Origin of the sequence: Crenobacter oryzisoli (assembly GCF_030385785.1) — a bacterium.
Lineage (GTDB): Bacteria > Pseudomonadota > Gammaproteobacteria > Burkholderiales > Chromobacteriaceae > Crenobacter_A > Crenobacter_A oryzisoli.
On sequence record NZ_JAUEDK010000016.1, the window covers coordinates 1 to 56440 of the forward strand.

54 protein-coding genes and 2 pseudogenes (1 of these 56 cut by a window edge) are annotated in these 56440 nt (G+C 63.4%); 15 read left to right on the forward strand and 41 right to left on the reverse strand.

The features are described 5' to 3' along the window. Positions 1-295, reverse strand: a 295-nt coding sequence (locus QU481_RS10400) for a helix-turn-helix domain-containing protein (protein ID WP_289828410.1), incomplete at its 3' end; no start/stop codon positions are given. 64 nt (positions 296-359) lie between these two features. Continuing rightward, positions 360-1205 carry a quinone oxidoreductase family protein gene (locus QU481_RS10405; protein WP_289829908.1) on the reverse strand — a complete coding sequence of 282 codons (846 nt, stop codon included), beginning with the start codon at positions 1203-1205 and terminating at the stop codon, positions 360-362. A 373-nt stretch (positions 1206-1578) separates the two neighbouring features. Here QU481_RS10405 and QU481_RS10410 point away from each other — a divergent pair, with 373 nt between their 5' ends. Beyond that, positions 1579-1902, forward strand: coding sequence for a cupin domain-containing protein (locus QU481_RS10410; RefSeq protein ID WP_289829909.1), 324 nt, complete (start codon positions 1579-1581; stop codon positions 1900-1902). A 190-nt stretch (positions 1903-2092) separates the two neighbouring features. Here the strand turns inward: QU481_RS10410 and QU481_RS10415 are convergent, their stop codons facing one another. From QU481_RS10415 to kynB, 9 genes are all read right to left on the reverse strand, one after another. Continuing rightward, a complete protein-coding gene (locus tag QU481_RS10415) occupies positions 2093-2887 on the reverse strand; it encodes an SDR family NAD(P)-dependent oxidoreductase (RefSeq protein WP_289829910.1) in 795 nt (264 codons plus the stop codon). 33 nt (positions 2888-2920) lie between these two features. Then, positions 2921-3550, reverse strand: coding sequence for a potassium-transporting ATPase subunit KdpC (gene kdpC, locus QU481_RS10420; protein ID WP_289829911.1), 630 nt, complete (start codon positions 3548-3550; stop codon positions 2921-2923). A gap of 9 nt (positions 3551-3559) precedes the next feature. Next, positions 3560-5653 (reverse strand): potassium-transporting ATPase subunit KdpB, encoded by a 2094-nt coding sequence (kdpB, locus tag QU481_RS10425; protein ID WP_289829912.1) that lies wholly within the window; start codon positions 5651-5653, stop codon positions 3560-3562. A gap of 17 nt (positions 5654-5670) precedes the next feature. Beyond that, positions 5671-7398 carry a potassium-transporting ATPase subunit KdpA gene (kdpA, locus tag QU481_RS10430; RefSeq protein ID WP_289829913.1) on the reverse strand — a complete coding sequence of 576 codons (1728 nt, stop codon included), beginning with the start codon at positions 7396-7398 and terminating at the stop codon, positions 5671-5673. Between the two features lie 39 nt (positions 7399-7437). Then, entirely contained in the window at positions 7438-7551 is a 114-nt protein-coding gene (locus tag QU481_RS23850; RefSeq protein WP_353962185.1) for a potassium-transporting ATPase subunit F, read from the reverse strand. Positions 7552-7566: 15 nt separating this feature from the next. After that, the gene (locus tag QU481_RS10435; protein ID WP_289829914.1) at positions 7567-7710 is read right to left on the reverse strand and encodes a hypothetical protein; all 144 of its coding nucleotides are present in this window, start codon (positions 7708-7710) and stop codon (positions 7567-7569) included. Between the two features lie 561 nt (positions 7711-8271). Continuing rightward, positions 8272-9666, reverse strand: coding sequence for an amino acid permease (locus tag QU481_RS10440; protein ID WP_289829915.1), 1395 nt, complete (start codon positions 9664-9666; stop codon positions 8272-8274). A gap of 47 nt (positions 9667-9713) precedes the next feature. Then, entirely contained in the window at positions 9714-10964 is a 1251-nt protein-coding gene (gene kynU / locus QU481_RS10445; protein ID WP_289829916.1) for a kynureninase, read from the reverse strand. Positions 10965-10990: 26 nt separating this feature from the next. Continuing rightward, positions 10991-11620 carry an arylformamidase gene (kynB, locus tag QU481_RS10450; protein ID WP_289829917.1) on the reverse strand — a complete coding sequence of 210 codons (630 nt, stop codon included), beginning with the start codon at positions 11618-11620 and terminating at the stop codon, positions 10991-10993. A gap of 140 nt (positions 11621-11760) precedes the next feature. Here kynB and QU481_RS10455 point away from each other — a divergent pair, with 140 nt between their 5' ends. Then, positions 11761-12234 (forward strand): Lrp/AsnC family transcriptional regulator, encoded by a 474-nt coding sequence (locus QU481_RS10455; RefSeq protein WP_289829918.1) that lies wholly within the window; start codon positions 11761-11763, stop codon positions 12232-12234. Positions 12235-12368: 134 nt separating this feature from the next. Here QU481_RS10455 and catA read toward each other — a convergent pair whose 3' ends face one another. The 3 genes from catA to QU481_RS10470 all read right to left on the reverse strand — a co-directional run bounded on the left by catA (position 12369) and on the right by QU481_RS10470 (position 14920). After that, positions 12369-13289 (reverse strand): catechol 1,2-dioxygenase, encoded by a 921-nt coding sequence (catA, locus tag QU481_RS10460; RefSeq protein ID WP_289829919.1) that lies wholly within the window; start codon positions 13287-13289, stop codon positions 12369-12371. Between the two features lie 93 nt (positions 13290-13382). Further along, positions 13383-13673 (reverse strand): muconolactone Delta-isomerase, encoded by a 291-nt coding sequence (catC, locus tag QU481_RS10465; protein ID WP_289829920.1) that lies wholly within the window; start codon positions 13671-13673, stop codon positions 13383-13385. 140 nt (positions 13674-13813) lie between these two features. Further along, positions 13814-14920 (reverse strand): muconate/chloromuconate family cycloisomerase, encoded by a 1107-nt coding sequence (locus tag QU481_RS10470; RefSeq protein WP_289829921.1) that lies wholly within the window; start codon positions 14918-14920, stop codon positions 13814-13816. 417 nt (positions 14921-15337) lie between these two features. Here QU481_RS10470 and antA point away from each other — a divergent pair, with 417 nt between their 5' ends. The 4 genes from antA (at position 15338) to QU481_RS10490 (ending at position 19377) form a co-directional block, all read left to right on the forward strand. After that, the gene (antA, locus tag QU481_RS10475; protein WP_289829922.1) at positions 15338-16723 is read left to right on the forward strand and encodes an anthranilate 1,2-dioxygenase large subunit; all 1386 of its coding nucleotides are present in this window, start codon (positions 15338-15340) and stop codon (positions 16721-16723) included. Between the two features lie 3 nt (positions 16724-16726). Then, positions 16727-17215 (forward strand): anthranilate 1,2-dioxygenase small subunit, encoded by a 489-nt coding sequence (gene antB / locus QU481_RS10480; protein WP_289829924.1) that lies wholly within the window; start codon positions 16727-16729, stop codon positions 17213-17215. 13 nt (positions 17216-17228) lie between these two features. Next, on the forward strand, positions 17229-18260 hold the full coding sequence (gene antC / locus QU481_RS10485; protein WP_289829925.1) for an anthranilate 1,2-dioxygenase electron transfer component AntC: 1032 nt from the start codon (positions 17229-17231) through the stop codon (positions 18258-18260). Between the two features lie 118 nt (positions 18261-18378). Next, positions 18379-19377 carry an AraC family transcriptional regulator gene (locus tag QU481_RS10490; protein ID WP_289829926.1) on the forward strand — a complete coding sequence of 333 codons (999 nt, stop codon included), beginning with the start codon at positions 18379-18381 and terminating at the stop codon, positions 19375-19377. Between the two features lie 211 nt (positions 19378-19588). Here the strand turns inward: QU481_RS10490 and QU481_RS10495 are convergent, their stop codons facing one another. Then, positions 19589-20542: a LysR substrate-binding domain-containing protein gene (locus QU481_RS10495; protein ID WP_289829927.1), complete on the reverse strand. Its 954-nt coding sequence runs from the start codon at positions 20540-20542 to the stop codon at positions 19589-19591. 148 nt (positions 20543-20690) lie between these two features. Here QU481_RS10495 and QU481_RS10500 point away from each other — a divergent pair, with 148 nt between their 5' ends. From QU481_RS10500 to QU481_RS10525, 6 genes are all read left to right on the forward strand, one after another. Next, on the forward strand, positions 20691-21884 hold the full coding sequence (locus tag QU481_RS10500) for a M20 aminoacylase family protein (RefSeq protein WP_289829928.1): 1194 nt from the start codon (positions 20691-20693) through the stop codon (positions 21882-21884). A gap of 71 nt (positions 21885-21955) precedes the next feature. Then, complete coding sequence (locus QU481_RS10505) at positions 21956-22744, forward strand: ABC transporter substrate-binding protein (RefSeq protein WP_289829929.1); 789 nt, start codon at positions 21956-21958, stop codon at positions 22742-22744. 643 nt (positions 22745-23387) lie between these two features. Continuing rightward, a complete protein-coding gene (locus QU481_RS10510) occupies positions 23388-24158 on the forward strand; it encodes an ABC transporter substrate-binding protein (RefSeq protein ID WP_289829930.1) in 771 nt (256 codons plus the stop codon). Positions 24159-24479: 321 nt separating this feature from the next. Further along, the gene (locus QU481_RS10515; RefSeq protein ID WP_289829931.1) at positions 24480-25391 is read left to right on the forward strand and encodes a LysR substrate-binding domain-containing protein; all 912 of its coding nucleotides are present in this window, start codon (positions 24480-24482) and stop codon (positions 25389-25391) included. Positions 25392-25551: 160 nt separating this feature from the next. Further along, positions 25552-26979: an aspartate ammonia-lyase gene (gene aspA, locus QU481_RS10520; RefSeq protein ID WP_289829932.1), complete on the forward strand. Its 1428-nt coding sequence runs from the start codon at positions 25552-25554 to the stop codon at positions 26977-26979. A gap of 58 nt (positions 26980-27037) precedes the next feature. After that, positions 27038-27247: a hypothetical protein gene (locus QU481_RS10525; protein WP_289829933.1), complete on the forward strand. Its 210-nt coding sequence runs from the start codon at positions 27038-27040 to the stop codon at positions 27245-27247. 107 nt (positions 27248-27354) lie between these two features. Here the strand turns inward: QU481_RS10525 and QU481_RS10530 are convergent, their stop codons facing one another. Next, positions 27355-27708, reverse strand: coding sequence for a YkgJ family cysteine cluster protein (locus QU481_RS10530; protein WP_289829934.1), 354 nt, complete (start codon positions 27706-27708; stop codon positions 27355-27357). Positions 27709-27893: 185 nt separating this feature from the next. Here QU481_RS10530 and QU481_RS10535 point away from each other — a divergent pair, with 185 nt between their 5' ends. Then, positions 27894-28097, forward strand: a complete 204-nt coding sequence (locus tag QU481_RS10535) for a cold-shock protein (protein ID WP_289829935.1) — start codon at positions 27894-27896, stop codon at positions 28095-28097. Between the two features lie 144 nt (positions 28098-28241). On the opposite strand, the pseudogene QU481_RS10540 reads toward QU481_RS10535, so the two are convergent. From QU481_RS10540 to QU481_RS10570, 7 genes and pseudogenes are all read right to left on the reverse strand, one after another. Further along, positions 28242-28751 (reverse strand): annotated as a pseudogene (locus QU481_RS10540) (FMN-binding negative transcriptional regulator). A gap of 83 nt (positions 28752-28834) precedes the next feature. Then, the gene (msrB, locus tag QU481_RS10545; RefSeq protein WP_289829936.1) at positions 28835-29233 is read right to left on the reverse strand and encodes a peptide-methionine (R)-S-oxide reductase MsrB; all 399 of its coding nucleotides are present in this window, start codon (positions 29231-29233) and stop codon (positions 28835-28837) included. Positions 29234-29252: 19 nt separating this feature from the next. Then, entirely contained in the window at positions 29253-29903 is a 651-nt protein-coding gene (locus QU481_RS10550) for a histidine phosphatase family protein (RefSeq protein WP_289829937.1), read from the reverse strand. A gap of 55 nt (positions 29904-29958) precedes the next feature. After that, positions 29959-30849 (reverse strand): AEC family transporter, encoded by an 891-nt coding sequence (locus QU481_RS10555; RefSeq protein ID WP_289829938.1) that lies wholly within the window; start codon positions 30847-30849, stop codon positions 29959-29961. Positions 30850-30892: 43 nt separating this feature from the next. Further along, entirely contained in the window at positions 30893-32263 is a 1371-nt protein-coding gene (locus QU481_RS10560) for a deoxyguanosinetriphosphate triphosphohydrolase (protein ID WP_289829939.1), read from the reverse strand. Between the two features lie 111 nt (positions 32264-32374). Next, positions 32375-32572, reverse strand: a complete 198-nt coding sequence (locus QU481_RS10565) for a YMGG-like glycine zipper-containing protein (protein WP_435381979.1) — start codon at positions 32570-32572, stop codon at positions 32375-32377. Positions 32573-32687: 115 nt separating this feature from the next. After that, the gene (locus QU481_RS10570) at positions 32688-33794 is read right to left on the reverse strand and encodes an AI-2E family transporter (RefSeq protein ID WP_289829941.1); all 1107 of its coding nucleotides are present in this window, start codon (positions 33792-33794) and stop codon (positions 32688-32690) included. A 126-nt stretch (positions 33795-33920) separates the two neighbouring features. On the opposite strand from QU481_RS10570, the gene QU481_RS10575 reads away from it, so the two are divergent. Then, positions 33921-34883, forward strand: a complete 963-nt coding sequence (locus tag QU481_RS10575) for an NAD(P)/FAD-dependent oxidoreductase (protein WP_289829942.1) — start codon at positions 33921-33923, stop codon at positions 34881-34883. A gap of 53 nt (positions 34884-34936) precedes the next feature. Here the strand turns inward: QU481_RS10575 and QU481_RS10580 are convergent, their stop codons facing one another. Continuing rightward, the gene (locus QU481_RS10580) at positions 34937-35551 is read right to left on the reverse strand and encodes an SAM-dependent methyltransferase (protein WP_289829943.1); all 615 of its coding nucleotides are present in this window, start codon (positions 35549-35551) and stop codon (positions 34937-34939) included. A gap of 143 nt (positions 35552-35694) precedes the next feature. Next, positions 35695-36306, reverse strand: a complete 612-nt coding sequence (locus QU481_RS10585) for an Ivy family c-type lysozyme inhibitor (RefSeq protein ID WP_289829944.1) — start codon at positions 36304-36306, stop codon at positions 35695-35697. Positions 36307-36505: 199 nt separating this feature from the next. Between QU481_RS10585 and QU481_RS10590 the strand changes: the two genes are divergently transcribed. Next, complete coding sequence (locus tag QU481_RS10590) at positions 36506-36775, forward strand: hypothetical protein (protein WP_289829945.1); 270 nt, start codon at positions 36506-36508, stop codon at positions 36773-36775. 327 nt (positions 36776-37102) lie between these two features. Here QU481_RS10590 and QU481_RS23855 read toward each other — a convergent pair. From QU481_RS23855 to QU481_RS10675, 16 genes and pseudogenes are all read right to left on the reverse strand, one after another. Next, positions 37103-37704: pseudogene (locus tag QU481_RS23855) on the reverse strand (dioxygenase family protein). A gap of 125 nt (positions 37705-37829) precedes the next feature. Continuing rightward, positions 37830-38921 carry an NADH:ubiquinone reductase (Na(+)-transporting) subunit F gene (locus QU481_RS10605; RefSeq protein ID WP_289829948.1) on the reverse strand — a complete coding sequence of 364 codons (1092 nt, stop codon included), beginning with the start codon at positions 38919-38921 and terminating at the stop codon, positions 37830-37832. A gap of 213 nt (positions 38922-39134) precedes the next feature. Next, a complete protein-coding gene (locus QU481_RS10610) occupies positions 39135-40436 on the reverse strand; it encodes a cobyrinic acid a,c-diamide synthase CobB (protein ID WP_289829949.1) in 1302 nt (433 codons plus the stop codon). 1 nt (position 40437) lies between these two features. After that, on the reverse strand, positions 40438-41040 hold the full coding sequence (gene cobO, locus QU481_RS10615) for a cob(I)yrinic acid a,c-diamide adenosyltransferase (protein WP_289829950.1): 603 nt from the start codon (positions 41038-41040) through the stop codon (positions 40438-40440). 13 nt (positions 41041-41053) lie between these two features. Next, the gene (locus QU481_RS10620; protein ID WP_289829951.1) at positions 41054-42154 is read right to left on the reverse strand and encodes a CobW family GTP-binding protein; all 1101 of its coding nucleotides are present in this window, start codon (positions 42152-42154) and stop codon (positions 41054-41056) included. After that, entirely contained in the window at positions 42151-43701 is a 1551-nt protein-coding gene (gene cobJ / locus QU481_RS10625; protein ID WP_289829952.1) for a precorrin-3B C(17)-methyltransferase, read from the reverse strand. The genes QU481_RS10620 and cobJ overlap by 4 nt, the downstream gene beginning before the upstream one ends. 25 nt (positions 43702-43726) lie before the next feature. Then, positions 43727-44500 carry a cobalamin biosynthesis protein gene (locus tag QU481_RS10630; protein WP_289829953.1) on the reverse strand — a complete coding sequence of 258 codons (774 nt, stop codon included), beginning with the start codon at positions 44498-44500 and terminating at the stop codon, positions 43727-43729. Then, positions 44497-45309 carry a precorrin-4 C(11)-methyltransferase gene (gene cobM / locus QU481_RS10635; RefSeq protein ID WP_289829954.1) on the reverse strand — a complete coding sequence of 271 codons (813 nt, stop codon included), beginning with the start codon at positions 45307-45309 and terminating at the stop codon, positions 44497-44499. Before cobM ends, QU481_RS10630 begins: the two co-directional genes overlap by 4 nt. Next, positions 45306-46034 carry a precorrin-2 C(20)-methyltransferase gene (gene cobI / locus QU481_RS10640; protein ID WP_289829955.1) on the reverse strand — a complete coding sequence of 243 codons (729 nt, stop codon included), beginning with the start codon at positions 46032-46034 and terminating at the stop codon, positions 45306-45308. The genes cobM and cobI overlap by 4 nt, the downstream gene beginning before the upstream one ends. Next, a complete protein-coding gene (gene cbiD, locus QU481_RS10645) occupies positions 46031-47191 on the reverse strand; it encodes a cobalt-precorrin-5B (C(1))-methyltransferase CbiD (RefSeq protein WP_289829956.1) in 1161 nt (386 codons plus the stop codon). The genes cobI and cbiD overlap by 4 nt, the downstream gene beginning before the upstream one ends. Next, complete coding sequence (locus tag QU481_RS10650) at positions 47188-48765, reverse strand: precorrin-8X methylmutase (protein ID WP_289829957.1); 1578 nt, start codon at positions 48763-48765, stop codon at positions 47188-47190. Before QU481_RS10650 ends, cbiD begins: the two co-directional genes overlap by 4 nt. Continuing rightward, positions 48762-49463, reverse strand: a complete 702-nt coding sequence (locus QU481_RS10655) for a cobalt-precorrin-7 (C(5))-methyltransferase (RefSeq protein WP_289829958.1) — start codon at positions 49461-49463, stop codon at positions 48762-48764. The genes QU481_RS10650 and QU481_RS10655 overlap by 4 nt, the downstream gene beginning before the upstream one ends. Next, positions 49460-50215, reverse strand: coding sequence for a uroporphyrinogen-III C-methyltransferase (cobA, locus tag QU481_RS10660; protein WP_289829959.1), 756 nt, complete (start codon positions 50213-50215; stop codon positions 49460-49462). The genes QU481_RS10655 and cobA overlap by 4 nt, the downstream gene beginning before the upstream one ends. Further along, a complete protein-coding gene (locus QU481_RS10665) occupies positions 50212-52140 on the reverse strand; it encodes a putative cobaltochelatase (RefSeq protein WP_289829960.1) in 1929 nt (642 codons plus the stop codon). The genes cobA and QU481_RS10665 overlap by 4 nt, the downstream gene beginning before the upstream one ends. After that, entirely contained in the window at positions 52137-56288 is a 4152-nt protein-coding gene (locus tag QU481_RS10670; protein WP_289829961.1) for a cobaltochelatase subunit CobN, read from the reverse strand. Before QU481_RS10670 ends, QU481_RS10665 begins: the two co-directional genes overlap by 4 nt. Beyond that, a protein-coding gene (locus QU481_RS10675; RefSeq protein WP_289829962.1) for a (2Fe-2S) ferredoxin domain-containing protein crosses the window boundary here: on the reverse strand, positions 56285-56440 show its 3' end. The gene runs 174 nt beyond the window's last position; 156 of the gene's 330 nt are visible here — the last part of the coding sequence; the start codon falls outside the window, past its right edge — the gene reads right to left on this strand; the stop codon is at positions 56285-56287. Before QU481_RS10675 ends, QU481_RS10670 begins: the two co-directional genes overlap by 4 nt.

The following is a 56440-nucleotide window of genomic DNA, read 5'->3' on the forward strand; positions in this document are numbered from 1 at the left end:
ACTCGAACTTGAACTGCTGCGGCGTATTGTCTTTCACCGCCTTGGCCAGCCAGCTCATCTCATCGGCCGTCACCTTCGGTGGACGCCCCGGGATCGGCTTGGCCAGCAGGGCGTTTTGGCCGCCATTGGCAAAGTCTGCTAACCAGCGAAACACCGTGCGCGGGTTGACACCGTAGGCGGCTGCTACGCTTTGCACCGATTGGCCCTCTCGAATCGCCTTGACGGCTTGCTGGCGCATGACCTGGAGGGTGTGGTGGTCAATCCCGCGGGCGTCAGAGTTTCGTTTGCATTTCATGAAGAAAATTATCACATGAAATGGCATTACTTTCTAAAAGGTTAGTAAGCATCGTTTCTTCCTCTTAGGATTGCGGCTGCAGTAGCACCCGCTCGCTTGCGCCGCCCAGCACCGCACGGTAGGCGTCAAGCGCGCGTGCCAGCGGGTAGAGGTTGGATTCCAGTACTGGGAACGGTCGTAGCGTGCCGGCTGCAAAGCAAGGAGCCAAGATATCGAGAATGCGTGCACAGGCCGTGGCGTCCAAAGCCAGCGAATCCACGCCGACATAGGTGTGCTGGCCGCGGTAGAACGCAAAAATGTCGAACGGTACGCTGCGCTCCAGCGTCGAGATGAATATCTGGCGTGCACCTAGTGCCATAGCTGCGTTGGCGGAGGCGAAGTAGGGGCTGCAGACTGTGTTGTAGACGATGTCTGCGCCGTGCCCACCGGTTTCGTCGCGTACCACCTCGGCAACATCGTCGCGCGATGCATCGATGATGCGCACCGGCCCGTTGGTGTGGCCGCGGTACGGCTCGTTTTTGCGCACGATACCGAACACGCGGGCTCCCATCTGGGTGGCCAGCTGGATGGTGGCCTGGCCGACTTTGCCGTTGGCACCACCGACCAGTACGACATCACCAGGCTGAGGGAGGCCCGCGCGGCGCAGACCTTCGAACGCGGTGATGAACGGAACCCTGACGCCGCCGGCTTCGGAGAGTGTTATTCCGGCTGGTGTTTCCCGCACCTGTTCGGCATTGAGCAAGAGCAGCTCGGCATGGCTGCCGTCCCGCCGGATGCCGAGCTCGCCGCCTGAGCCCCACACTTCCTTGCCTATCCACTCGGTCGGGCCATCCAATACCACGCCGGCCCAGTCGCGCCCCGGTGTGCGCGGCCACACCGCATGCGGCATCAGACCGAGGGCGGCCTTCACATCGCTTGGGTTGACTCCGGGGCAATCATCATGACACGCTGGATATCTGGAACGCCGGCCTGTCGTGGGCGGTCGGTAAAGGACTGAGTGTGCGAGGCCAGGTGTCGTTGTCACGTCAGCGGGCCAATATCCCGCTCTATGGCTACCGGCGAGCTGACACTAGCGTGACGCTGAGCTATGCATTTGGCGGCTGAGCTATAGGCTTCCCCCTGTTCTGGCAAAAACAAGAAGGGGAACGGTGCCAAGCAGCAAGGTAGAGGAGGTGCGTACCTCGCGAACAGGTTCTAAGCGCGGACTCTGAAGTCATCCTAACTGGACGCTTTGTGGCGATCCTTGAGCTACAACAGAGGATGACAATCAGGGGGAGCCTGCCATGCACATTCACAATTTGTTCGCCCATATGGAAGCTCATACCGGGCAGGAGCAACTTGATACGCTGCTGAGCCGTCCCGGTCTCAAGATCGAGCGGATTGTCTCGACTGGTCAGGCCAGCCCGCCCGGCTTCTGGTACGAACAGGAGCAGGGCGAGTGGCTGGTGCTATTGGCTGGGGAGGCCAAATTGGTGTTCGAAGACGAAGCTTCGCCCCGCGACCTGCTTCCGGGCGATTTCGTCGACATTCCTCCCAAGTGCCGACACCGGGTCGAATGGACGGATCCGGAAGTGGCAACGGTCTGGCTGGCGGTGTACTACGAGTGATTTTCGCTGGCGATGCCACCGCCTTGACCCACTTCCATGGGCTGGCCAGCCACCCTGGAAGCTTGCTCGCAGTTTGGTCTGCGCCGCGAAGAGCAGGCAAGCAGCGCGGCTAACAGAACTCGGCCAGCGTTCATTTTCGTCGAGCATCCGCGGGCAGAAAGGGGCGGGCTGTCGGGGTGGGCATGACCCTCTATACAATGGTACGAACCACGCCGCCATCGACACGCAGTGCGGCACCGTTGGTGGCGGAAGCTTCCCGAGAGCAGACGTAGACCACCATATTGGCCACTTCCTCGACGGTTGCCAGTCGGCGTAGCAGCGAGGTGGGGCGGTGCATCGCAACGAAGTCCCGTTCCACCTGTTCCTGCGACCGCTCCTGGAATTCTGCCATCGAGGCAAAGAAGCTAGCGACCCCATCCGAACGGGTGGGGCCCGGCAAAACGGCGTTCACCGTGACGCCGGAGCCCACGGTCAGCTCGGCCAGGCCGCGTGACACGCCCAGCAGCGCGGTCTTGCTGACGCCGTAATGGATCATCTCCGCCGGGATATGCACGCCCGATTCGCTCGAAATGAAGACGATGCGCCCCCAGTCCGCCTGCAGCATCAGCGGCAGGTAGTGGCGAGACAGCCGAATACCGCTCATCACATTGACATCAAACATGCGTTGCCAGTGCTCGTCGGTGGTTTCCGTGAAGGCCCGCTGTTCGTAGAAACCGGCGTTGTTCACCAGGATGTCCACGTGAGGGTGGGCGTCGATGATGAGGCGAGCGCCGTCTGCGGTTGTCAGGTCGGCTGCAATGTTGGAGATGGTTACGGTAGGAAAAGCTTCGGCCAGCGTCGACTGGGCTTGTGCGAGCTTTTGCAGATTGCGACCGTGCAAAACAACGTCAGCCCCACACTCCGCCAAGCCTTTGGCAATGGCAAGACCGATGCCCGCCGATGAGCCGGTAATCAGCGCTTTTTTTCCTGTGAGATCGATACGCATGTCATCCCTCCCTCCATGGAAGCTTAGTCGGGACTATTTCGTTTGTTGAGGCTTTGCTGCCTGCCAGCTCTGGAGCGCCATATTCAGTGACAGGACATTGATGCGCGGTTCGCCGAACACGCCGAAGGTCCGGCCAACGGTGTGGGTGGCAATCAGCGCCTGCACCTGTTCAAGCGGTAGGGCACGCGCGGCGGCGACGCGCGGCGCCTGCATGAGCGCGTTGGCCGGGCTGATGTCCGGGTCGAGGCCGGAGGCGGAACTGGTCAGCATGTCGGCCGGCAGGGTCTGGATGCCTGGCAGGTCCTTCAGTAGCGCCTTGCGGTCGGTGAACAGCCGGTCGTGCAATGCCTGGCTGGTCGGCCCCAGGTTGGAGCCGTTGGAGCTCGCGGCGTTGTACGGGGCCGGTATCGTCTTGCTCGGGTCCTTAGGGTCGGTGTCGGTGGTAGCCGATGGGCGGCCGTGGAACCAGCCGGCCCCCACCCAGTTCTGGCCCACTTGGGCCGCACCGAGCGGTGCACCGCCCGGACCGGCGATCAGGCTGCCGTTGGCCTGACGCGGAAACGCCAGTTGGGCGATGCCGGTCACCGCCAGCGGGTAGGCCAGGCCGAACAGCAGCCAGGTCGCCAAGGTCAGCCGCACCGCGCTATTGAGCATGGTATTCATCGCGTCCTCCTACATCACCAGGGCGAGGCCCAGGTCGATCAGCTTGATGCCGATGAACGGGGCGATCAGGCCGCCTACGCCGTACAGCATCAGATTGCGGTAGAACATCACCTCGGCGCTCTTGGGCTGGAAGCGCACTCCGCGCAGCGCCAGCGGGATCAACAGCGGGATGATCAGCGCGTTGAAGATCAGCGCCGACAGGATCGCGCTTTGCGGCGTGGCCAGGCCCATCACGTTCAGCGCATTCAGGCCCGGCAGGGCGGTGATGAACAGCGCCGGCAAGATGGCGAAGTACTTGGCTACGTCGTTGGCGATCGAGAAGGTGGTCAGCGCACCGCGGGTGATCAGCATCTGCTTGCCGATGGCGACCAGGTCGAGCAACTTGGTCGGATCGGAGTCGAGGTCGATCAGGTTGGCCGCTTCCTTGGCCGGCATGGTACCGGTATACATCGCTAGCCCCACGTCGGCCTGCGCCAGCGCCGGTGCGTCGTTGGTGCCGTCGCCGGTCATCGCCACCAGGCGGCCTTGTGCTTGTTCTCTGCGGATCAGCGTGAGCTTTTCTTCCGGCCGTGCTTCGGCGACTACCTCGTCGAGCCCCGCCTCGGCGGCGATCACGGTGGCGGTGACCGGGTTGTCGCCGGTCACCATCACGGTGCGGATGCCCATGGTGCGCAATTGCTCCATCCGATCGCGGATGCCGGTCTTCAGCACGTCGGACAGCATGATCACCCCGAGGATGTCGCCGTTTTCCGCTACCGCCAGCGGCGTTGCACCCTGGCGCGCGACTTGTTCGGTGAGTGCGGTCAGGTCCGGTGGTACGGGGCGGCTATAGTGTTCGGTGACGTAGCGGCTGACTGAATCGACAGCACCCTTGCGGATCACCCGGCCGTCCGGCAGGTCGGAGCCGCTCATCCGGGTTTCGGCCGAGAACTCGGTGCCGACCGCCTTGTCCTGGCCGACTACCGGGCGGGCTCCTTCGTTCAGCGCGTATGTTGCGGTCGAGCGACCTTCCGGCGTGTTGTCGAACAACGAGGCGAGATACGCCGCCTGGGTTAGCCGCGCCGCACTGCAGCCTGCCACTGGCAAGAGCGCGGTCGCCATGCGGTTGCCGACGGTGATGGTGCCGGTCTTGTCGAGAATCAGCGTATGCACATCGCCGGCGGCCTCGACCGCCTTGCCCGACGTTGCCAGCATATTGAAGCGCATGGTGCGGTCGATGCCGGCAATGCCGATCGCTGACAACAGCGCACCGATGGTGGTCGGGATCAACGCCACGATCAGCGCCACCAAGTCGGCGACATTGATCTGCGCCTTCAGGTAGCTGGCTACCGGCGCCATTGCCGCGGCTACGATCACGAAGATCAGCGTCAGTACCGACAACAGCACGGTCAGTGCGATTTCGTTCGGTGTTTTTTGGCGCTGTGCACTTTCCACCAACCGGATCATCCGGTCGAGGAAACTATCACCGGGTGAGGCGGTGACCCGGATCAACAGGCTGTCCGAGATCACCTTGGTGCCGCCGGTGACGCTGGAGGCGACATCGGAGCCGGCCTCCTTGATCACCGGGGCCGATTCGCCGGTGATCACCGACTCGTCGACATAGGCGATGCCGTCGATCACCTCGCCATCCATCGGAATCAGCTCGTCGCGCTCTACCCGCACCAGGTCGCCCTTGTTCAGCGCGGATGCCGAGACGGTTTCCTCTCTACCGTCCGCGACGATGCGCCGGGCGTGCAGCTCGGTGGAAGTGTGGCGCAGCGAGGCGGCCTTGGCCTTGCCGCGACCTTCGGCCAATGCTTCGGCAAAGTTGGCGAACCAGACGGTGATCACCAGGATTGCAGTGACCACACCGTTATACAGGTGGCTGGCGTGCGAGGGGCCGAACAGGGTCGGAGAAACGGTCAGCGCCGCGGTAACCAGCGCGCCTAGCCACACGACGAACATCACCGGGTTGCGCACCTGCTGGCGCGGGTCGAACTTGATCAGCGAGTCGACCAGCGCCTGCTTGAGCAGGGGAGAACCGTAGCCGGCCGCGACGAGGTGGCTTGCCGGGGGCACGAGCGGTGCTTGTGGTGATAGCGGATGAGCAGTAGGTCTGTTCATGACAGCATTACCTATGGCTAGAACAGATGGTGGGTCGCCATCGCGAAGTATTCGGCGATCGGCCCCAGCACCAGTGCAGGCAGGAAGGTCAGCGCGCCGACGATCAGGATGGTGGCAAACCACCAGACGCCGAACAGCGGTGTATCGGTGCGCAGCGTGCCGACGCTCGGCGGAAGTGTCGGCTTGGCGGCCAGCGAGCCGGCCACCGCCATCAGGAAGATGATCGGCGGGTAACGGCCCAGCAGAATCACAAGCGCGATCGCCAGGTTGTACCAGGGGGTGTTGGCGTTAAGCCCCGCGAAGGCCGAGCCGTTGTTGGCGGCGGCCGAGCTGAACGCGTACAGCACTTCCGAATAGCCGTGCATCGCCGCGTTATTGAGCGAGGACAGGCCATAGGGCACGACCATCGACCAGGCCGACGGCGCTAGGATCACCAGCGGGTGGATTAGCAGTGCCAGGGACACCAGCACGATCTCGGGTTTCTCGATCTTCTTGCCCATGAATTCCGGTGTTCGGCCAACCATCAGCCCGGCGACGAACACGCCGATCAAACCGTAGACCAGGAAGCCGAGGAAACCTACCCCCTTACCGCCAAACACGCACTGCAGCATCATCTGGATCATCAGCGGCATGCCGCCCTGCGGCGTGAAGCTGTCGTGCATCGCATTGACGCTGCCGGTAGTGAACGCCGTGGTATAGGCCGCATAGAGCGCGCTCTGCGCGATGCCAAAGCGCACCTCCTTGCCTTCCATATTGCCGCCTGGCTGCAGCGGCCCGGCCTGCAGGCTGACGCCCGCCTGGTGCAGCAGTGGCGTGCCGGCCTGTTCAGGAAGCACCGTCATCGCGAGAAAGCCCAGCAGCAGCACGCCCATCACGCCGTAGATCACCCAGGCTTGGCGGGCGTTACCGATCATCCGTCCGAACATCACCACCAGCGCGGCGGGCAGGCTGGACATCAGCATCAGCAAAGCGAGGTTGGTCAGCGGTGTCGGGTTCTGCAGCGGGTGGGCGGCGTTGACGTTGAAGAAGCCACCGCCGTTGGTGCCGAGGTTCTCGATCGACTCCTGCGCGGCCACCGGGCCGAGACTGATCGTCTGGTGGGCGCCCTGCAGTGTGTTGACCGCGACGTTGGCGTCGAGCGTCTGCGGCACACCCTGCCAGATCAGGAACAGTGCGAACAGCAGCGCGCCCGGTAGCAGCACTCGGGTGCTGAAACGGATCAGGTCGCGGTAGAAGTTGCCGAGGTCGGCGCCTCCGTCCTTCACGATCAGCGCGCGGATGAATGCGATCGCTACCACGAAACCGGTGGCCGCCGACGTGAACATCGGGAAGGTGATTGCCGCCATCTGGCTGAAGTTCGACAGCGTCGATTCGCCCCCGTAGCTCTGCCAGTTGGTGTTAGTGATGAAGCTGATCGCAGTATTGAACGCCTGCATCGGCTCCATCCCAGCCAGTTTCAGCGGGTTGAGCGGCAGGCGATTCTGAAAGATCAGCACTAGATAGATCAACACCGCCATCGCGAGGTTGGCGGCGAGCATGTGCAGGGTGTAGCGCTGCCAGTTCATCGGCCGGCTGCATGCATCGCGCCCGACGAGCCGGTACAGCAGCCCGTCGAGCGGGTCGAACAGTGGGTCGAGCAGCGTGCGCTGCCCGGTCATTACCCTAGCCAGGTAACGGCCGAGCACCAGGCTCAGCAGCAAGGTCGCCAGCAGGGTCAATCCAATTTGCAGCCAGAACGGAGACATCGCGATCACTCCTTAGCAGAGGGCGTCGATGACAGAGGCTCAAAACTTCTCGGGGTGAATGACGGCGTAGAACAGATAGGCCACCACCCCGACGAGCAGAGCCAACAGCAGGTCGATAGCCATGGATTCATCTCCTTCCTCTACCCAGCCCATCCAGGTCGATAGGGCTCAACCAAGATCGGCCGGGCCCGTGCCTTCGAGGGTTTCGCGGGAGGCAGGCCGTTCGATCAGGCGGCTGGTGTAGCGGGTCAGCAGACCGAGCAGCAAGTAAGCCCCGATCATGAGTAGCAGCAGTGCAATAGTGAGCAGCATGGTAATCTCCTTCCCTGGGGGTAGGCATGCGGCCTAAGCCCGAGGGATATTGCTCAGGAACCTTTCCTGGTCACTTTCAGTGAAGACCGCCACGGATTAAGTCTGCATAAATTTGGAGTGCTGCAGCGTAAAAAAGCTGTAAATGGATGGTGGCGGGAAATAAGGGGGATAAAGCTGAAGGATAGCGGCGAATCTAATTGCCGCTCTTGGGGCCTGCTGTGTGTCGAGAGATTGAGGTGAAAGTAAAAGGGGGGAGGTGAAGGTTTTTAAGAGCCGCTAACAAAGCTCAGCTAAGCGGCCATGGCTAGGCGTGCGGCCGCAGACAGTACAAGTAGTACGGCAAGGCTGCATAACAACGCCAAGGGGGTTTTGTCAGAGGCTCTTAATTGACCGCTGAGACGATACCGAAACTGAAGCGGATCCAGTCCTTTCAATTTACTTCAATCAAGTATCTACCTGCATAAGGTTGAAGATAAAGGCGGAAACCCCACGACGAGTCGGGTCAGTTTAATGAAAAAGCGACGGGTTGCCCCGTCGCTTTCAAGTTGTAAGCTCGTGATTCTAAACCGCGCGTTGGGCAGTCAGGTTCTTGCGGAAGAACAAACCATACGCAACCGAGAGTGCGAGCAGAAACGGCAGGCCGAAAACCAGCGTCATCCGGAACGCCTCGGTGAACGCGGTGGTGATAAGGATGGCCAGCATCAGGAGACCACCTGCTAGCGTCGTAACTGGGAAATACTTCATCCGGAACGACAGTGGTGCTCCACCTTGCCGGTCGTGGTGACGGCGGAAGAAGTAGTGGGTGACGAAGATCATCAGCCAGGTGAAGATGGCGCCGAACATCGAGATCGCCATCATCAGCGTGAACGACTGGTCCGGATAGAGCACGTTCAGCACGGTGGCGAGCGCGATGCCGCCGGTGGACATCAGCAGCGCGTTCAGTGGAATGCCGCGGCGGTTCAGGCGCCCCATGCTGGCAGGGGCATGGCCCGCGCGGGACAGGCTGAACATCATGCGGGTGGTGATGTAGAGCTGGCTGTTCATCGCCGACAGTGCCGCGATCAGCACGATGAAGTTGATCACTCCGGCCGCACCTGGGATGCCCAGCACCTGCATTACCTTCACGAATGGGCTGCCGCTTTGCCCGGCCTCGCTCCACGGCACGATCGCCAGGATCAGTGCCAGCGTCACCAGATAGAAGATCGCCAGGCGCAGCATCGTGGCGCGAAACGCCTGCTTTACCGCTTTTTCCGGATCGTCCGCCTCGCCGGCCGCCACCGCGATCATTTCGACGCTCAGATAGCTGAAGATCGACACGATCACCGCCACCCACATGCCCGAGATGCCGTGCGGGAAGAAGCCCTGGTGCGCCCAGTAGTGCTGGACGCCGTATTGCGGCGAGCCGGAGCCGAACACCACATAAGCACCCAGTACGATGAAGGCGACGATGGCCAGTACCTTGATCGTCGAAAACCAGTACTCAACAGTGCCGAACGCCTTCACGCTTGCGGCGTTCACCGCGATAAGCACGGCCGAGAACAATGCGATCCATAGCCAAGACGGCACAGTGGGAAACCAGAACTTCATGTAGACCGCCACTGCCGTTACCTCGGTGCCGACCGCCAGCACGATGCAGGCCCAGTAGGCATAGCGTACCAGGAAGCCCGCCAGTGGGCCGATGTAGTACTCGGCAAAGGCGCCGAACGACCCCGAGGTGAAGTGGGCCACTGTCATTTCGGCCAGGCAGCCCATTAGCAACAGGGTAATCAGACCGCCGATCGCATAACTGATCAGCACGCTGGGGCCGGCAAAGTTGATGGCGAAGCTGCTACCCAGAAACAGGCCGGTGCCGATTGCGCCGCCGATGGCGATCATGCTCATCTGGCCGGCACTCAGGCGGCGATGCAGGCCCTGTTCGCGCTGGGCGATTTCGTCGAATCCTCTCGATTGACTCATCTGTCTCTCCTTTGTAATAGAGTTGTTTTTCTAGTGATCAGGGTGGCTCAGGTCACCGAAGTGCGTTGCTTGAACTCGGGCTTGTCCCAGCTGCGGGTGTCCAGAATGTCCTTCAGCGTGTCCACTGCATCCCAGACGTCGGCGTAGCCGAGATAGAGCGGGGTAATGCCGAAGCGCAGCACTTCCGGCTCGCGGTAGTCGCCGATCACGCCGCGCGCGATCAGCGCCTGCATCACCGCGAAACCCTCTGGGTGACGGAAGCTCGCATGACTGCCGCGCTGGTCATGATCACGCGGGGTGATCAGCGTCAGTGGGTGGTCCTTGCAGCGGGTCTCAACCAGCTCGATGAACAGGTCGGTTAGCGCTAGCGACTTGGTGCGCACCGCTTCCATGTCGGCCTCGAGCGCCACGTCCAGGCCGCATTCGATCAGCGACATCGACACGATCGGCTGGGTGCCGCACAGGAAGCGGCGGATACCGTTGGCCGGTTCATAGGCAACAGCCATGTCGAACGGCCGCTGGTGGCCCCACCAGCCTGACAGCGGCTGCCAGAAGCGGTCTTGGTGACGGGGCGGCACCCAGATGAAGGCTGGCGAGCCCGGGCCGCCATTCAGGTACTTGTAGGTGCAGCCCACCGCGAAGTCGGCTTGGGCGGCGTTCAGGTCCACCGGTACTGCGCCGGCGGCATGCGCCAGGTCCCAGATGGTCAGCGCGCCATACTGGTGGGCCAGGGCGGTAACGGAGGCCATGTCGTACATGGCACCGGTACGGTAGTTGACGTGTGAGAGCAGCAGCACTGCAACATCCTCGTCGAGCGCAGCCTCCAGCGGCGTTTCGTCGTCGATCAGTCGCAGCTCGTAGCCCTGCTGCAGGAAGTCGATCATCCCTTGGATCATGTAGAGGTCGGTCGGAAAGTTGTCGCGTTCCGACACAATCACCCGACGCTGCGGGCGGGCCTGCTGCTGGATGCGTAGCGCGGCGGCCAGTGCCTTGAACAGGTTGAGCGAGGTGGTGTCGGTGATCACTACTTCGTCTTCATTGGCGCCGATCAGCCGGCCGAGCTTGTTGCCCAGTCGCGCCGGTAGGGCGAACCAGTCGGCGGTGTTCCAGCTTCGAATCAGCCCGACGCCCCATTCCTGTTCGATCACCTCGGCGCTGCGGACCCGGGCGCTCTTGGGCATTACACCTAGCGAGTTGCCGTCTAGGTAGATCACGCCGTCGGGCAATTCGAAACGCTGTTTCAGCGGGGCCAATGGGTCCTGCAAGTCGGCTTGCAGACAGTCTTCTCGGGTCAACACGGTGTTCTCCTTTGTGTTGTCAGTGGTCAGTTCAGGGGCCGCAGCACAGCACGCACTGGGCTGGCATCGACGCCCATCAGCTTGAGCGGCAGGGCGATCAGCTCGTAGTCGCCCTCGGGCACTTCGTCGAGCAGCAGGTTCTCCAGGATGGCCATGCCGTGGCGCGCCACCGCATGGTGGGCCTCCAGCGTCTTGCTGTTCACCGGGTCGAGCGATGCGGTGTCGGTGCCGATCAGGCAAACGCCGCGTTCGCCGAGCCAGTCGACTACCTCGGGGGCGACTGCCATGAAACCGTCGTCCCAGTGCCCCAGAGGGAAGCGCTGATAGCTGCGGATCAGCACACGCGGTGGTAAGGGGGCGTCCCCCAGGCGCATCTGTAGTATTTCGCGGGTGAGAAGCGGTCCGGTGTCTTGGCAGTGCAGCACACGGCAGGGACCAAGATAGGGCGCCAGATCGACCTCGCCGATACCGACTCCGTCGGGCCGGTAGTGCAGAGGTGCATCGGCATGCGCACCGGTATGGGTAGACAGACTCAGCCGCGACACATTGACCGGGCAGGCGCCGGACAAACTCCAGGTTCGGAAGACGCCGAACGGCGTGTCGCCGGGCCAGACCGGCATGTCGGGACACAGCGGTGGGGTGATGTCGTACAGCATCTGTGAGGCTCCTGAGCGTGCTGGAAACTGAAACTATCCTAGCACCGCCCTCTCTCGCCAAAATTGCAAGTTTGGCTTGGCGAAATGCGATTTTTCGCAGAATATTCAACTTATCGTGTGAATTTGATTGGATTCTGCAAATGCAGGTCGATGCGATCGATTGGCGCATACTTGCCGCGCTGCAACACAATGGCCGACTGAGTAATCAGGACCTGGCTGACAAGGTGGCGCTGTCCCCGTCTGCCTGCCTGCGCCGGGTGCGCGCACTGGAGGAAAACGGGCTGATCCGCGGCTACCGAGCCGAACTGGACGCGCTGAAGCTGGGTTTTGAGCTGGAGGCGGTGGTGCATGTCACGCTGGACCGCTCGCGCGAGGACTGGCACGAGCGCTTCCAGGCACAGATCGACGAGTTTGACGAAGTGACGGCAGCCTATGTGGTGAGCGGCCCGACCAACTATATCCTGCACGTGCGCACCCACAACCTGACGGCGTTTTCCACCTTCGTCGTGGAAAAGCTGAACAAGATTCCCGGCATGCGGGACATCTGTTCCTACATCGTGATGAGGAAGATCAAGGATCGGATCGGGTTGTTACCGATCGCGCAGGAGCACTGAGGCAGGGGGAAGGAAAGGCAAGCCGCTCGGCCAACCTTGTACAGATGACAAAGCGCTGCCCAGGGCAGCGCTTTGCTTTTCATGTCTATCAAGGGTTGGCCGAACGTGTTCGGCCAACCCTTGGGCTTACCGACTCACGCGTTGGCGCGGGCCCGCTCGACTTCGGTGACCGGGGCGCCGGCCTGCTCGCCGTACAGGCGGAAGTCGAAGTCGATCGAGGCGAACGGCTTGGTCAGCTCCTTCTTTGCCAGCTCAGCCGGGGCGGCCACGTGATTCACTGCCGGCACCAGTCCCTCGCGGCTGGCGAAGGCGAAGTCGTCCCACAAATACGGATCGCCGTCGATGTTGATCTGCGTGGTCAGCTTGCGGTGGCTTTCGGCCGACACGAAGAAGTGGATGTGTGCCGGACGGTTGCCGTGGCGGCCCAGCAGATCGAGCAGGCGCTGGGTGGAGCCGTTCGGCGGACAGGCGTAGCCCATCGGCACGATGCTGCGGAACTGGTAGCGGCCGTTGGCGTCGGTGATGATGGAGCGGCGCAGGTTGAAGGCGGACTGGCTCTTGTCGAAGAACGAGTAGTTGCCCATCAGGTTGGCGTGCCATACCTCGACCTTGGCGTTCGGCAGCGGCTTGCCGTCTGCGCCGTATACGGTGCCCTGCATGAACAGCACCTCTCCCTTGTCCGCTTCGGTGCCGTCGTCGAGGCGGGCGAAGCCCACGCTCTCCGGCGCACCAGCCACGTAGAGCGGGCCTTCGATGGTGCGCGGGGTGCCGCCGGTTAGACCGGCCTTGGCCTCGGCCTCGTCCTGACGGATGTCGATGAAGCGTTCCAGGCCGATGCCCGGGGCAATCAGGCCCAGCTCGTGGTTGGCGCCGGCTTCGGCGAGGTATTCCAGGCCCTTCCAGATTTCGCTCGGCGTGAGGTCGAGGTCCTCGATGGCCTTGAACAGATCGCTCACCAAGCGGACGGTGATTTGTTGAACGCGCGCGTTTACCGGGCCGGTGGCGGTGTCAACGATGAAGCTCTTTACCAGAGCGTCGATTTCAGCATGGGTCATGTCTCTACTCCTTCTCTCTTGTAGTAAGGCGCCGCGTTGTCTTTTGGATCGGCAGCGGCTGGCGCGTGGACTGCGGGTGGGTGAACGAGTACTTCAGCGATCGTCGTCGCGGATCGAAGACGGGTGGCGGCACAGGGGCAGCACCTCGATCTTCATGTACGGAAACAGGGGCAGGGTGGAGACGAGCGTGTGCAGCTCGTCCACGCTCTCGACATCGAAGATGCTGATGTTCGAGTACTGCCCGCCGATGCGCCACAGGTGGCGCCACTTGCCCTGTTGCTGCAGCTCCTGGGAGCGGGCCTTCTCGACAGCCTTCAGTTCGGCGGCCTCTCCGGCCGACAGGGACGGTGGCAGCTGCACATCCATTCGTATGTGAAACAGCATGGGGTTGCTCCTTTCATTGGCTTGGTTGAAAGCCGCCAAGAAAACCCAGCGAAGCGGTTCTGCTCGTCGCGCGGCCGCAGACGGTACGAGTCGGTACGGCAAGAGCGCGCAACAACGCCGGTAGGGTTTTATTGGTGGCGCTAGCGGCGCATCCTGGCGAGCTTGTCGTGGTCGATCTCAATGCCCAGGCCCGGCCCGGTTGGCACCTGCAGCATGAAGTCGCGATACTCGAGCGGTGTGCTCAGGATCTCCTCGGTCAACAGCAGTGGGCCGAATAACTCGGTGCCGAAAGTGAGGTCCGCGAAAGTGGAAAACACATGGGCAGAGGCGGCAGTGCCGACCGCGCCTTCCAGCATCGTTCCGCCGTAGAGGCCGATGCCGGCCAACTGGGCGATGGCGGCCACCTGCTGGGACGGCACCAGTCCGCCCGACTGGGCGATCTTCACCGCGAACACGTCGGCGCCATTCTCCTTGGCGAACTCGAAGGCGCTGAGCGGGCCGTGTAGCGCCTCGTCGGCCATGATCGGCACGGCGAAGCGGGCGGCGAGGCGGGCGAGGCCCGACCGGTTCTCGGCGCGGATCGGCTGCTCGATCAGGTCGATGCCGCCGGCCTCCAGCGCGGCGATGCCGTTGGCCGCATCGAGCTCGCTCCAGGCCTGATTCACGTCGACGCGCACGCTGGCGGCGTCGCCGAGCGCTTTCTTGATCGCCAGCACGTGGGCGACGTCGTCGGCCACCGGGCGCAGGCCGATCTTCAGCTTGAAGATGCGGTGACGGCGCAGCTCGAGCATCTGCTCGGCCTCGGCGATGTCCTTCTGAGTGTCGCCGCTCGCCAGCGTCCAAGCCACCGGCAGCGCATCGCGCAGCCGGCCGCCCAGCAGTTCCGACAGTGGAATGTTCAGCCGGCGCGCCTGCGCATCGAGCAGTGCGGTCTCCAGGGCGCACTTGGCGAAACGGTTGCCCTGGATAGTCTTGCGCACCTTGGCCATCACCGCCGCCACGTTGCGCGCATCCATGCCGATCATCAGCGGCGCGATGTGGGTGTCGATGTTGACCTTGACGCTCTCCGGGCTTTCCTCGCCGTAGTTGAGGCCGCCGATGGTGGTGGCTTCGCCCCAGCCTTCGATGCCGTCCTCGCACAGCACTCTTATCAGTACCAAGGTCTGGGTGTTCATCGTGGCGACTGACAGCTTGTGCGGGCGGATGGTTGGCACGTCCACCAGGAGGGTTTCGATGAATCTGATCATGGCGCTTCGGCGTCCTTGCTGAGGGTTGCGGCACCAGACCGCGCGTTGTTGCGCGGGACCGGCGGAGAGTGGCTGACTCGATCCGACCAGCGGGGCCTGTCGATGGAAGCGATTGAATACCTGTCTCCGTTGCCGGGCTATCCGGCTACTTGGGATTTGCTATCCACTTTTTTCGGCGGCAGCGTGAGGGGGCGGATGGATTAGGCAGCTCCCTCTAAGGAGGCTCAATCGGACACAGGTGGAGGAAGGAGGGCAAAGCCACATCGGCCGAACGGGAAAGCTTCTCGGACAAGGGGGCCAAAAAAACGGATAACGATTGCCAAGTAGTCGGATAGCTCACGGTTCACTTCCGGTATTCAATCGCCACAGACCTTCGCTCCATCGCGAAGACGTCACAAGGCAGGAGGAGAAACTATCGTGAGCACGACAAAAACCAATATCGAATGGCAGGAGTTCATCGGCGGCTGTCTGGACTTTCGTCCGGCGGAGGGCGTCTATCGCATCGCCCGCGAGATGTTCACCGAGCCTGAACTGTTCGAGCTGGAGATGGAATTCATCTTCGAGAAGAACTGGATCTACGCTTGTCATGACAGCGAGATTCCCAATCCGCACGACTTCATGACCATGCGCGCCGGCCGCATGCCGATGATCATCAGCCGCGATGGTAACGGCGAGCTGAACGCCATGATCAACGCCTGCCAGCACCGAGGTGCCACGCTCACTCGCATGAGCAAGGGCAACCAATCCACCTTCACCTGTCCGTTCCATGCTTGGTGCTACAAGAGCGATGGCCGTCTGGTGAAGGTGAAGGCACCGGGCGAATACTGCGAAGACTTCGACAAGTCCACGCGGGGCCTGAAGAAAGCGCGCATCGCCAGCTACAAGGGCTTCGTGTTCATTAGCCTTGACGTGAACGGCACCGACACACTGGAAGACTACCTGGGCGATGCGCGCGTCTTCTTCGACATGATGGTGGCGCAGTCGCCCACCGGCGAACTGGAAGTGTTACAGGGCAAATCCACCTACACCTTCGACGGCAACTGGAAGCTGCAAAACGAAAACGGGCTGGACGGCTACCACGTGAGCACCGTGCACTACAACTACGTGGCCACGGTGAAGCACCGCCAGGAAGCTAATGTGCAGAAGGGCAGCGCCGGCAGCGGCACGCTCGACTACAGCAAGCTCGGCGCCGGCGATGCCGAAACCGACGACGGCTGGTTCTCGTTCAAGAACGGCCACAGTGTGCTGTTCAGCGACATGCCCAACCCGGCGGTACGCCCCGGCTACGCCAGCGTGATGCCGCGCCTGGTGGAAGAGCATGGTCCGGCCAAGGCCGAGTGGATGATGCACCGGCTGCGCAACCTTAACATCTACCCGAGCCTGTTCTTCATGGACCAGATCAGCTCGCAGCTGCGCATCGTGCGCCCGGTGGCCTGGAACAAGACCGAGATCATCAGCCAGTGCATCGGTGTGAAGGGCGAATCAGACCAGGACCGCGAAAACCGTATCCGCCAGTTCGAGGACTTCTTCAACGTGTCCGGCATGGGCACGCCAGACGACTTGGTGGAATTCCGCGAGCAACAGCGCGGTTTCCAGGCGCGACTGGAGCGCTGGAGCGATATTTCACGTGGCTACCACAAGTGGGTGGAAGGCGCGACGCCAAACAGCGAGCTGCTCGGCATCCAGCCGGCGATGACCGGCACCGAGCTGACCCACGAAGGTTTGTACGTCAACCAGCACGGTGCCTGGCGCGATGCGCTGCTCAAGGGCCTGCAACATGCCAACGGCAACAAGGAGGACTGAGCCATGAGCCAGCTGCAACATTCCGTCGAACAGTTTCTCTATCGCAAGGCCGAACTCTGTGATGTGCAGGACTGGGATGCCTACCTCGACCTGTTCGACGAGGATAGCGAATTCCACGTACCGCAATGGGACTCCGAGCATGAGTACACCACCGACCCCAAGCGCGGCATGTCGCTGATCTATTACCGCAACCGCTCGGGCCTGGAGGACCGCGTGTTCCGCCTGCGCACCGGCAAGTCGGCCGCGTCCACGCCGCTGCCGCGCACCATGCACCAGATCAGTAACGTGCGCATTGCGCAGCTAACGGATGGTCAATTGCAGGTCAAGGCCAATTGGGCAACCTTTTACAGTCGTCATGGTGAGTCGGAGCACTTCTATGGTTGGGTCACCTACCATCTGCGCAGCGACAACGACGACTGGAAAATCACCAGGAAGCACGTCCTGCTGTTGAACGACCGCATCAACGCGGTACTGGACTTCTACCATCTGTAAGCGGGAGGCTATCATGAGCCACAAAGTCGCCTTCAGTTTTGCCGATGGCAAGACGCTGTTTTTCGATGTCCGCGCCAACGAGCTGCTGCTCGACGCGGCGCTGCGCAACGGGGTGAAGATCCCGCTCGACTGCCGCGAGGGTGTGTGCGGCACCTGTCAGGGCCGCTGCGAGTCGGGCAGCTACAGCCAGGATTATGTCGACGAGGAAACCCTGTCGGCCGACGACCTGGCTCAGCGCAAGATTCTGTCCTGTCAGACGCGCGTGCAGTCGGATGCCTCGTTCTATTTCGACTTCGATTCGAGCCTGTGCCACGCTGGCGGTACAACCCTGGTGTCGGCCAAGGTCACCGACGTGCAGCAGGTGTCCGAGACCACCGCCATCCTGCATCTGGACGCCAGTTCGAGTGCGAAGCGTCTGGATTTCCTGCCTGGACAGTATGCGCGGCTTCAGGTGCCGGACACCCAGACGTGGCGGTCGTACTCGTTCGCCAATCGACCGAACGACGGCAACCAGCTGCAGTTCCTGATCCGCTTGCTGCCGGATGGCGCGATGAGCAACTACATCCGCGAACGTTGCGAACCTGGTCACACGATCGAATTCGAAGCGCCGCTTGGCGCGTTCTACCTGCGTCAGGTCGAGCGTCCGTTGATAATGGTCGCAGGCGGTACTGGGCTGTCGGCTTTCCTCGGCATGCTCGACGAGTTGGCAGAGCGGGGCGGCTGCGGTCAGCCGGTGCAGTTGTACTACGGCGTGACCAATGTGCGCGATTTGTGCGAACTGGAGCGCCTGGCGGGCTATGCCGAACGGATCGCGGATTTCCGCTACGAGATCGTCGTGATGAACCCAGTGCCGGAGTGGGATGGTAAGACAGGCCTCATTCCCGAGCACTTCGATCGCAGCCTGCTGGAGGCCCAACCCTTCGACATGTACCTGTGCGGACCGCCGCCGATGGTCGAGGCCATCAAGCAATGGTTGGCTGAACAGCGCATCGAAGGCTTTCGCCTGTATTACGAAAAGTTCAGCGACAGCAATACGAGCCGCTGATCCCAGCCATTTCACAGCCCTGTCACGGGCGCGATGGTGTCGCCGACTGGCTTGCCTAGCAAGGCCAGTCGGGTTTTCTATGCTGCCACGGGGGATGAAGATCGCCATGAGTGGACCGATGCAAACACAAGCGGGCAACGATCATCGAGGCATCAGCGCGCAACGCCACGACCTGGACGGTGCGCGCGACTGGATGGCCGCCATCTGCGGCCCGCACGGGCTGGAGGTGCAGTCGCCACAGCAGCTGCAATTTCAGCATTCGGGCAATGTGCTGCGCTCCATGGCGACTACGGTCGGCTACGTCGAATACGGCACCGATGTCACCATCGTGGTGCGCGACGAGGCGCCGCTCAACTGCTACAGCGTCAGCCTGCCGCTGGTCGGCCAGCAGGAGTTGACCGTCCAGGGGCAGCGGCTGTTGTCTGATCAGGACAAGGGGTTGATCCTGTCACCGCTTGACTCACAGGCGCTGACCATCGCCGGCGATTGTCGCAAGATCATCGTCGCCATTCCGCGACCGGCGCTGCGCCAGGTGCTGGAGGGCCTGCTGCAGCGGCCGTTGGATGTGCCATTGGTGTTTCAGCCTGACATGGATGCTGCCACTGGCGATCAGGCGGGCTGGTGGCGCATGGTCAAGTTCCTGCTCGGCGAGCTGGAGCGCACCGGCCATTTGTTCGGCAGCCCGTTCATGGCGAGCGATCTCGAGCATCTCCTGCTCAAGGGGCTGCTGCTCTCCCAGCCGCACAATTACTCGGCCGAGCTCGCCAATATCCTTAGCCCCGCCTATCCGCATTACCTGCTGCGTGCCCGACAATACATTCACGACAATGCCCGCGAGGACCTCTGTCTCGAAGACATCGAACGAGAGGCCGGGGTTACGCGCTTCAAGCTGTTCGAAGCATTCAAGCGTTACTTCGGGTTGTCGCCGATGGCCTATCTGAAGAAATACCGGCTCGAAGCGGTAAGGCGCGAGCTGTTGGCCGACCAATCGGAGCGCAATATTTCCACTATCGCAATGAGCTGGGGGTTCACCCACCTGGGGCGCTTCTCGTCGGACTACAAAAAACTGTTCGACGAGATGCCATCACAGACCCTGAGCCGCGTCGCCCGGCGTTAGAGCCGCTAACAAAACCCCTTGGCGTTGTTGTGCTGCCTTGCCGTACTACTTGTACTGCCTGCGGCAGCACGCCTAGCCAAGGCCGCTTCACTGAGTTTTGTTAGCGACTCTTAGTGCTCTGAGCCTGTCCAAACGGTTGATGCCTCCATCCGGGCGGTCACCGGCGATTTCGCGTTGCCGGTGTGGCCGGGATTGAGGTGGCGTTGCACACCTACACCAACAGTGTCAGCGTGTCGAACAGCTGCTGATCCTCCTTCTTCGCCGAGCGTGCATGGCGGCGAATCACCTGCAGCAGACAATCGATAAAACACTGTGCCGCGCTACTGAGCGTGCTGTTGCGACGCGAGACGATGCTCAACTGGCGCGGCGTGAAGGCTTCGGCCAAGGTCACGGTCTGCAGGCGGCTGAGAAAGGCCGGCGCCATGCTCAGAATGGCCGGGGCCCATGTGCACATCTCGGCCCGCTCGATCAGGATCTCCAGCATCGCCAGTGAATGTGCCCGTACGATACGCCGCTCCTCGATACGGGCACCATGTCGCCAGAACAGCTCGTGCATCAGGGCATCGTGGCCATCCGGCGCATAGTTCAAGGCCCAGTTCTGGTCGAGCAGGTCATGGATAGAACGACAGTCCTGGCGTGCATGGCCGCGCCGCATCATCACCGCAGTCTGGTAGTCGAACAGTGCTTCGCTGGTGAACTCCGCCGAGGTTGGCGAGGGCTGTAACTGCCCGATGGCAAAGTCCATGCTGCCATCTCGGAGCAGGGGTTGCGCCACGGCCATCAGGCTTTCGAACAACTCCAGCTGCACTTCAGGCATACGCTGGCGAAACAGCAGCACCACCTCGGGCAGGAAGGTCAGCATGATCCACGGCGTCACGCCGACGCTGAGGCGGCCTGCGCTTTGCCCCTTCAAACGAGCCAATTCACCTTGTGCCTGTTCGAGCTGGTTGAGCACCAGCCGTGCGTGCAGTAGCAGTGCCTTGCCGTACTCGGTGAAGCTCAGCCCGCTGGGCGCACGGATCAATAGGGGTACTTGCTGCTCAAGTTCCAGTTCGCGTAGCGCCCGGGTCACCGCTGCCTGCGAAATCCCGAGCATGCGGGCTGCGCCTCGTATGCTGCCCGACTCGGCGCTCGCCACCAGTGCCTGCAATTGGTGCAATTTCATCGTTAACCCACCCGACAACTAATGGTTGTCATCATAACGAAACAGCGTCTTCCTGGCCCATAGCCTGCTCACTAAGATCAACCGAAATACCCGCTGCCGGCCCACACAGGAAGCGGTAATCATCGACTGATTTTCGTAAGGATTTCCCATGAACGCCGATTTTGTCTTGCCCGGCATCTCGCTTATCGAAGAAGAGATGATCGCACTACGCCGACGCATCCATGCCCATCCCGAACTCGGTTACCAGGAAACGGTTACCAGCGAGCTGGTGTCGGAATGCCTGAACGCCTGGGGCTATCAGGTCACCCGCGGCCTGGGCGGGACCGGCGTCGTCGGGACGCTGAAAAATGGCGACGGCCCGGCGCTGGGCCTGCGCGCCGACATGGACGCGCTGCCGATTCAGGAAGAAACCGGGCTGCCGCATGCCAGCCATATCGCGGGAGTCATGCACGCCTGTGGTCACGATGGTCATACCGCAATGTTGCTCGCGGCGGCCCGCCACCTGGCCGATACCCGCCATTTCCACGGCACGCTGCATGTGATTTTCCAGCCTGCCGAAGAAGGGCTGGGTGGGGCGCGCAAAATGCTCGAAGACGGCTTGCTGGAGCGTTTCCCGTGCGATGCCATCTTCGCCATGCACAACCTGCCGGGCTACCCGGCCGGCAGTTTCGGCTTTATCAGCGGCCCGTGCATGGCTTCGGCCGACACCGTCACCATCCGCGTGCTGGGCAACGGCGGGCACGGCGCCATGCCACACAAGGCTGTCGATCCTATCGTGGTCGCGTCGTCGATTGTGGTGGCACTGCAAAGCATCGTGGCGCGCAATGTCGATCCGCAGGAAGTCGCCGTCATTACGGTCGGCTCCCTGCATGCTGGGTCGGTCGACAACGTGATCCCCTCGACCGCTGAAATGGTCTTGAGCGTGCGCGCGATGACGCCCGCGACACGCGACTTGCTGGAACAGCGGATCACCGAGCTGGTACACGCCCAGGCAGCGAGCTTCGGCGCCCGCGTCGAAATCGACTATCACCGCCTGTATCCCCCGTTGATCAATCATCCCGCCGAGACGGAGCTGGCCCGTCAGGTGGCGCTCGACTGGGTCGGCGCAGAGGGCATCAACGACATGCGGCCGATCACGGCCAGCGAGGATTTCGCCTTCATGCTGGAGCAATGCCCCGGCAGCTATCTGACGATCGGCAATGGCGACGGGGAGGGGGGCTGCATGGTGCACAACCCAGGCTACGATTTCAACGACCGTTGTCTCGCGGTCGGGGCGAGCTACTGGGTCAAGCTGACCGAGCGATTTTTGGCACAGGAGCGCAGTCACGCGAACGTGCAATAAGCAGCGAGAACATCAACGTCGCCCGTGACGAAATGATCAATCGCCCATCAAAGCAAAGAGGAGAGAACGTGATGCACAAGAAAATGATGAGCCTGGCACTGGCATTGCTGACCGCATCGGGCCTGGTCGCCGCCGCAGACTGGTCGGGCAAGGTGATACGCCTTGGTATCGACCCGACCTACCCGCCGTTTGAATACAAGACCCCGGACGGCAAGTTTGCCGGCTTCGGCGTCGATATTGCCGAGGCGCTCTGCCAGCAGATGCATGCCAGGTGCGTGTGGGTGGAAAATAGCTGGGACGGCATGATCCCCGCGTTGCAGGCCAAGAAGATCGACGCGATCGCCTCTTCGATGCTGATCACGCCAAAGCGGCTGGAGCAGATCGCATTCAGCAACAAGATTTCCAACTCGCCATCCCGCCTGGTGACCAAGCGCGGCGTCACTCTGCAGCCCACGGTGGCCTCGCTGAAGGGCAAACGCATCGGCGTGGAACAAGGCTCGACCCAGGAAGCCTACGCCAAAGCAATGTGGGCGCCGGCCGGTATCGATGTCGTCTCCTACCAAAATCAGGACCTGGTCTACAACGACCTCGTGTCGGGGCGGCTGGATGCCTCGCTGCAATCCACCATCCAGGCCGATGGCGGCTTTCTGAAGAAACCCATTGGCAAGGGCTTCGCCTTCGTCGGAGCGGCTCTCGATGATCCAAAGTTCTTTGGCGTCGGCGACGGCATTGGTCTGCGCAAGGAGGATGTTGCCCTGCGCGAAGACATCAACAAAGCAATCGCCACCATCCGTGCCAATGGCACTTACAAGCGGATCAACAACAAGTACTTCGACTTCGATATCTACGGCAGCAAGTAAGCGAATAGAGCAGAGGGTCACCTGCACTGGCGAGCAGCCTGGGCAGAGAGGATCGGCTATTCAGATTTGCTCAATCAGAGGTTGATTCAAAGCCCGGTAAATACCGGGCTTTTTCTTTTTGTCATCCCATTTCGATACCTGTTGGGAAGGGCTCGGGCCGTTGAAACGTGGATGAGTCGCAGAATTGCCGGAAACGAGTCATTTTTGTCTATACAAGACAACGTGGACAAGACGTTCGTTAACCTTCTGTGAGGGTGCCTAGGCGCGCATCCGTGGGTTGCGATGTGAGATCCGCCCTTTGTAATCATTGCCGAATGTCATTTTATTTATAATAATAAATGCATTTATCATCAAATGAAGTTGATTTATGCACTGATTTCAAAGAAATTTCAGCTGCTACGTCTAGGGCGATGTTCGATATCTTTCCAAATGCCATGCGGGACTCCTGACGTTGCAACGCAGCAGAAAAACGCATTGCAGTTTTCTGGATCTTGCCGTACTTTGTCTATACAACAAAACGGTCATCCATGTCATGGCCACTACGATTGAGATCCAGCCGCAAGGCAGTGATGGCTCCTGAGGGAGTCCATGCTTTTTGACGGCCTCAAGGTACGTGCCACTCAGTGTATCCAAAGGAGAACTTATGAAGAAGCTTGCCATTTCGGCCGCGATTGCTCTGGTTTCAACTGGTGTGTTTGCCAAAGACTTCTCTGTCATCCGTTTCGGAACCGACCCGACTTATGCGCCGTTTGAGTCGAAGGCTCCAGACGGCAAGCTGGTCGGCTTCGACATTGATCTCGGCAATGCGATCTGCGCCAAGCTTCATGCGAAGTGTGTCTGGGTGGAAACGGCCTTTGATGGCATGATCCCGGCGCTTAAAGCCAAGAAGTTCGATGGTGTGCTGTCCTCGATGAACATCACCGAGAAGCGCGAGAAGGAAATCGCTTTTTCCGACAAGCTATACAACGCCCCGAGCCGTTTGGTGGTCAAGAAGGGGACCAATCTGCTGCCGACCGTTGCTTCGCTCAAAGGAAAACGCGTTGGTGTTGCGCAGGGCACGATTCATGAGTACTACGCCCGGGCCCATTGGGAACCGAATGGCGTGACCATTGTGACGTATCCTAACCAGGATCAGGTGTATCTGGACCTGCAGTCCGGCCGCTTGGACGGCAGCTTGCAGCACGCAATAGAGGCCGACGTGGGTTTCTTGAAAACCGCGCGCGGTCATGACTTTACCTTCTCCGGGCCTGCACTGAACGACCCGAAAACCCTGGGTACCGGTTCAGCCGTCGGCCTGCGCAAGGAAGACAACGAATTGCGCGAGGCCATCAACAAGGCGATTGATGGCATCATCAAGGACGGCACCTACAAAAAGATCGAGCAGAAGTATTTCGCCTTCGATATGTACAACTAATCGCCGACAGTCAAACTGTTGGTGACGTCAATTGCTATTGGCCGATGACATCGTCGGCCAATAGTCTTCTTTCTTCTCATCGGCTTTGGCCTGGCCGTTTAGGTCAAGTATCTTCCCCGACGACACCCGTTCAGCGATTGCAGTCCCTCGCTGTCACCGGGCTGCGCTATTCCAGTGAATCTCCCCGCATGCTATAGACACGCACAGAATCCCTTCATGGGGCGCAGTGCCCGTCTAGCGGATTGCTATTGAGCGGGCCTTTTCTCTTCGAGCTGGGACGGCTCTGAACAGGTCCAATGTTGTTTCTACGAAGGAGCATGCATGGAAACAAGATGGCTGGAAGACTTTCTGGTCTTGGCGGAAACGGGCAGCTTTACCCGCTCCGCGCAAGCCCGCCATCTGACTCAGCCCGCATTTTCACGTCGAATCAAGGCCTTGGAAAGTTGGGTGGGTACAGAGTTGATCGACCGCACCGCTTACCCAACAACGCTGACCCCGGCGGGGGCCGTGTTTCGTGAGCAGGCAATCGTGATGCTCAACCAGATTCAAGCGACGCGTGCCTTGTTGCAAGGGATGAAACCGCTTCCGGAAGAGACGCTGGAGTTTGCCGTGCCGCACACGCTGTCGTTCTCGTTCTTTCCGAAGTGGCTCACTGAGCTGGAGGAATCGTTCGGCCCGCTGGCATGCCGGCTGCAGGCGAGTAATGTGCATGATGCACTGCTGGCCTTGGTGGAGGGCGGCACAGAGCTCTTGATGTGCTATCACCACCCTAAGAAGCCGATCGAGCTGGAAGAAAGTCGCTATGAGGGGCTACGGCTGGGTGTCGAACGACTCCGCCCCTACAGCCGCTGCAACCGTGAGCGTCAGCCCCGTTTTACCCTGCCGGGCAGCCAGGCGCAGCCCGTGCCTTTTCTCGGTTACGCCGCGAACGCTTACTTCAGACTGATGACTGAGCTGATTCTCGACAATGCCCCAGAGCCTTGTCACCTAAAGCTGCGCTACGAAACCGACATGGCAGAAGGCCTGAAAAACATGGTGCTGGAGGGGCATGGCGTCGCCTTTCTGCCGCAAAGCGCAGTATCGCGCGAGGTACGCAACGGGCAATTGGCGCCAGCAGCGGACGCCCGCTGGGGAGTCGACATGGAAATCCGTCTCTATCGCAGCCGCAAGCCAAGCCGCCCGGCAGTCGAGGAGTTTTGGACCTTCCTGAAGAGCCGATACTCGCCGATATGAGGCGGGTTAGGCCGGGCATGTCCAGCCGGCAGGCTGCGCTGGCCCGGCAAGATTATGCAAAAAATGCATGACCCAATTGACATTCAGAATTGGTCAGAGACGTTCCAGCGCCCCTACAGTGCAGCTCAATCAGGACCCCTTCTGAAAAGGCGAATACGTAATGAGCACTCGAATTGAGCACGACTTGCTGGGCGACCGTGATGTACCGGCCGAAGTCTATTGGGGCGTGCACACGCTGCGCGCGATCGAGAATTTCCCGATCACCGGACAGGCCATCTCCAGTTACACCGAGTTGATCAATGCGCTGGCTGCGATCAAGCAGGCCGCGGCCCTTTCCAACAACGCCCTGGGGCTGCTGGACGACCGTCGCACTCAGGCGATCGTTGCCGCTTGCGAAGAGCTCCGCGCAGGGAAGCTCCACGAGCAATTCGTGGTCGACGTGATCCAGGGGGGCGCCGGCACTTCGACCAATATGAATGCCAACGAGGTGATCGCCAACCGCGCGCTCGAGCTGCTGGGCCACAACAAGGGCGAATACCAGCACCTGCACCCGAACGAGCACGTCAACATGGGCCAGTCCACCAATGACGTCTATCCGACAGCGCTGCGAATCGCAACCTGGAGCGGCGCACAGCAGTTGCTGCAGGCGATGAGTGTCTTGCGTCAGGCATTTGCCGATAAGGCCGAAGAGTTCAAGGACATCCTCAAGATGGGGCGTACCCAGCTTCAGGATGCAGTGCCAATGACGCTCGGCCAGGAGTTCATGACCTATGCCGTGATGATGGGGGAGGATGAGCTGCGGCTGAACGAGGCGAGTGCGCTGATGCTGGAGATCAACCTGGGCGCTACCGCCATCGGCACCGGCATCAATGCGCATCCGGACTATGCTCCGCTGGTGTGCAAGCAGCTTTCGGCCATTACCGGTATTGATCTGATCACTGCGCCGAACCTGATCGAAGCGACCCAGGATTGCGGTGCCTTCGTGCAGCTGTCCGGTGTGCTCAAACGCGTTGCGGTCAAGCTGTCCAAGACGTGTAACGACCTGCGCTTGCTCTCCAGCGGCCCTCGCGCCGGGTTTGGCGAGATCAACCTGCCGGCACGCCAGGCTGGTTCGTCGATCATGCCGGGCAAGGTCAACCCGGTGATCCCGGAAGTGGTGACCCAGGTTGCATACGAGGTGATTGGCAACGATCTGACGGTGACGATGGCTGCCGAAGCCGGTCAACTGCAGCTGAACGCGTTCGAGCCGGTGATCGCCTACAGCCTGTACCGCAGCGTGCGGCACCTGATCAATGCCTGCCACACGCTGACCGAGCACTGCGTAAAGGGGATTACCGCCAACCGCGACCATCTTCGCGCTTTGGTCGCAAACTCGATCGGTCTGGTCACCGCCCTCAACCCGTACATCGGTTATGCGGCGGCTACCGATGTCGCTGCTGAGGCCCACGCTACCGGCGGCGGTGTTTACGACATCGTTCTGGCGCGAGGCTTGCTCACCCGGGAGCAGCTGGACGCTGTGCTCAAGCCGGAGGCACTGACCCAGCCGCGCTTGGAGCCGCTGGTGGCATCGGCGAACGATAAAGCGTAAGCGTACCAAAGGGCCGGTTCGAGGCCGGGAAGACGCTAGCTAAGCAATGAGCCTCGCAATGAGGCTCATTGCATTTCAGTGGACGGTTCACCTCTCGATTGCTGCGGCAACTTGCCCATATCCAGGCCGTCGGCTCATCAAAGTGGCTGTCGCCATCGAAATGGCACGTGTTCCCAGCGATTTAGAACAGTGCCTTTGCCCGACCGACCCGTTGTCGGGGCGCGGCTACATGGTCAACGACGCGATGACGGAACACCGCATCAAGTAGGCGTTACTTCTTCAGGTAAAACGTTGGGTAGCGGGCAAGCGGCGACATGGCCATACCGTCGGTTAGATTGGTCGTTTCCCTATCAGGTCGCCGATGTTGATTTCCCATCAGACAAGCACATGGCGTGTCTCCGAAAAAAACTGGTGGATCTGCTGCTCTATTCTCGGATCGATCATCACCTCGGGTCGCTTGCCATTCGGGCAGGCCAGCCGTGGCGTCGTTCCGAACAGGCGGCAGATCAGCGGGCGTTCTGCGTAGACTTGACACCCCTTGGCGCCGAGATGCGGGCAGCTCAGATTGGCCAGAGCCGCTTCATGCTCCTCCTCGCTCTTGACCGGTAGCCTCGCCATCTCCTCGGTGGAGGTGGTCACCGGCCCACAGCAGTCGTGACAGCCGGGTTGGCATTCGAACGATGGAATGCGTTCTCGGAAGAACCGGATTTTTTGACTGGTTGGCGTCATTGCTTGTCTTCCTCAATGTGAGTGCCCCTTCATGTTTACTGACACTCGAACATCTCGGTAGATGAGTCAGGAGCCAATGGGGGTTCAGCGAGGCTGGTTCAGTCGATATTGATTGAGTGATCAATGGTAGATGACTATTATATGGCCTGAGCGCTTGCTCATTTTAACTACAGGACAGTTACGCAATGGCAACAGGTACCGTGAAGTGGTTCAACGATGCAAAAGGTTTTGGCTTCATCACCCCGGATGACGGCGGCGAAGACCTGTTCGCGCACTTCTCCGCTATCAACTCTAGTGGTTTCAAGTCGCTGCAGGAAGGCCAGAAGGTGAGCTTCGACGTGACCACCGGTCCGAAAGGCAAACAAGCCTCGAACATTCAGGTCCTGTAATCAAGACCGAGTGGATCTTAAAAAACCCGGCGAGTGCCGGGTTTTTGTTTCCCTGCTATGTTCGAGCTTAGGCCGAGGCACTGGACTGTCCCTAGAGCCGTAGACACACCCGACCCTCACGCAGAGGCTCGCTCAAAGGCTCGCTCAAAGGCCTCGGGACTGACGCCGCCCAGGTGACTGCTTCTCGTCTTGGCCAAGTTTGCCCTTGCCGACTAGTTGTGTGATCTCAATCTGTACGCCAACGATCGACTTCAGCAAGGTATCAATGTAGTCCCTCGGCGCGTCGGTCATTTTCCAGGGCACTGGCTGCGATGCCTCTTGAGTTCTGGTCAGGTGGGCAACGATGCCACGCAAGAAGTGCTCGTCTTCATAAAAGCAAATATGCCCATGGGCATGGACGACCATGTAGTTTCAGGTCGGTGCCTGTCGATGCGTCTCATGCTTGCTTGGATACCAGCTTGGGGAGATATAGGCATCTCCCGCCCGGAATACCACAAGCACCACGTCATCGTTCGAAACGTCCTGTCATATGGGGTTGGCGCGTGCAACATGAGCGCGTAGCACGCCTAACTCACCTTCATTTGCCACAAGCTCGAACGGAAGATGATTGGCATCCAAGCCATTCTTCCCGCTCCTTCGGGGAGGAGTGGACATAAAAAAAGAGGCTCGGTCGTGGACCGTGCCTCCTTTAACTTGTCCGAAACTTTCAATAACTTAGAACCCTACAGCTACAAAAGCTATTCCTTTGGCGTAAAGCTCAGCGCCAACGAATTGATGCAATAACGCTCGCCAGTCGGCTCCGGGCCATCCGGGAACACATGGCCGAGGTGGGCGTCGCAGCGGGCACAGCGGACCTCAACGCGGACCATGCCGTGGCTGGTGTCGCGCAGGCGGACGATGCTGCCTGGCACCGCTTCTTCCCAGAAGCTTGGCCAGCCGCAGCCGGCGTCGAACTTGGTGCCGGACTCAAACAGAAGGGCGTCGCAGCAGATGCAGTGGTACTGGCCTTCTTCGTTGCGGTAGTAATGCTCGCCGCTGAACGGGCGCTCGGTGCCGGCCTGACGGGTGACGCGGTATTGCTCGGGGGTGAGCTGTTCCTGCCATTCGGCATCGCTCTTGCGCACGGTATCGCTCATGGTGGTTTCCTGGTATCGGTCAGATTTCATCGAGGGCTTGCGGCAGGTGGCGGTCGTCTGCCCAGTCGTCCAGTTGCCATGTTTGGCCGTCGTGCGAGATCCAGTTGAGCGCGGCATTGGGGATGGTGAAGTCGCGCGGACTGTCGAGCGTCTTGCCGGTGGCCAGTCTTCGTATGACATCGAGCACGCCGCCATGAGTGACCACGATGACCTGTCTGCCTGCGTGGCGCTCCAGCATATGACCGAGAAAACGCCGCAATCGTTCGGCCAAGGTGGATAGTGTTTCGCCGCCCCCCAGGTCGCTGTCGAGGGCGCGCTGCTGCATGGCCAGTTGCAGGGCCGGGTGCTGTTCGGCGGCCTGATCCGGGGTCAGACCTTGCAGTTGGCCGAAGTGGCGCTCGCGTAGCGATGGCGTCAGTTGCACGGCCAGAGCCAGCCGTTCGGCGATCGGCTGGGCGGTATCACGGGTGCGCTCCAGATCGCTGCTGTAAAGGGCGGCAAACGGAGCTGTACCGGCGAGATCGGCCAGCCGTGCGGCCACCCGCTGGGCCTGCTGGCGGCCGAGCACATTCAAAGGGGTATCGAGCTGGCCTTGCAGGCGGCGCTCGCGGTTCCAGCTGGTTTCGCCGTGGCGAACCAGGCAGAGACGGGTGGGGGCTAGGGAGCTCATGGGCCGATCATAGCAGGCCAGAGCCGGATGTCGGCAACGGTAAAAGAAACTCTTTTTAGAGCACCAGCGCCCGGCTCAGCCCCAACCACAAGCCGAGCGGCACGAATAGCAGGCTCACCAGATTGCCGACCAACACGATGGACGCCATCTTGTCGGGCTCCTGCACATAGCGTTCGGCCATCAGGAAGTTGAGCACCGCCGGCGGCAGCGCGCCAAACAGGAATACCAAGGCCATCTGATTGCTGTCTAGCCGCAGCAACGGCGTCAATACCGCAGCGGCGATCAGTCCGGTGAGTGGGCAGACCGCCCCGGCGAGCAGGCTTCGACCCCAGCCACCCCAGTGCACGTCGACCATCCTTACCCCCAGTGCAAACAGCATTAGAGGGATCGACACGTCGCCGAGCATCTTCACCGGTAGCAGCAGCCAGTCGGGCAGGTGGAGGCCGGCCAAGCCGCAGGCGAAACCCGCCAGCGTTGCCAGCACGATGGGGTTGCGGGCGAGCTCCTTCAGGCTGGCGCGTTGGCCGAAAATCACCGCGCCGAGGGTGAAGTGCAGCAGGTTGGACACAACGAACAGCACGACGAAGCCGTTGAAGCCGCCGTGCCCGAACGCCAGCAGCGCTAGAGGCAGGCCCATATTGCCGCAGTTATTGAACATCGACGGCGGCAGCAGTGTGCGGGGCGAGTAGCCGAGCAGCCGTGCTGCCGGCCATGCCAGAAGGCCGGACAGCAGCACGATGCCGAGCGCGGCGGGCAGCATCTTCCACTGTTCGGCGAGATGGAAATCCTTGGCGGCCAGCACCGAGAACAGCAGGAGCGGGACGCAGACGTCCATATTGAGTTTGTTGGCGGCGCTCATGTCGGGGCGGTGGCGCCGGGCGTATAGCCAGCCGGTCAGCACGATCAGCAGGACTGGCAGGATGATGAAGAGGATGCGTTCGAACATGGTGAGTGGCCGGGCGCTACATCGCGACCGGGATGGGCTGAGTTTAAAGGATACCGACGCCGGACAGCTCGCGCGCCAGGTTGGCCGCAGCGTTGTCGGTCATGCTGCCGACGAGATCCAGCACCTTCATGTAGGCGCTGTAGAGCGTGTCGCCGGCATCGATGGGGGTATCGGCCAGCAAGCCCAGCGCCAGTTTCTGGCGCGAGGTCAGCTCTTCCTGCGCGGTGACACGCATATGCACCGCCGGAACCAGGATATCGAGCAGGGTGCCCAGGCAGGGGAAGGAGGCAATCTCGGTGATCAGCTTGCTGCGGTGGTTGTAGATCCGCTGGCTGGCGATGCGCTTGGCTTCGAGCAGCGTGTCGCGCAGCTGGGGCTCGCACACGTCGATCAGGTCCTTGCCTTGGAATGCACCGGCCAGCAACGCCGGCTGGTGCAGCATAAATTTCTCCGCCACCTCGCTGACGCAGCGACCAATGGCGACACCGCGGATGGTAGCGCATTTCTGGCGGGTGCTGTGATTGGCCCAAGCGCGTTCCACCTCGCCCAGCGACGAGAACAGGCTTTCGAACTCGCGTACGTCAAGGATGCCGATCTCTACCGCGTCTTCCAGGTCGAGGATGGCATAGCAGATGTCGTCGGCTGCTTCCATCAGATAGGACAGCGGGTGGCGGCACCACTGGTTGTCGGCGCGGCGCAGCAGGCCGAGCTCGGCCGCAACCGCTTCGAAGTAGGGGCGTTCGGCCTGGTAGATGTTGAACTTGTCGCGCTCGTACGCCGGCTGTGCGTCCGAGGTCCACGGGTATTTGATCAGCGCGCCGATCGCCGCAGCGGTCAGCCGCATGCCCCCTTCGCCAGCGTACATCTCGAGCGAGGCGACCATACGCAGGCCGTGGGCGTTGCCCTCATAGGTGGTGACATCGCGTGCCTGCTGCGGGGTCAGGTCATACAGGAACGGCGAATGGGCCGGGTCGCGGAACCATTCGCGCAGCGCGTCCTCGCCGGTATGGCCGAACGGCGGGTTACCGATGTCGTGGGCGAGGCAGGCCACCTGCACCACCGCGCCGATGTCGAACGGCGTGTAACCATCCGGCAGAAAGCCACCGTGTTCCAGCATCACACCCACCCGGTTGCCCAGGCTGCGGCCGACACTGGCCACTTCCACGCTGTGGGTGAGGCGGTTGTGCGTGTGATCGTGCTGGGCCAGCGGGTGTACTTGGGTCTTGCGGCCCAGGCGGCGGAAGGCGGTGGAGAACACCACGCGGTCGTGGTCGATGTGAAAGTCGCTGCGCAGGCCTGGGGCGCCTTCGTTGGTGGCCGGTGTACTGGTAGGCCGAACCACGCCGGCGACGGTCTTGAAGCGTTTGCTGGATAGCAGCGCGGGCCAGTTCATCACGGTGGGAGTCGGGCTCATCGGACGGTGTGGTGTGGTCGCAGATGACCCATCATACCAGCTTGGTGGTGCTTAAAAACGAACAGGGGCTGGCATTACTGCCAGCCCCTGTGGGGAACGACTCTGGGTCGCTTAGCGGGTTTGATGGCCGATTATGCCACCGACGGCAGCCCCACCGAGGGTGCCGAGTGAGTCACCATTGGTTAGCACCGAGCCGAGTACCGCGCCGGCGCCAGCACCGATCGCGGTGTTGCGCTGGCGCTGGTTCATGTCGGCACAGCCGGTGACCATGGCGGCCAGTGCCGCGCCGAGCATGATAGTTTTCAACATCTGTTTCATTACGGAGCCTCTGCGTTTATCGCAACTTGATAATCGGAGTTTATCGCAGGGGGCATGCAAGACTGTTAAATGGCCCGGATAAAGTGTTAAGAAGTTTTATGCGTGATTACTTCTGCTCCGGTGCAGCCGGCTGTTCATCCGGCGGGTCGGCCGGAGCCGGGGCGTTGAGCCAGCGGCCGATCAAGCGGTAGGCAACGGCGAGCAGGGTCGGGCCGATGAACAGGCCGATCAGCCCCATGCTGAGCAGACCGCCGATCACGCCAAGGAAAATCAGCGACAGCGGTAACCGGGCGCCGTGACTGATCAGGTAGGGCTTGAGGAAGTTGTCGATCGAGTTGACCAGCAGCAGCCCCCACAGGCCGAGGAAAACCGCCATGCCGGTCTGTCCCTTGAACGCCAGCCAGGCGACTATGGGTGCCCATACGATCAAGGTCGGCAATTGGGCTATCGCCACCAGGAAACACAGGAAACCGATCAGCATCACGCCGGACACGCCGGTGATCGCCACGCCGATCACGGTCAACAGTGCCTGAGCGAGCGCGGTACCGACTACGCCGGTGGTGACGCCGCGCACTGTGCGCGCGACCAGCTCCGGCAGGTCGTCGTGCATGTGGCCGCCAAGTTTGGCTATCATCCGGCCGAAACCGCTCCAGAGCGTATCCCCGGCGACCAGAAACAGGCCGGCGATCACCATGGCGAGCATGATCTCGACCAGGCCCTTGCCCATCTGGGCGCCTTGCGCGAGCAGCCAGCTGCCGACGTCGTCGAGCATGGGCTTGAAATGCTCCAGGAGGCCGGGGAGGTCGGTCTGCGCGGTCTGCCAAAGTTGGATGGCCTGGTCGCCAACCAGCGGGATACCGGCTAGCCAGCTTGGCGGGCTGGGGATCTTGAAACTGCCGAGGCCGCCGCTGATCACGCTTTTCGATGGGACAAAATCGGCGATCGACACCGCCATGAAGGTCAAGGGAACGACAAAGGCGATGGCCAGTAACAGGATGATGAGTAGTGCTGCCAGTTTGGAGCGGTTGCCCAGCTTGCCGCGCAGCCAATTGTAGGCCGGCCATGCCGAAATGGCGATGATGCCGGCCCAGAGCAGCGCGCCCAGAAAGGGCTGCAATACCTTGAAGCAGGCGAATGCCAAAAGCAGGACCAGTACCGCGCGTACCAGGCTTTCCAGCGAAAGCCGCTGTTGTGACCACTTGGGGGCTTGCATCCCGACTCCGGAGGCTGTCATAGAAATGCCGCATTCTAGCTTGGCTCGAATAAATTTCGGATATTAGGGCACCATTGCGCGCTTTTTTCGTCTACAACAGCAGCAGTCAGACAAAGGAGAGAGTCCATGGTAACGGCAGTGATCGGTGCGGGCCTCGCCGGTTTGACGGTGGCCCGGGAACTGGCTGCGGCCGGGCAGTCGGTGCGCGTTTTCGAACGCAATCGCGGTTTCGGTGGCCGACTGGCAACGCGTCGGACTGAAACGGCGGCGTTTGATCACGGTGCTCAGTATTTCACCGTGCGTAGCGATGCGTTTCGCGACACGGTGGCTGGTTGGCGTGAAGCCGGACTGGTACTGCCCTGGAATGCCCGCTTTGTCGAAATCGGCGCCGAAGGCATCTGCCCCGCTCGCGATGTGGTGCGCTATGTGGCGGTGCCGTCGATGAGTTGTCTCGGTCATACCTTGGCCGAAGGACTGCATGTAATGACGCAAAGCCGTGTGGTGGCGTTGATGCCTACCGGGGATAGCTGGCGGATTACGCTGGAAAACGGCGAAACCTATCCAGCCAGCTCATTGGTGCTGGCCGTGCCTGCCCCGCAAGCAGTGACCCTGCTCAACAGCGTGCATCGCTTCGCGACCTTGCTTGGTAAGGTGCAGTACGCTCCATGTTGGAGCGTGATGCTGGAGGCCGAAGAGGGGTTGGACAGTGGTTGGGACGCTGCTTTCGTCTGCGATGGCAACCCGTTGTCGTGGCTGGCGAACAACCACTCGAAACCAGGGCGCAATGGCGTACCGGCCTGGGTGGCCCATGCGAGCGCCGCTTGGTCTGAGGCACATCGCAGTCATGCGCAGGACTGGGTAGCACAGACATTGATGCGGGCGGCCGACGAGCTGCTTGGCGGCACGCCGCTGACACTGTCAAGTGTCCACCGGTGGTTGTATGCACGAGTCACTCATCCGATGGGAGAGCCGTATCTGTGGGATTCGACCTTGCGCTTAGGGGTGTGCGGCGACGGTATGTTGGGAGCGCGGGTCGAAGCGGCGTTCCTGAGCGGACGCCAGTTGGCAGAACGGATCCTGCAGGGATAGCGTGCAGCCCTGACCGAATCGCCGACTCGGCCAGGCTGGCAAAGGCAATGGGGTCAGGCAAGCGGTTTTCGGGCTACGACCTGCAATACCGCCGCCATGCCGGTGTGAAGCCGGCCTTCCTGAACGATGCGTTGTACCTCGGCAAAGTGCAGCAACTCCAAGCCCTCCAATTCTGCGAATATGGCGTCCGGCTCCAACAGTAGATCGATGTCCTTCGGGCCGCCGCTGCCAAAGGCCAGCTGGCGCGGCGTGTAGCCTTCCATCAGCAGCATCCCACCCGGTACCAGGCCGGCAACCGCCTCGCGCAGCACCCGGGCACGCAATTCGGCCGGCAGATGGCAGAACACCGACACGATGCCGTGCCATATTCCCGGCGCGATCTTGTACTGGTTCAGGTCGGCATGCAGCGTCTTCACCGAGACCGCACGACGTTCGGCCAACTTGCTGACCTTGATCAGGCCTGCCGTGGCGGCATCGAGTGCGGTGACGGTAAAGCCTTGCTCGGCGAGATAGACCGCGTTGCGGCCTTCGCCTTCGCCGAGGCTTAGGACGGCGCCGCCAGCCGGTAGCTTGTGAGAATGCTGGCGCAGAAAGTCGTTGGGGTCGGTGCCGTAGACGTAGTCGCTGGCGGAGAATTTGGGGTTCCAGAACAGGGCGGCGTCGCTCATGGTGCAGCTTCCAGACAGGACAGTTTTGCGCAGACTAGCACGCCTCATCGATGAGGGGCGAGCGGAAACCGATGTAATGACGGCCCCAAAGGGGCCGTGATCGAGTGGAGTGAGAGCTATATAGGCTTGCACCGTTAAATCGCTCAACCCTGGTTATTCTGGATCGTGGTCAACACATCCTTTGGTTTGAACAGCGGCTCGCCAGGGCTTGCGTAGGTGGTGAGCTTGCCTTTCTCCCAGAGACCCACTTCGAGCTTCTGATTCTCGGTATCGATCAGCAGGTAGGCTGCGTCCTTGCCACCATGGTGTTTGCGATTGCCCAGCACGTAGAGGATGCGCTCGCGTTGCAGTGGCCCCGAGACCTCCATGTTCTTCTTAAAGGTAGCGAACTTGTCGCCGAGCAGCGCCTTAAGATCAGGCGTAATCGCGCTGTTGTCGTACAGTTTGATGTCGTTCGGATATTTGCCGATTTCGGTCTGCAGCAGAGCCCATTGGCCGGCCTTCTGGGTCGCCTTGGCAATGCCTTTCAGCGAATCGACGGCTCCGCCGATCGCCGGGCTGGACGCCGCCAGCGCGTCGAGTTTTTGCTTGGCTTTGGAGGCGGCGGTGCTGGCCTCTTTTTTGATGTCGGCGAGCGGGGTACTGGCAGCTTGTAGCGCTTTGTGAGTCTCGCCGATGGCAGAGGAGGCCGCTTCCTGGACTTTGGCGGTGTCCTGTTTGCCGCAGGCGGTCAGTGCGGTGGCGGAGGCCAGCATGACGAGCAGCAGTGGGATAGTTCGGATCATCGGAGGTCCTGGGTTTCGAGCGGATAGTTAAGAAGACTAGAACTTGTGCGATAGGTTCGCCAGAGCTTCTACAGAAAGGAAACGTGTCGTCACAAAACGTCATGGGCCAGGATGTACGACTTGGTAGGCCGGCACAGGGTAGAATGGTCGATTAATCAAGGAACCCGCCATGAAAAGAACCGACCTGGAAAAGAACAAAGGCCTCAAGATCAATGGCCAGATGAAGAACAAAGCCGTTCCGGCACGATTTGGCCAGGACGCGGGCTCGGTGCTCGATAAGCGCGAACAGCGCAAACTCGACCAGGCGCTGGGCCTGATGCCATTCGCCGTTAAGCTCAACAGCGAACTGGTCGGCCAGCTGCAGGCTCTGGCGACCGAGCGTCAGATCAGCATGAACGACCTGGTCGCCGAGCTGATCAAGAAAGGTCTGGCCAGCTAATCTCGGCAGTTGCCGGTAATGAAGCGGCCGGCCGTGGCAAGGAGCAATCCCTGCCGCGGCCGGCCGTTGTCATTGGCGCGTCAGAAACCGCCTGCGCCCTGCGGCACGTCATCGATTAACTGTTAGCTAGGGCCGGAACAGTGCCCACGGCCTGCGGCTTGGATGGGAGATAGCTGTGCAGATTGCCGAGTTGCCGCCGATGTTCACCGGCCGGTTCTTGTCATAGCTGCGGCGGTTGCATGGAGCTTGAAGCCGGGGCGCGACACTAGGCGTGCAACACAGAACCCCGGGCTTCCTCGGCCGATGAAGAGCCCGGGGTTGTAGGGCTTATGCCGCGACGGCGCGGGGGCGGGCCACTTCCGCGGCCGGGGCATCGGCCTTGTCGGGGTGCAGAGTGAAGTTGAACTCGATTAACGAGAAGGGCTTGTTCACCCCCAGAGCTTGCATCGCCTGCGTATCAGTGACTTTGGCTACTGCGGGCACCAGACCTTCGCGGGTGGCGAAGGCGAAGTCGTCCCACAGGTACGGGTCGCCGTCGATGTTGATCTGGGTGGTCAGCTTGCGATGGCCCTCGGCAGACACGAAGAAGTGGATGTGCGCCGGGCGGGTGCCGTGGCGATCCAGCATTTTCAGCAGGCGGTCGGTGGCGCCGCCCGCGGTACGCTATAGCCGACCGGCATGATGCTGCGGAAGCGGTAGCGCCCTTCGGCGTCGGTGACGATGGTGCGGCGCAGATTGAAGGCACTTTGCGCGCTGTCGAAATAGGAGTAGTTGCCGAGCGAATTGGCATGCCATACCTCCACCTGGGCGTTGGCGAGCGGCTTGCCGCCCACGGTCAGCGCCTGGCCCTGCATCAGCAACACTTCGCCGTCGTCGCTGCCATCGTCTAGGCGGCGCCTCGCCGTGACAGACCGGGGCACCGGCCACATAGAGCGGACCTTCGATGGTTCGTGGCGTGCCCCCTTCGATGCCTGCTTTGGCTTTAGCTTCGTCCATGCGCAGGTCAAGTGCCTGTCTCGTCACTGGAGTTCACGGGATGTGGGTCCGTGCCGAGCTACAGCGAGCGGAACAGCGGGCTGCGCGTGCCCTGGCTAGCGTCAGCGGCCGACAGGAACTTCTCGGTGAAAATGTCCTTCTCGAACAGCCGCCCTTGCATCAGCGTGGCGATGCACGCCTCGATCATCGGTGGCGGTTCGCACAGGTAGGCGCGCCAACCGCGGAAGTCGTGGTTGTAGTGGCGTGCCGCCAGTTCGTGTACGTAGCCGCGATCTCCGCTCCAGCCCGAGTCGTCAGCCTCGCCCGATAGCACCGGCAGGTAGTGGAAGTTGGCGTGGCGTTCGGCCAGGCTTTTGAATTCGGCGCGGTAGTAGAGCTCGCCTCCGTTGCGTGTGCCCTGGATCAGCGTGATCGGGCGGGAGTCGCCGGACTCGAGCAGGTCGAGGATCATCGAGCGTGGGTTCGACAGCCCGGAGCCGCCAGCCATGAACAGCAGCGGGCGCGGGTCGCTCTTGCGTACGAAGAAGCGCCCGAGCGGGCCTGGCAACCGTACCTCTTCGCTAACCGCTAGCTGTCCGTGGATGTAGCTGGTGACCTTGCCGATCGGCACGTGGCGGATATTGAGCTCGATCTCGCCGGCCGACGGCGCTGACGCAATCGAGAACGCGCGCGGCGTAGTCTCGTCGCCGATCCACAGGTTGACTGACGTACTGGCCGGGCTGGAAACGCAGCGGTTTGGCACTGTTGATGGCAAGGAACCCCCCTTGATGGTCGGCGGCAGGTCCTCGATGCGGCTGACGCTGGCGGTAAAGTCCATCAACGGCAGGTATTGCGCGTCCGGGGCCGGCTCGATGTCGGCCTCGATCGTCATATCGGACATCATCGTCGCGCAGCAGGCCAGGCATTTGCCCTCGTCGCGCTCGAAGTCCATCAGCGAAAACGGCGAGGCCTCGCCATGCTCCAGGTCGCCGTCCAGCGTCTGCACCTTGCAGATGCCGCACAGGCCGTGGCCGCAGGCGTGCGGCAGCCACACGCCATTGCGCAGGCAGGCGGCGAGCAGGGTCTGATCCTCTTCGACATCGATGGTCTGCCCCAGGGGCTCGATGGTCAGGCGGTGATCGCTCGTCCTTTGTTGTTTGTCCGTTTTCATCTTCTCGCCCCGTTGCTGGTGTCCGTCTAGCTTGTGCACAGCGATATTGCGTGCTGTCACTGGGCAATAAGCATCAACCGTACCAAGGCGAGGAGAGATGAAAGAACAGAGCTGGTGTGGATGGGCGTAGGGCGGGCGTCGGCATCATGAGATGAAATGGTGAAATTCGCTTGCGCAATTCACCAAATGATCAATTGCTGCACCCGTGCCGAGTTACGGCTTAAACAGCGATGCCGTCGCCACCGGGTTGGAGGGGAAGTAGGCGTGCAGATAGCTCGCGACGATGCTGCCGTGCCGATAGACCGCTTCACCTTGCCCACTGCCGCTGGCCCTCTGTGCATGGGCAATGGGGGCGAGCGGGGTGGTGGTGGTGGTGTAGTGGAAAGTATGGCCGCGTAGCGTCTGGCCGCCTAGTGTCACCGATTGCAACCCCAACCCGGCAAGGCGTCGCCCCAATGTGGCGTGGCCTGGCAGTAGGCCAAGCATCTGGCCACTCTGGCCAAGCTTGTCGGTCAGCTTGTCGAGCAGGTAAAGCATGCCGCCGCACTCGGCATAGAGCGACTTGCCGGCCGCGACGTGAGCACGTAGCGAATCGCGGGTGCGAACGTTGGTCGAAAGGGCGGCAAGGTGCAGCTCCGGGTAGCCGCCTGGCAGGTAGACCGCGTCGGCGGGCGGCAACTCCTCGTCGGCCAGCGGCGAGAAGAATGCGAGCTCGGCGCCGAGTTCGGTCAATAGCTGCAGGTTGGCCGGATAGAGGAAGGAGAACGCCTTGTCGTGGGCGATGGCGATGCGCACGCCGGCCAAGAGCGGTGGCAGCACTTCGGTCGAGGCCGGCCGAAAAGCGATAGGTGGTGGCAACTCGGTAAGCGCTGTCGTGGCAATCCGCGCGGCGGCCTGCTGCAGGCGTAGCTCCAGATCGTCGATCTCCTGCGCCGGCACCAGCCCCAAGTGGCGCTCAGGTAGCGTCATCGCGTCGTCGCGCATTACCGTACCCAGGCAGCGCAATGTGGGCGGTAGCGCTTCGAGCAGCATTTCGGCATGGCGGGCGCTGGCGACGCGATTGGCCAATACACCGTGGAACGGTAGGCTGGGGCGGAAGCTGGCGAGACCGTGTGCGATGGCCGCGAAGGTCTGCGCCATGCCGGTCGTGTCGATCACGGGCAGCACCGGCACGCCGAAGGTTTCGGCGAGGTCGGCGCTCGAGGGCGTGCCGTCGAACAGCCCCATGCTGCCCTCGATCAGGATCAGGTCGGCACCGCCGGCCGCGTCGTACAGCCGGCGGCGGCAGTCGGTCTCACCGGTCATCCACAGGTCGAGCGAATAGACCGGGTTGCCCGATGCTTTCTCCAGAATGTAGGGGTCGAGATAGTCCGGTCCAGTCTTGAACACGCGAACGACGCGGCCTTGGTCGCGGTGGTAGCGCGCGAGGCCGGCGGTCAGCGTGGTCTTGCCTTGATGCGAGGCTGGCGCGGTGAGGAACAGCGCCGGGCAGCGGCGGACGGCGTCGGCGACCATCTCAGTACTCGACGCCCTGTTGCGCCTTGATGCCCTGCTCTCGGTAGGGGTGCTTGACGAGGCGCATCTCGGTGACGAGGTCGGCCGCCTCGAGCAGCGCCTCGGGCGCGTGGCGGCCGGTGACGACCACGTGCAGGTCGGGCGAACGGGCCGCGAATACCGCAAGCACCTCGGCTAGCGGCAGGTACTCGTACTTCAGCACGATGTTCAGTTCGTCGAGGATCACCATGTCGTACTCGTCACTTTCGATCATGCGGCGCGCTTCGTCCCAGCCACGGCGGGCGGTCGCGACGTCGGCGTCGCGGTCCTGCGTGTTCCAGGTGTAGCCTTCGCCCATCGTCAGGAAGTCGCAGTTGTCGAAACCACCCAACAGGTCGCGCTCGGCGGTGTGCAGCGCGCCCTTGATGAACTGCACGACGCCGAGGCGCATACCGTGGCCCACCACGCGCAGGCCCATGCCGAACGCGGCCGAACTCTTGCCCTTGCCGGTGCCAGTGTTGACGATCAACAGGCCCTTTTCCTTGGTGGCGGCGGCCTTTTTCTTCTCGAAGCCGGCCTTGCGCCGCTCGGTCATGCGCTGGTGCGATTCGTGGTCGGTTTTCATGACAATTCCTTGGTTAATGCCAGATCGTGCCGGTCAGCTCTCTTAGCTGCTCCACGAGGCGAGGCCGGCTAGGGTGGTAGCCGATGAAGACGAGCTGCGCCTGCTTTGCCGACGCGGTCTCATCGACGCGCGCTTCGACCCGATTGCGCACCGCCTGGATCAGCAGCCGCCCGCCCTCGGTGGGCGCGAAACCCTTCACGCGCAGGATCGGTTCGCTGCGGGCCAGCGCCGCGACGGCATCGCGCAGCGTGTCGGGGTGCTGTGTTTCCTTGCTGCGGATCATGAACGACTGCCAGCCCGGGTCCTGCTCGTGGAAATGCTTGTGGGTGGCGAGGCCGTGGCTGTGCGCGCCGAGCCCGCTGTGGCTGTGGCCGTCCAAGAGGACCTGGTTGGCGAGCGGGCGCATGGCCAGCCCTGGCATCGTCGCCATCGGGCCGTAGTGGCGGTGTGCGGTGTTGGCTGGCTCGTGCAGGTGTAGGCCCAGCGTCAGCCGGGTGTCGAGTTTCGCGTCGTAGGCCAGCTCGATGAAGCGGATCGACGGCGCGAGCTCGCGCACGCGGGCTTCGGCCGATAGCAGTGCGTCGTCGTCAAGGCCATCGATCTTGTTTAGCACCACGATGTCGGCGTTGGCCAGCTGCAGTTCGAACAGCTCGGCGACCGAGGCGTCGACGGCTCGCTCATCGCTCGAAGCTTGGCCGAAGCCACCGTCCAACAGCAGCGGGGTGTCGACCACCGCCAGCGTCGCGTCGAGCACGAAATACGGCGCCAGCGCCTCGCCCTGCAGCTGTTCCATCACCGCCGACGGCAGCGCCAGGCCCGAGGTCTCGATCAGCACGTGGTCGATCACGCTGCGGCGCTGCCACAGCGCCTGCATCGTCGGCAGGAAGTCCGCGTCGTCGTCGTAGGCGACCAGTCCATTGGACAGGTCGTGGATCTCGGCGCCACCGCCTTCGCCGCGCAACAGCGCGCCGTCGATCGATACCTCGCCGAACTCGTTGACCAGGATCGCCAGCCGGCGCTGCTTGCTGTCACGAATCAGGTTCGACAGCAGCGTGGTCTTGCCGGCGCCGAGGAAGCCGGTGACGACGGTGACCGGGATGCGCGGCGCGCTCATGCCGGCAGCTCCGCGAGGGTCGTCAGCACGCCGGCGAAATCGGACGCCACGGCCGGGTAGTCGACGCGGGGGCGGTCGACCACGATAAGCGGGATGCCGAGCGCGGCGGCGGCATTCGCCTTGGCCCGGTAGCCGCCGGCATCGCCCGAGTCCTTGGTTACCACGCAGTCGATGGCCCAGTCGCGCCACAAGGTCTCGTTGGCGGCCTGCGAGAACGGCCCTTGCATGGCGACGAGGTGGGCGCGCGGGATGCCGGCGTCGATGGCGCGCTGCAGGTGCTGCGGGTCCGGCGCCAGGCGCACGAACCACTGGCGTTCGGCCGCGCCGTCGGCCTTGGCGAAGCGCACCAGGTCCTTGCTGCCGGTGGCGAGGAAGACATGTTGGCCGAGGCGCATCGCGAGCTTTGCGGCGTCGTCCATCGTCGCGGCATGGTGGACGTGGTCGGCCTGGGCGGCGTCGACGCTGCTCGGGCGCTCGTAGCGCTGGTAGGGCAGCGACAGCTCGTCGGCCAGCGCAATCAGCTGCTGCGACATGTCGGTGGCGAACGGGTGGGTCGCGTCGACGATGGCGCGTGCGCCGGTTTCGCGCAGCAGCTCGCGGCGACGCTCGACGCCGAGCCGGCCGGCGACGGTGGTCAGGCCCGGGCAGTTTTGGGCCACCAGCTCAGCGCCGTAGTCGGTGGCGCTCGATACGACGACTTGGTGGCCGGCCGCGGCGATCTCGCGCGAGAGCGCGTTGCCGTCGCTGGTGCCGGAGAACACCCATACCGCGCCGTCGGGCAGCGCGTCGGCCTTTACCGTGTCCGGCGTATCATCCCAGTTGCCGTAGCCGCGCGGCGAGTAGATCCAGTTGCGCTTTCGCTTGGTGAAACGGTTGCCGATGACGAGGCTGGTCAGCATGTTGAAACGGCGGGTGCGCAGTTCGGCCAACGTGACCACCTCGACCGTCTGGCCCTCGCGGTAGGCATTGTGCACGATGCCGCACAGCGTCTCGGGGCGCTTGTGCTCCAGCATGATGTCGAGAATGCGGTATACGCCTTCCTGGCGCTGGCGGCTCTGTACGTTGTAGAACACCGCGGCGAGGTCGGCCTCGGCGATGTGGCGGGCGCGCTTCTCGATCCACTCCCAGGGGCACAGCAGGTCGGACAGGCTCAGCGTGGCGAAGTCGTGCGACAGCGGTGCGCCGAGCAGCGAGGCGCAGGCGTTGGCCGAGGTGATGCCGGGGATCAGTTGTACGTCGAAACTGTCGGTCTCCAGCATGTCCTCGTAGGCGAGCGTGGCCATCGCGTAGATGCCGATGTCGCCGCTGGAGATCAGCGCTACCGTCTTGCCAGCGCGCGCTTCTTCCAGCGCGAGGCGGGCGCGCTCGCGCTCCTGCGTCAGCGGCAAGGTGCGGATGTCCTTGCCGGCGATCCAGGGCTGAATCCAGGTCAGGTAGAGGTCGTAGGACACGATCACCTCGCTTGCGGCGAGGGCGTCCTTCACCATCGGCGGGATCAGCTCGGCGGTGCCGGGGCCGACGGAGACCAGGTAGAGTTTGCCGTTCATCAATGCTTTCCGTATGTCTGTTCGGTCATGGCGCCGTGGCGTCATGCGGGTAATCGGTAGGGCGGTCTTCGACCACGGCGACGGTGACGCCGTCCAGCGCGGTCTTGGGCACGATCAGCCGGCCGCGCGGGCTGGCGATCAGCGCACAGGGCTCGCACACGCCGGCGACGCCGACGTTCTGCTGCACCCAGTCGGATGGCTCGCCCGTCCAACCGCGCGCGGCGACGTCGGCCCGGGCGATCACGCGCAAGGGCAGGCCGTGGCGTTCGCAGAAAGCAAGCAGGCCGATCTCGTCGGCCTTGAGGTCGATGGTCGCGACCTCCCGCACCTCGGCCAGGGTTCGATCGCCCAGCGCGGCTTTCACCGCGCGTTCGATGTCGTCCACCGGCTTGCCGCGTCGACAGCCGAGGCCGAGCGTCAGCGGTTTCATCGCCTCGGTGGCAGTGGTGACGGCCGGGATCGCACCGGTGAGCCGCGCGACCTCGTAGGCGAGCGCGTTGGCGCCGCCCTCGTGGCCGGACAGCAGTGGGATGGCGAAGCGCGCTGCCTCGTCGAGCACCACCAGCGCCGGGTCGGTGTACTTGCTCGCCGGCAGGCCGTCGAGGTAGCGCACCGCGATACCGCTCGCCATCACCACCACCCAGCGGCAGTGCTGATGGAACGCGCGGCGGAACTGTTCGCGCGGGCTGTCGCCGGGTGTCAGCCACGGCCGGTACAGCGTGGCGCCCAGCGCCTCGGCCAAGCTTTGGCCGAGCGGCAGGGCGTCTTCGCGCACCAGCCAGACGGCGGTCTCGTTCACGCGCCGTTCTCCACAGTCTTCTTGCGCTTGCTTGGGCGCGGCGTCTTGCGGTCGGTGCCGTCGCGGAAAATGTGGGTGAAGCCGGCCGCGTACAGGCTCGACTCCACGCCGCCTTCGCGCGACAGCGCGTGGCCGACCAGCAGCAAGGTCGTCAGCAGCCAGTCCTTCTGCTTCACCTCGCTCATCAGCTTGGAGAGTGTACTGCGGTGGATCGCCTGGTCGGGCCAGCTGGCGCGACGCACCAGCGCCACCGGCGTGTCGGCCGGGTAGTGCAGCAGCAGGTCGGCGATGGTCTGTTTCAGCCGCTGGCCGGACAGGAAGATGCACATCGTCGCCTGGTGTTCGGCGAAGCGCGCGATCGACTCCAGCTCCGGCACCGCCGAGGCGCGGCCGGACACGCGGGTCAGGATGATCGATTGCGACACCGCAGGGCGGGTCAGCTCGCTGCCAAGCGCGGCGGCGGCGGCGGTGAACGAGGACACGCCAGGGACGATCTCGTACTCGATGTCGAGCGCTTCGAGCCGGCGCATCTGCTCGGCGGTGGCGCCGTAGATGGCCGGGTCGCCCGAATGCAGCCGCACCACATCCTTGTCCTCCGCTTGGGCGCGGCGGTACAGCGCCTCCTGCTCGTCGAGCGACAGCTCGGCGGTGTCGAAGATTTCGGCGTCGGCGCGGCAGTGCTGCAGCATCTCGGCCGGCACCAGCGAGCCGGCGTACAGAACCATAGTCACGGCGCCCAAGAGGCGGCTGCCGCGCAGCGTGATCAGGTCGGCGGCGCCGGGGCCGGCGCCGATGAAATAGACTCTCATGGGTGACGTTGCTCCCGGGCGGTTTTGCGGATCAGCATGGTGGCGAGGTAGCCGCTGGCGTCGGCGGTGAGCTGGCTCACGTCGTCGCACAGCACTTCGCCGGGCAGGCCGATACGGCGCGCGAACGCGCAGTGGCGGGCGATGCCCATCTCGGCCAGCAGCCCGAGCACGTCCGGCAGCCGTGCGCCGATCTTCATCAGCACCACGATGTCGTGGCCCTCGATGTCGGCGCGCAACTCGGCCATATCGTCCGGGCAGGGCAGGATCAGGATGCGTTCCTTGCCTTCGCCCAACGGCCAGGACAGCGCCGACGCGGTGGCGGCGAAGCTGGTCACGCCGGGGAAGGTGGTATGGGCGAGATCCGGCAGCTTGTCGCGTAGCGCGGCGAGCAGGTAGCCGTAAGTCGAATAGGTCATCGAGTCGCCGATGGTCAGGTAGGCGACGTTGCGCCCCGCCGACAGCTCGGCGGCGACCGCTTCGGCCAGCTCGCCGTAGTGGCTCGACAGCACACTGCGGTCCGGGTCCATCTGGAACTCGATCTCGCGGAATTTCTCGTCGGGAATGGCGAGGCCGGCCAGGCACTGCCGCGCGACAGAGACCTCGCTGCCACGGGCTCGCGGCAGGTAGATCAGGTCGGTGCGCTGCAGCGCTTCCAGCGCCGCGACCGGGATCAGCCCGGCAGGGCCCGGCCCGACGCCGACGCCGGTGAAGTGTCCGAGACTCATGCCGCTTCTCCGGTTGTTGCACTGGTGGCTTCGCCGAGCGGGGTGCCGTCCATGCTGAACAGGCGCACCGCCACGCGGTCGACGCTCGGCACCTTGGGCGCCATCAGAACGGCGACGCGGCGCTCGATTTCCATCCAGTAGCCGCGCGCGTCGGCCTGGGGTTTCATGATTTGCACTACGTTTTCCACGGTATTGGCTTTCTCAATCTGGTCGACGAGGTTGGCAGCAAAGCCCATCTCGGCGGCCACAGCGGCGACCGATCCCATCGCCATGCCGCTCTTGCTGGAGTGGGTGTCCCACACGCCGTCGAGCAGCTTGGCGATCTTGCCGGGGTGACCCAGCACCCACAGCGTGCCCAGCCGCGCCTGTTGTTCTTCCAGCGTCGCCTGCGCGTAGTCGAGCGACACGCCGACGAAGTTGGCGATCTGCACTACTTCCTTCTTTTCCAGGTGCAGCGTGTCGGCGGCGTAGCCACGACCGATCTTGCCCGGGGTGAAGGCGATGGCCTTGGGCCTGTGGCCCAGCGCCACGCGGATGTAAACCTCGATCGACGCCATCCACGCCGCCAGCGACATCGGCTCGACGATGCCGCTGGTGCCGAGGATCGAGATGCCGCCGACGATGCCGAGCATCGGGTTGAAGGTACGCTTGGCGATCTTGTCGCCGTCGACGCAGCCGATGGCTAGATCGAAGCCGGGGTTGGCTCCACCAGCCAGCACCTCGTCGACCGCCCACTGCATCATCTGACGCGGCACCGGGTTGATCGCTGGCTCTCCGGGCGGGATGCGCAGGCCCGGCTGGGTGACCATGCCGACGCCGGGCGCGGCGATGAAGCGCAGCGCGCCGCTACCGTTCACCGACACCTCGGCGAAGATCGTCGCGCCGTCGGTGTTGTCCGGGTCGTCGCCGCTGTACTTCAGCACCTCGGCGCGTACCACGCCGCTTTCCAACCGCTCGACCTTTTCCACCGGCACCACCAGGTAGTAGTCCGGATCGGGCAGGCTCACCTCCACCTCGTTGACCGTTTCGCCCGTCACCAGCAGCGTCAGCGCCGCCTTCACCGCCGCGGTGGCGCAGCTGCCGGTGGTGCGGCCGCGGCGCAGACCGTTTGGGGCCGGCGTGGCGAGGTCGTAGGGGCGACGGACTGACTCGCTCATCGCGCTGCTTGCTGTTCCTGGTTTTCGCGGTATACGCGGTCGATCGCGGCGATCATCATCGCGTTGACCGCCGAGGCCGCCCACGGCGAGCCGCCGCGCGTGCCGCGGTTGGTGATGCGCGGCACCTGCATCAGGCGGGCCAGCTCTTCCTTGCACTCGCGCGTGCCGACGAAGCCGACCGGCAGGCCGACCACCAGCTGCGGGCGCCAGCCGTGCTCGCGCACCAGCCGTACCACCTCCATGATCGCAGTCGGCGCGTCGCCGATCGCCACCACCACGTCGTTGCCGAACTTCTGCCAGGCGCGGCGGATGCCGGCGGCCGAGCGGGTGATGCCGTGCGTTTCGGCCAGCAGGTGGGTTTCCTTGTCGTGCACGCCGCACCAGGTCTCCACGCCCAGCTGATCGAGCACCGCGCGCTTCAGACCGGTCTGCACCATGGTGACGTCGGCGACGATGCGGCGGCAGCGCAGCAGCGCGCGAATGCCGGTCTCGACCGCCCCCGGCGAGAAGACCAGGTCGTCGACGATGTCGAAGTCGCCGCTGGTATGCACCAGGCGCTTCAACACGATCTGGTGGTCGGTCGGCACGTCGGACCAGTCGCGTCCCTCGTCGATGATGCGCATGCTCTCGGCTTCGATCGGGTGCGGCACGTAGGGCGGCCAGACATCGAGCGGCGCCGGCGCGGCGTCGCTGCGGCCGAGCAGCCCGCGCACCAGGCCGTGGTGGCCCTGCTGCGGCGTGCCGACCTGTTCTTCGAAGCCGACGATTTGTACCCGGTACTTGCACAGCGCGCAGTTCATCGCGGCGCGGCCCTCGACGCCTTCCTGCGCGCGTTCCAGGAACACGTCGGCGACGTGCGGGTGCACGCCCAGGTAAGGCGCCGGCAGCACCTCGATTTCCGGGTGGCGCGCGGCGAGGTCGTCGACGGCGCCGTAGATGCGTTTCACCAGCACGCCGTCGAACAGGAAGTAGGGCACCACCACGATGCGCTTGTGGCCCAACAGCGCGGCGGCGCGTAGGCCGTCGGCCACCAGCGGCTTGGCGGTGCCGGAATAGCAGACGAAGGAGGTGCCGAAGCCCATGCCTTCTTCGAGCATGCGCGTCAGCTTGGAAATCTCGGAATTCGCGTCCGGGTCCGAGGTGCCGCGCCCGACCACCACCAGGCAGGTGTCGGCGCGCGACACGGTGTGGGCCGATTGGCCCTCGGCCTCGATAATGCGCTGGCGGCACAGCTCCAGCAGCTTCGGATGCAGGTCCATCGCCGCGCCGAAGTGGAACTCGGTATCGGGGTGGGCGCGCTGCAAGGCCAACAGCTCGCTCGGCATGTCGTTCTTGGCGTGGGTGGCGGCGAGCAGCACGCCCGGCACCATCACCACTTTCTTCGCGCCGGCTTCGATCACAGTGTCAACGGCCTGATCGATGGTCGGCGTGGCGAACTCCAAGAAGCCATGCTCGACGGTGCGGCCGCCGGCGCGTTCGCGCAGCAGCTCGACCAGTGCCATGAATTCGTTGACCCCGTCCGGGTCGCGGCTGCCGTGGCCGGCCAGCACGATGGCGTAGTCGTTGGTGCTCATTTGTGGGTCGGCTCGATCTGGCTGTCCATCGGGTCTAGCGTGCGGATCAGCATGATGCTCATGTCCGAGAAACGCTGGTCGGCGCATTCGGCCAAGCTACCGTGCCATTCGGCGTCGCCACGGGTCAGGTTTTCCCAGACCTCCACGCGGTGCTCGGCCGGGATGCCGTTTTCCAGCAGGTAGGCGGCGATGTGCCAGGGCATGAACGAACGCGCCTCATCCCACGGGCAGGGGATCACGATGGCGTTGCGTTGGTCCTGCAGCACGTGCACCAGGTGACGCTTGAACGGGGTCAGGTCGCCGCGGCGGTGGAAGGTGACGAAGGTGGTTTCGTCGAAGCACACCTTGGCGCGCGAGGCCAGGATTTGCGCCGACGAAATGCCCGGGATGGTGTCCACCGGGTGGCCGCAGGCGCGCTCGACACGTTCTAGGTACTGGAAGCCACTGAAGTGGATGTCACCCATGAACACCACCACGCACTTTTTGCCGGCATGGTGGCGCTCGGCAACAATGTCCAGCTGGGCGACCTGGTCGCGGTAGCCCATCTGGATCACCTCGGCGGTGTCCGGGATCAGCGAGCGCACCACGTCGATCACCGCGTTGAAGCCGGCCACTACGTCGGCCTCGCGGATCAGTTGGGCCGAGCGTTGCGGCAGGTAGCCGATGTCGCCGGGGCCGGCGCCGATGCAGACAATCATGCGAATTCCTTTTCAATAGTTTGGCCACGCGCCGGCAGGCGGGAGAGGTCCACGGTCGGGCCGACCACTACCAGCGCCGGGCTGCCGAGGCCGGCAGCGGCGACATCGGCGGCGAGCGTCGCCAGTGTGCCGACCACCTCGCGCTGTTCCGGGCGGGTGCCGTACTGGATCGCCGCCGCCGGGGTGTCGGCCGGCAGGCCCTGTTGCAATTGTTCGGTGATGAGGCCGAGCCGGCTCATCCCCATGTAGATCACCAGCGTCATGCCGCTCTTCGCCAGCGCGGCCCAGTCGGGCTCGTCGCCCTGATGGGTGTGGCCCGACACGAAGGTGACGCCGTGTACGTGGTCGCGGTGGGTGAGCGGGATGCCGAGCGTGGCCGGTACCGCGAGGCCCGCGGTGATGCCGTTGACCACCTCGACCGCTATGCCGGCCGCCAGCAGCGCCTGCATTTCCTCGCCGCCGCGGCCGAACACGAAGGGATCTCCCCCTTTGACGCGAGCGACGCAGCGGCCGGCGCGCGCTTCGGTGAGCAATCGGGCCTCGATGTCGGCCTGCGCCACCGACGCACAGCCGCCGCGCTTGCCGACGCGGACCACTTCGGCATGCTTGGGCACGAACTGTAGCACCTCATCGTTGGCGAGATCGTCGATCAGCACCACGTCGGCGAGGCCGAGTCGGCGCACCGCCTTCAGCGTCAACAGCTCCACGTCGCCTGGGCCGGCGCCGATCAGGTAAACCTTGCCTGGTTTCATTGCGGTAGCCTTTCGCGGATGGTCAGCGACAGCTGCTCGCCGGTGAGTTGGTCGAGCGGCAGGTAGTCCGCCATCAGCGCCTGCGCCAGTTCGCGCGCGCGGCCGAGCTTGACGAAGCCTTCCTCGGTGTCGAGCACCAGCGCTGGCGTGCCGAGGCCGGCAATGCCTTCGGCCAAGGTCAGCGACTCGCGCCACGGGTCGGCATGGGTGTCGAGCGCGATATTGGCGCGTCCGTCGGAGAGCAGCACCAACAATGGTGTCAGTTCGGACTGTTTCGCCAGCGTCTGTACCGCCAGCTGAAGCGCGTGGGCGAGCGGGGTGCGCCCACCGGTGGGTAGCTCGCGCAAGGCCAATTCGGCCTGTTCGACCTGGCGGGTCGGAGCCAGCACCAACTCGGCGCCCTCGGCGCGGAAGGCGATTACTGCCACTTGGTCGCGACGCTGGTAGGCGTCCTGCAGCAGGCCGAGCACGCAGGATTTCACCAGCTCCATGCGGCGGCGTGCCGCCATGGAGCCGGACGCGTCCACCACCAGCAGCACCAGGTTGCCCTCGCGGCCGGCGCGCACTTTCTCGTGCAGGTCGGCGCGGGTGACGCTGAAGTCGTTCGGGTTGCGCAGCATCGCGTGGCGCAGCGTGGCGTCCACCGCCAGTTGGCTCGGTGCTTCGTTCTTTATTGCGCCGACGGCATGGCCGCGCCGCGCGCCGCTGACGCTGCTGCGCCGGCCGCTGGCCTCGTGCGCCGTGAGCGCCGTTACCTCAATTCGGCCAATCTCGGCGGCCGGGCCGGCGGCGAATACCTGCAACTGATCCGCCGCGTGGCTGGGCTGTTCGTTGTCGTCATTTGCAGCATCGGTTTCGCTCGGATTGCTCTCGGCATCGCCTTGGCCGAATTCGCTTTGCGGCGGCGGAGGTGGTGGCGACGCCTGGCGTGTCAGCTCGTCGAGCTTGTCTCGGTCGAGGCCGGGCTGCTCGAACGGCTTTTTGCGGCGCCGGTGCGGCAGCACCAGCTCGGCCGCATCGCGCACGTCCTCGGCCGTGACGGTATCGCGGCCGGCCAGCGCGGCGATCGCTCGTGCCGCCTTGTGCATCACGATGTCGGCGCGAAGGCTGGCTACCTCGAACTCGCAGCACAGCTCGCTGATGAAGGACAGCAGCGAGTCGGGCAGGGCAACGCCGGCGATATTGTCCTGTGCGGCGTGGATCGTCGCGCGCAGCGCGTCGGTGTCGGCCTGCCAGGTGGCGATGAAGCCCGCCGGGTCGGCCTCGAACGCCAGGCGGCGGCGTACCACCTCGGTGCGCACCACTGGGTCGCGCGGCGCACTGACTTCCACCATCAGGCCGAAGCGGTCGAGCAACTGCGGGCGCAGCTCGCCTTCTTCCAGGTTCATCGTACCGAGCAGGGTGATGCGCGCCGGGTGGCTGATCGCCAGGCCCTCGCGTTCCACCGTGTTGCGGCCCATCGCCGACACGTCCAGCAGCACGTCCACCAGGTGGTCGGCCAGCAGGTTCACCTCGTCGATGTACAGCAGTCCACGGTGTGCGGCGGCCAAGAGACCGGGCTGGAACGCCTTCTTGCCGTCCTTCAGCGCGCGCTCGAAGTCGAGGCTGCCGAGTACGCGGTCCTCGGTAGCGCCGAGCGGCAGGTTGACGAACGGCACGGGCGAATGGCGGTGCTCGGCGCTGCCGCTCTGGCAGGCTTCGCATTCGGTCAACGGCGCGTCCGGGGCGCAGTTGAAGGCGCAGCCGGCGACGCGCTCGATTGGCGGCAGCACGTCGGTCAGGCCGCGCGCGGCGGTGCTCTTGGCCGTGCCCTTATCACCGCGGATCAGCACACCGCCCAGGGTCGGGTCGATCGCGCACAGCAGCAGCGCGCGCTTCAGTTGTTCCTGGCCGACGATGGCGGCGAAGGGGTAGTTGTGTCTCATCGTGTCGGATTCTCGCCGCGCGCTTCCAGCATCGCTTCGCTTGAGAGGTGCAGCGCCTTCAGCGCTTCCAGCGTTTCGGGCTTGGGTTGTTCCCACAGCTGGCGCTGCGCGGCCTCGAGTAGTCGTTCAGTGATCGCGCCGAGCGCCCACGGATTGCTCTCGGCGAAGAATTGCTGCATGGCCGGGTCGAACGCATAGGTTTCGGCCAACTGTTCGTACACCCAGTCGTCCACCACGTGGGCGGTGGCGTCGTAGCCGAACAGGTAGTCCACCGTGGCGGTCAGCTCCAGCCCGCCCTTGTAGCCGTGCTTCTGGATGCTGGCGATCCATTTCGGGTTGGCGACGCGCGAGCGGAACACGCGCAGTACTTCCTCCTTCAGGCCGCGCACCGCCGGGTTGTCCGGGTTGTGGCTGTCGCCGAAGTAGTGGCGCGGCTGCCGGCCGGTCAGGCTGCGGATGGTGGCGATCATGCCGCCGTGGTACTGCAGGTAGTCGTCGCTGTCGAAGATGTCGTGCTCGCGGTTGTCCTGGTTGTGCAGCGCCACTTCGACGCCGGACAGCCGGTGGCGGAACTCGTCGCGCGCGTCGGTGCCGTTGGCCTGCCGGCCGTAGGCGTAGCCGCCCCAGTTGATATAGGCGGTGGCAAAGTCGGCGTCGGTTTCCCAGTTCTGCTCGTTGATCAGCGGCAGGATGCCGGCGCCGTAGGTGCCGGGTTTGGAGCCGAACACGCGATACAGCGCCTGCTGCTCTGCGTCGGACTCCGTACGTTGGCCGAACAGCTGGTGCTTCAGGTCCGCCAGGTAGTGCTTGCGTACGAAGTTCTGTTCCACCGGTTCATCGAGGCGCGCCACCGTGTGCACCGCCTCGTCCACCAGGTGGATCAGGTGCGGGAAGGCGTCGCGGAAGAAACCGCTGATGCGCACCGTCACGTCGATGCGTGGGCGACCCAGTTCGGCGAGCGGGATCACCTCGATGCCGGCGACGCGGCGGCTCTCGGCCTGCCAGCGCGGCCGCACGCCGAGCAGCGCCAAGATCTGCGCGATGTCGTCGCCGTGGGTGCGCATGGCGCTGGTGCCCCATACGCTGATGCTGACCGATTCTGGCTCGTGGCCGGTTTCCTTGCGGTGGCGCGCCAGCACTTCGTTGGCGAGCTCGGTGCCGATGCGCCAGGCCGCCTGCGAAGGCAGGCTGCGCGGGTCGACCGAGTAGAAGTTGCGCCCGGTCGGCAGCACGTGCGCCATGCCGCGGGTGGGCGCGCCGCTCGGGCCGGCCGGCACGTAGCCGCCGGCGAGGCCGCGCAGCAGGTTGGCGATCTCTTCCGAAGTGCGGTCGAGGTTGGGCACCAGCTCCTGGCAGACGTAGGCGAGGGTGCGGCGCACCGAGCCGGTATCGGCGCTGCCGGCCAGCCCTTCGGCCAAGGTGGCGTCGATCACGCTCGCGTCGAAGCCGTGTTCGGCCAAGGTCGCGACAAGGCACCGGCCCAGCGCGGTGATCGCGTCGTGCGCGTCGGCGCGGGTGACGATCGGGGCATCGGCCAGGCGTTGCAGCGCGTCCGGCACCGTCGTCAGGCGCTTGCCCTGGTCGTCCTGCAGCGTTTGCCAATCCACACCGAGCGCCGCCGCGACGCCGGCCGGCAGGCTCGGGATCGCTAGGTTGGGCAGGCGCACCAGCGCGCACACCATGTCGACCAACGCCGTGTCCTGAGGCACCTTGCCGAGGATATGCAGGCCGTCGCGGATCTGCGCCGCGCCGAGCTCGCACAGGTAGCCGTCGATGTCCTCGATCAGGTGGGCGACGTCCACGCCCTCCATCTTGGCCAGCGTCATCGGCACGCCGTCCTCGTTCAGCGTGTCGTCCCACTCGTGGTCGTGATCATGGTGATGATCGCCGTGATGGTGGTGACCATGATGATCGTGGTCATGATGGTGATCATGGCCGTGGTGATGGCCGTGCCCATGGTGATCGTGCGCCTTGGCCGGGCTCAGCCGGTATTTGGTCGCAGCGGCCGCCGCAGGCTGAACGGCTACCGGCTTGCTCGTCTGCAAGCGGTACTTGCCACCGCCGACGGCCGGCTGCGGCGCGTGGCGGTGCCCGTGCTCGCCGTGAGGGTGATCGTGGTCATGCGCGGGGTGCTCGTGCGCATGGTCATGATGATGGTCGTGCCCGTGATCATCATGGTCGTGATCGTGCTTCAGCATCGCCGCCAGGTCGGTGTCGAGCTTGGCTTCCTTGATCAGGTCCCAGATCTGCTGCTGCAAGAGCGGCAGCTTGGCCGGGTCGAGCATTTCGACCTGGTAGTACTCGTCCACCAGCTGGGTCAGCTGCGCCAGCGGGCCGTAAGTGTCTGCGGTGGTCATCGGCGGGGTGAGGTGGTCGATGATCACCGAGTGCGCGCGGCGCTTGGCCTGAGAGCCTTCGCCCGGGTCGTTCAAAATGAACGGGTAGAACATCGGCAGATCGCCGAGCAGCGCATCCGGGAAGCAATTTTCCGACACGCCCACGCCCTTGCCGGGCAGCCATTCCAGCGTGCCATGCTTGCCGACGTGGACGATGGCGTCGGCGCGCCAGTCGTCGCGCAGCCAGCAGTACAGCGCGTAGTAGTGGTGGGTCGGTGGCAGGTCGGGCGTGTGGTAGATCGCATCCGGGTCCATGCCGTAACCGCGCGGAGGTTGCAGTGCCACGAAGGCGTTGCCGTATTCCAGGCCGGCGAACACCAGTTTGTTGTCGTGCACATAGGCCTGGCCCGGCGCGTCGCCCCAGCGCTGCTGCATCTTGTCACGCAGAACAGTCGGCAGTTGGCCGAACCATTCTGCGTAGCGGTTTGCGGGAACGCTGGCGACGGCCTGCTCCAGCTGGTCGGCAGTCAGGTAGTCCTCGTCGTAGGCGCCGCGGTCGATCAGTGTGTGGATCAGCGCGTCACTCGATTCGGGCAGGTCGGGCAGGTGGTAGCCTGCCTCGCGCATCGCGTGCAGCAGCGCGAACAGCGAGGCCGGGGAATCCAGCCCCACCGCGTTGCCGATCTGCGAGGCCTTGCTGTTGGAGTTGGTGAAGATGAAGGCGATGCGCTTCTGGCTATTCGGCGTGCAGCGCAGCGCCACCTGGCGCGCGGCAATGCCGGCCACGCGGCGCACTCGGTCCGGCAGCGGCGCGTACTCGGTTTCGTCCTGCTCGTGCTTGAACGAGATCGGCACGCCGATGATGCGGCCGTCGAACTCCGGTAGCGCCACGTTCATCGCGGTATCGAGCGGGTTGAGGCCGCGCTCGGACGCTTCCCATTGTGCAACGGTCATGCTGCTGGTGATCGCCTGGATCACCGGCAGATCGAGCCGCTCGAATGCCGCCACCGACCAGCCGGCCGCGGTCGGGCCGTCGGCGTTGACGTCGCCCATTGCGAACGATGTCGTATTGATCAGAGCGTCGATGCGGCAGGCGGCGCCGTCGACGAAGAAGTCCAGCGCGGCCGGCAGGCCAGACTCGCTCAACGTCCTGAGAGACGCGGTATACACCGGCAGCGCGTTGAGCCGGCGTTCAGCCAGGGCGTCGACCAGCTGGTCGATGAAGCGGGTGTTGCCGGACAACCAGTGCGCACGGTAGAAGGTGATGCCGACGGTCGGCCAGGACGGATTGTGGATCGCCAGCCAGTCGTCCAGCGTCGCCAGCCCTTCCAGCTCCGGGTGGTAAATGCCGTGGTCGGGCAGGGCGGCCGGCGGCAGGTAGCCGACGCCGGTCATCAGCAGCCGGTCGGACAGGCAGCGCAGCAGCTGCGCCATATTGCCGGTGCCGCCCGCCTGCAGGTAGGCGGTGGCCTCGTGCTGCAGTGCCGGCGGCACGGTGCACAGCGCGGCCAGCTCCGGGTCCGGCTCGCCGGTGCCGCTGACCACGATCAGCGACCGGCCGTGCGCTTCGGCGTCGCGGCGCAGCGCGTCGAAGCCGGGGACCGCGTTGGCGCGGCCGAGCAGGCGCACCAAGAGCACGCGCGCCTCGGCCAACGTTGTCGCGATCAGCGCATCCATGCGCTCGGGGCTATCGATGCTTTGCAGATTCACCGCCTCGACGGCGGCAAAGTCCTCGGGCAGCAGCGCGCGGGCGCGGGCCAGCGCGGACAGGTCGGTGCCCGCGTGGGTCAACAGGACGATGCGGGCGCTCATGCTTCACCCTCCGGTTCTACATCGCCGATACCGAGCTTGTGGAAGATCAGCGGTTCGACCGGACAACCGTCACGCAGATGTTCGGGCACGATGCGCCGGATAGCGTCGGCGTCGACCTTGCGGTACCAGACACCGTCCGGATACACGGCGAG

Coding starts and splice junctions, on each gene's coding strand:
- QU481_RS23850 (WP_353962185.1), bottom strand. CDS start 7,551: ATGGGCTGGGTAGAGGAAGGAGATGAATCCATGGCTATCGACCTGCTG.
- QU481_RS10575 (WP_289829942.1), top strand. CDS start 33,921: ATGGTAACGGCAGTGATCGGTGCGGGCCTCGCCGGTTTGACGGTGGCC.
- cobI (WP_289829955.1), bottom strand. CDS start 46,034: ATGAGTCTCGGACACTTCACCGGCGTCGGCGTCGGGCCGGGCCCTGCC.
- cobM (WP_289829954.1), bottom strand. CDS start 45,309: ATGAGAGTCTATTTCATCGGCGCCGGCCCCGGCGCCGCCGACCTGATC.
- QU481_RS10455 (WP_289829918.1), top strand. CDS start 11,761: ATGCAGGTCGATGCGATCGATTGGCGCATACTTGCCGCGCTGCAACAC.
- kynB (WP_289829917.1), bottom strand. CDS start 11,620: ATGCTGTACGACATCACCCCACCGCTGTGTCCCGACATGCCGGTCTGG.
- cobA (WP_289829959.1), bottom strand. CDS start 50,215: ATGAAACCAGGCAAGGTTTACCTGATCGGCGCCGGCCCAGGCGACGTG.
- QU481_RS10410 (WP_289829909.1), top strand. CDS start 1,579: ATGCACATTCACAATTTGTTCGCCCATATGGAAGCTCATACCGGGCAG.
- QU481_RS10515 (WP_289829931.1), top strand. CDS start 24,480: ATGGAAACAAGATGGCTGGAAGACTTTCTGGTCTTGGCGGAAACGGGC.
- QU481_RS10535 (WP_289829935.1), top strand. CDS start 27,894: ATGGCAACAGGTACCGTGAAGTGGTTCAACGATGCAAAAGGTTTTGGC.
- QU481_RS10555 (WP_289829938.1), bottom strand. CDS start 30,849: ATGTTCGAACGCATCCTCTTCATCATCCTGCCAGTCCTGCTGATCGTG.
- cobO (WP_289829950.1), bottom strand. CDS start 41,040: ATGAAAACCGACCACGAATCGCACCAGCGCATGACCGAGCGGCGCAAG.
- QU481_RS10530 (WP_289829934.1), bottom strand. CDS start 27,708: ATGACGCCAACCAGTCAAAAAATCCGGTTCTTCCGAGAACGCATTCCA.
- antC (WP_289829925.1), top strand. CDS start 17,229: ATGAGCCACAAAGTCGCCTTCAGTTTTGCCGATGGCAAGACGCTGTTT.
- QU481_RS10670 (WP_289829961.1), bottom strand. CDS start 56,288: ATGAGCGCCCGCATCGTCCTGTTGACCCACGCGGGCACCGACCTGTCC.
- QU481_RS10665 (WP_289829960.1), bottom strand. CDS start 52,140: ATGAGACACAACTACCCCTTCGCCGCCATCGTCGGCCAGGAACAACTG.
- cbiD (WP_289829956.1), bottom strand. CDS start 47,191: ATGAGCGAGTCAGTCCGTCGCCCCTACGACCTCGCCACGCCGGCCCCA.
- QU481_RS10610 (WP_289829949.1), bottom strand. CDS start 40,436: ATGGTCGCCGACGCCGTCCGCCGCTGCCCGGCGCTGTTCCTCACCGCG.
- QU481_RS10605 (WP_289829948.1), bottom strand. CDS start 38,921: ATGAAAACGGACAAACAACAAAGGACGAGCGATCACCGCCTGACCATC.
- catC (WP_289829920.1), bottom strand. CDS start 13,673: ATGCTGTTTCACATACGAATGGATGTGCAGCTGCCACCGTCCCTGTCG.
- QU481_RS10415 (WP_289829910.1), bottom strand. CDS start 2,887: ATGCGTATCGATCTCACAGGAAAAAAAGCGCTGATTACCGGCTCATCG.
- msrB (WP_289829936.1), bottom strand. CDS start 29,233: ATGAGCGATACCGTGCGCAAGAGCGATGCCGAATGGCAGGAACAGCTC.
- QU481_RS10490 (WP_289829926.1), top strand. CDS start 18,379: ATGCAAACACAAGCGGGCAACGATCATCGAGGCATCAGCGCGCAACGC.
- antB (WP_289829924.1), top strand. CDS start 16,727: ATGAGCCAGCTGCAACATTCCGTCGAACAGTTTCTCTATCGCAAGGCC.
- QU481_RS10585 (WP_289829944.1), bottom strand. CDS start 36,306: ATGCTGGCCTCCGCCACCGCACTGACCGCCTGCGGCAAACAGGACACC.
- QU481_RS10580 (WP_289829943.1), bottom strand. CDS start 35,551: ATGAGCGACGCCGCCCTGTTCTGGAACCCCAAATTCTCCGCCAGCGAC.
- QU481_RS10505 (WP_289829929.1), top strand. CDS start 21,956: ATGCACAAGAAAATGATGAGCCTGGCACTGGCATTGCTGACCGCATCG.
- QU481_RS10495 (WP_289829927.1), bottom strand. CDS start 20,542: ATGAAATTGCACCAATTGCAGGCACTGGTGGCGAGCGCCGAGTCGGGC.
- QU481_RS10510 (WP_289829930.1), top strand. CDS start 23,388: ATGAAGAAGCTTGCCATTTCGGCCGCGATTGCTCTGGTTTCAACTGGT.
- QU481_RS10435 (WP_289829914.1), bottom strand. CDS start 7,710: ATGCTGCTCACTATTGCACTGCTGCTACTCATGATCGGGGCTTACTTG.
- QU481_RS10565 (WP_435381979.1), bottom strand. CDS start 32,572: ATGTTGAAAACTATCATGCTCGGCGCGGCACTGGCCGCCATGGTCACC.
- QU481_RS10440 (WP_289829915.1), bottom strand. CDS start 9,666: ATGAGTCAATCGAGAGGATTCGACGAAATCGCCCAGCGCGAACAGGGC.
- QU481_RS10570 (WP_289829941.1), bottom strand. CDS start 33,794: ATGCAAGCCCCCAAGTGGTCACAACAGCGGCTTTCGCTGGAAAGCCTG.
- cobJ (WP_289829952.1), bottom strand. CDS start 43,701: ATGAACGGCAAACTCTACCTGGTCTCCGTCGGCCCCGGCACCGCCGAG.
- QU481_RS10590 (WP_289829945.1), top strand. CDS start 36,506: ATGAAAAGAACCGACCTGGAAAAGAACAAAGGCCTCAAGATCAATGGC.
- QU481_RS10525 (WP_289829933.1), top strand. CDS start 27,038: ATGAGGCTCATTGCATTTCAGTGGACGGTTCACCTCTCGATTGCTGCG.
- QU481_RS10470 (WP_289829921.1), bottom strand. CDS start 14,920: ATGATCAGATTCATCGAAACCCTCCTGGTGGACGTGCCAACCATCCGC.
- aspA (WP_289829932.1), top strand. CDS start 25,552: ATGAGCACTCGAATTGAGCACGACTTGCTGGGCGACCGTGATGTACCG.
- catA (WP_289829919.1), bottom strand. CDS start 13,289: ATGACCCATGCTGAAATCGACGCTCTGGTAAAGAGCTTCATCGTTGAC.
- QU481_RS10655 (WP_289829958.1), bottom strand. CDS start 49,463: ATGATTGTCTGCATCGGCGCCGGCCCCGGCGACATCGGCTACCTGCCG.
- QU481_RS10550 (WP_289829937.1), bottom strand. CDS start 29,903: ATGAGCTCCCTAGCCCCCACCCGTCTCTGCCTGGTTCGCCACGGCGAA.
- QU481_RS10560 (WP_289829939.1), bottom strand. CDS start 32,263: ATGAGCCCGACTCCCACCGTGATGAACTGGCCCGCGCTGCTATCCAGC.
- QU481_RS10500 (WP_289829928.1), top strand. CDS start 20,691: ATGAACGCCGATTTTGTCTTGCCCGGCATCTCGCTTATCGAAGAAGAG.
- QU481_RS10620 (WP_289829951.1), bottom strand. CDS start 42,154: ATGAGCGCGCCGCGCATCCCGGTCACCGTCGTCACCGGCTTCCTCGGC.
- kdpC (WP_289829911.1), bottom strand. CDS start 3,550: ATGAATACCATGCTCAATAGCGCGGTGCGGCTGACCTTGGCGACCTGG.
- kdpB (WP_289829912.1), bottom strand. CDS start 5,653: ATGAACAGACCTACTGCTCATCCGCTATCACCACAAGCACCGCTCGTG.
- kdpA (WP_289829913.1), bottom strand. CDS start 7,398: ATGTCTCCGTTCTGGCTGCAAATTGGATTGACCCTGCTGGCGACCTTG.
- QU481_RS10650 (WP_289829957.1), bottom strand. CDS start 48,765: ATGAGCACCAACGACTACGCCATCGTGCTGGCCGGCCACGGCAGCCGC.